57 protein-coding genes, 7 tRNA genes, 1 pseudogene and 1 riboswitch (1 of these 66 running past the window's edge) are annotated in these 57,671 nt (G+C 36.0%); of the genes and pseudogenes, 49 read left to right on the forward strand and 16 right to left on the reverse strand.

Translation table 11 applies throughout. The features are described from left to right. The first annotated feature begins 831 nt into the window (after positions 1 to 831). The 19 genes from AMD00_RS21140 (at position 832) to AMD00_RS21230 (ending at position 15,380) form a co-directional block, all read left to right on the forward strand. Positions 832 to 906: transfer RNA gene (locus AMD00_RS21140), tRNA-Asn, on the forward strand. Between the two features lie 7 nt (positions 907 to 913). Further along, a tRNA-Thr gene (locus tag AMD00_RS21145) sits at positions 914 to 986 on the forward strand. A 144-nt stretch (positions 987 to 1,130) separates the two neighbouring features. Beyond that, positions 1,131 to 1,205, forward strand: a tRNA-Glu gene (locus AMD00_RS21150). Between the two features lie 27 nt (positions 1,206 to 1,232). Further along, a tRNA-Val gene (locus tag AMD00_RS21155) sits at positions 1,233 to 1,308 on the forward strand. Between the two features lie 11 nt (positions 1,309 to 1,319). Continuing rightward, positions 1,320 to 1,403 (forward strand) — tRNA-Tyr (locus AMD00_RS21160). 31 nt (positions 1,404 to 1,434) lie between these two features. Next, positions 1,435 to 1,509, forward strand: a tRNA-Gln gene (locus AMD00_RS21165). Positions 1,510 to 1,522: 13 nt separating this feature from the next. After that, positions 1,523 to 1,595: transfer RNA gene (locus AMD00_RS21170), tRNA-Lys, on the forward strand. 302 nt (positions 1,596 to 1,897) lie between these two features. Beyond that, positions 1,898 to 2,803: an arginase gene (gene rocF / locus AMD00_RS21175; RefSeq protein WP_053418993.1), complete on the forward strand. Its 906-nt coding sequence runs from the start codon at positions 1,898 to 1,900 to the stop codon at positions 2,801 to 2,803. A gap of 259 nt (positions 2,804 to 3,062) precedes the next feature. Then, entirely contained in the window at positions 3,063 to 3,626 is a 564-nt protein-coding gene (sigW, locus tag AMD00_RS21180) for an RNA polymerase sigma factor SigW (RefSeq protein WP_053418994.1), read from the forward strand. Positions 3,627 to 3,639: 13 nt separating this feature from the next. After that, complete coding sequence (locus AMD00_RS21185; RefSeq protein WP_053418995.1) at positions 3,640 to 4,260, forward strand: anti-sigma factor family protein; 621 nt, start codon at positions 3,640 to 3,642, stop codon at positions 4,258 to 4,260. A 116-nt stretch (positions 4,261 to 4,376) separates the two neighbouring features. Further along, positions 4,377 to 5,219 (forward strand): diadenylate cyclase CdaA, encoded by an 843-nt coding sequence (gene cdaA / locus AMD00_RS21190; protein ID WP_053418996.1) that lies wholly within the window; start codon positions 4,377 to 4,379, stop codon positions 5,217 to 5,219. Then, positions 5,216 to 6,517: a CdaR family protein gene (locus AMD00_RS21195; protein ID WP_053418997.1), complete on the forward strand. Its 1,302-nt coding sequence runs from the start codon at positions 5,216 to 5,218 to the stop codon at positions 6,515 to 6,517. The genes cdaA and AMD00_RS21195 overlap by 4 nt, the downstream gene beginning before the upstream one ends. Positions 6,518 to 6,564: 47 nt before the next feature. After that, a complete protein-coding gene (gene glmM / locus AMD00_RS21200; RefSeq protein ID WP_053418998.1) occupies positions 6,565 to 7,917 on the forward strand; it encodes a phosphoglucosamine mutase in 1,353 nt (450 codons plus the stop codon). A gap of 262 nt (positions 7,918 to 8,179) precedes the next feature. Further along, a complete protein-coding gene (locus AMD00_RS21205; RefSeq protein ID WP_053418999.1) occupies positions 8,180 to 8,692 on the forward strand; it encodes a type 1 glutamine amidotransferase domain-containing protein in 513 nt (170 codons plus the stop codon). Positions 8,693 to 9,209: 517 nt separating this feature from the next. Next, a complete protein-coding gene (gene glmS / locus AMD00_RS21210) occupies positions 9,210 to 11,012 on the forward strand; it encodes a glutamine--fructose-6-phosphate transaminase (isomerizing) (protein ID WP_053419000.1) in 1,803 nt (600 codons plus the stop codon). A 246-nt stretch (positions 11,013 to 11,258) separates the two neighbouring features. Further along, positions 11,259 to 11,708: a DUF1569 domain-containing protein gene (locus AMD00_RS21215; protein WP_053419001.1), complete on the forward strand. Its 450-nt coding sequence runs from the start codon at positions 11,259 to 11,261 to the stop codon at positions 11,706 to 11,708. Between the two features lie 529 nt (positions 11,709 to 12,237). After that, positions 12,238 to 13,242, forward strand: a complete 1,005-nt coding sequence (locus tag AMD00_RS21220) for an ABC transporter (protein ID WP_169786381.1) — start codon at positions 12,238 to 12,240, stop codon at positions 13,240 to 13,242. A gap of 12 nt (positions 13,243 to 13,254) precedes the next feature. Further along, positions 13,255 to 14,448 (forward strand): ABC transporter permease subunit, encoded by a 1,194-nt coding sequence (locus AMD00_RS21225; protein WP_053419003.1) that lies wholly within the window; start codon positions 13,255 to 13,257, stop codon positions 14,446 to 14,448. A 23-nt stretch (positions 14,449 to 14,471) separates the two neighbouring features. Beyond that, a complete protein-coding gene (locus AMD00_RS21230) occupies positions 14,472 to 15,380 on the forward strand; it encodes an ATP-binding cassette domain-containing protein (RefSeq protein ID WP_053419004.1) in 909 nt (302 codons plus the stop codon). Positions 15,381 to 15,476: 96 nt separating this feature from the next. Here the strand turns inward: AMD00_RS21230 and AMD00_RS21235 are convergent, their stop codons facing one another. The 5 genes from AMD00_RS21235 to guaD all read right to left on the reverse strand — a co-directional run bounded on the left by AMD00_RS21235 (position 15,477) and on the right by guaD (position 21,850). Further along, complete coding sequence (locus tag AMD00_RS21235; protein ID WP_053419005.1) at positions 15,477 to 16,643, reverse strand: MFS transporter; 1,167 nt, start codon at positions 16,641 to 16,643, stop codon at positions 15,477 to 15,479. A 175-nt stretch (positions 16,644 to 16,818) separates the two neighbouring features. Next, positions 16,819 to 16,918, reverse strand: a riboswitch (purine riboswitch). Positions 16,919 to 17,137: 219 nt separating this feature from the next. Beyond that, complete coding sequence (locus AMD00_RS21240) at positions 17,138 to 18,313, reverse strand: MFS transporter (RefSeq protein ID WP_053419006.1); 1,176 nt, start codon at positions 18,311 to 18,313, stop codon at positions 17,138 to 17,140. 77 nt (positions 18,314 to 18,390) lie between these two features. Continuing rightward, entirely contained in the window at positions 18,391 to 18,702 is a 312-nt protein-coding gene (locus AMD00_RS21245) for an ArsR/SmtB family transcription factor (protein ID WP_038186545.1), read from the reverse strand. Between the two features lie 337 nt (positions 18,703 to 19,039). Further along, positions 19,040 to 20,392, reverse strand: a complete 1,353-nt coding sequence (locus tag AMD00_RS21250; RefSeq protein ID WP_053419007.1) for a uracil-xanthine permease family protein — start codon at positions 20,390 to 20,392, stop codon at positions 19,040 to 19,042. 87 nt (positions 20,393 to 20,479) lie between these two features. Further along, positions 20,480 to 21,850 (reverse strand): guanine deaminase, encoded by a 1,371-nt coding sequence (gene guaD, locus AMD00_RS21255; RefSeq protein WP_053419008.1) that lies wholly within the window; start codon positions 21,848 to 21,850, stop codon positions 20,480 to 20,482. A 327-nt stretch (positions 21,851 to 22,177) separates the two neighbouring features. Here guaD and AMD00_RS21260 point away from each other — a divergent pair, with 327 nt between their 5' ends. From AMD00_RS21260 to AMD00_RS21285, 6 genes are all read left to right on the forward strand, one after another. After that, positions 22,178 to 22,651 carry a DinB family protein gene (locus tag AMD00_RS21260; protein WP_053419009.1) on the forward strand — a complete coding sequence of 158 codons (474 nt, stop codon included), beginning with the start codon at positions 22,178 to 22,180 and terminating at the stop codon, positions 22,649 to 22,651. Between the two features lie 497 nt (positions 22,652 to 23,148). Then, positions 23,149 to 24,771 carry an ABC transporter substrate-binding protein gene (locus AMD00_RS21265; protein WP_053419010.1) on the forward strand — a complete coding sequence of 541 codons (1,623 nt, stop codon included), beginning with the start codon at positions 23,149 to 23,151 and terminating at the stop codon, positions 24,769 to 24,771. A gap of 44 nt (positions 24,772 to 24,815) precedes the next feature. Continuing rightward, a complete protein-coding gene (locus AMD00_RS21270) occupies positions 24,816 to 25,775 on the forward strand; it encodes an ABC transporter permease (protein ID WP_407701133.1) in 960 nt (319 codons plus the stop codon). Next, entirely contained in the window at positions 25,772 to 26,620 is an 849-nt protein-coding gene (locus AMD00_RS21275; protein ID WP_053419011.1) for an ABC transporter permease, read from the forward strand. The genes AMD00_RS21270 and AMD00_RS21275 overlap by 4 nt, the downstream gene beginning before the upstream one ends. 38 nt (positions 26,621 to 26,658) lie before the next feature. Beyond that, on the forward strand, positions 26,659 to 27,582 hold the full coding sequence (locus tag AMD00_RS21280; protein ID WP_053419012.1) for an ABC transporter ATP-binding protein: 924 nt from the start codon (positions 26,659 to 26,661) through the stop codon (positions 27,580 to 27,582). Beyond that, positions 27,572 to 28,171, forward strand: a complete 600-nt coding sequence (locus AMD00_RS21285) for an ABC transporter ATP-binding protein (protein ID WP_053419013.1) — start codon at positions 27,572 to 27,574, stop codon at positions 28,169 to 28,171. Before AMD00_RS21280 ends, AMD00_RS21285 begins: the two co-directional genes overlap by 11 nt. Positions 28,172 to 28,245: 74 nt before the next feature. Here AMD00_RS21285 and AMD00_RS21290 read toward each other — a convergent pair whose 3' ends face one another. The 8 genes from AMD00_RS21290 to AMD00_RS21325 form a co-directional block, all read right to left on the reverse strand. Further along, positions 28,246 to 28,725 (reverse strand): hypothetical protein, encoded by a 480-nt coding sequence (locus AMD00_RS21290; protein ID WP_053419014.1) that lies wholly within the window; start codon positions 28,723 to 28,725, stop codon positions 28,246 to 28,248. Between the two features lie 279 nt (positions 28,726 to 29,004). Continuing rightward, positions 29,005 to 29,829 carry an urease accessory protein UreD gene (locus AMD00_RS21295; RefSeq protein ID WP_053419015.1) on the reverse strand — a complete coding sequence of 275 codons (825 nt, stop codon included), beginning with the start codon at positions 29,827 to 29,829 and terminating at the stop codon, positions 29,005 to 29,007. A gap of 1 nt (position 29,830) precedes the next feature. Beyond that, entirely contained in the window at positions 29,831 to 30,442 is a 612-nt protein-coding gene (gene ureG, locus AMD00_RS21300; protein ID WP_053419016.1) for an urease accessory protein UreG, read from the reverse strand. Positions 30,443 to 30,477: 35 nt separating this feature from the next. Further along, positions 30,478 to 31,164 (reverse strand): urease accessory protein UreF, encoded by a 687-nt coding sequence (locus tag AMD00_RS21305; protein ID WP_053419017.1) that lies wholly within the window; start codon positions 31,162 to 31,164, stop codon positions 30,478 to 30,480. Continuing rightward, positions 31,157 to 31,612 carry an urease accessory protein UreE gene (gene ureE / locus AMD00_RS21310; protein ID WP_053419018.1) on the reverse strand — a complete coding sequence of 152 codons (456 nt, stop codon included), beginning with the start codon at positions 31,610 to 31,612 and terminating at the stop codon, positions 31,157 to 31,159. Before ureE ends, AMD00_RS21305 begins: the two co-directional genes overlap by 8 nt. Positions 31,613 to 31,626: 14 nt before the next feature. After that, complete coding sequence (ureC, locus tag AMD00_RS21315; protein ID WP_053419019.1) at positions 31,627 to 33,339, reverse strand: urease subunit alpha; 1,713 nt, start codon at positions 33,337 to 33,339, stop codon at positions 31,627 to 31,629. Next, on the reverse strand, positions 33,336 to 33,659 hold the full coding sequence (locus AMD00_RS21320; RefSeq protein ID WP_053419020.1) for an urease subunit beta: 324 nt from the start codon (positions 33,657 to 33,659) through the stop codon (positions 33,336 to 33,338). The genes ureC and AMD00_RS21320 overlap by 4 nt, the downstream gene beginning before the upstream one ends. Positions 33,660 to 33,674: 15 nt before the next feature. Next, positions 33,675 to 33,977 (reverse strand): urease subunit gamma, encoded by a 303-nt coding sequence (locus tag AMD00_RS21325; RefSeq protein WP_053419021.1) that lies wholly within the window; start codon positions 33,975 to 33,977, stop codon positions 33,675 to 33,677. Between the two features lie 467 nt (positions 33,978 to 34,444). On the opposite strand from AMD00_RS21325, the gene AMD00_RS21330 reads away from it, so the two are divergent. From AMD00_RS21330 to AMD00_RS21365, 8 genes and pseudogenes are all read left to right on the forward strand, one after another. Continuing rightward, the gene (locus tag AMD00_RS21330; protein ID WP_053419022.1) at positions 34,445 to 36,148 is read left to right on the forward strand and encodes an aryl-sulfate sulfotransferase; all 1,704 of its coding nucleotides are present in this window, start codon (positions 34,445 to 34,447) and stop codon (positions 36,146 to 36,148) included. A 224-nt stretch (positions 36,149 to 36,372) separates the two neighbouring features. Continuing rightward, positions 36,373 to 36,930: a cysteine hydrolase family protein gene (locus AMD00_RS21335; RefSeq protein WP_053419023.1), complete on the forward strand. Its 558-nt coding sequence runs from the start codon at positions 36,373 to 36,375 to the stop codon at positions 36,928 to 36,930. 51 nt (positions 36,931 to 36,981) lie between these two features. Beyond that, positions 36,982 to 37,592 (forward strand): annotated as a pseudogene (locus AMD00_RS21340) (LysE family translocator). Between the two features lie 215 nt (positions 37,593 to 37,807). Further along, entirely contained in the window at positions 37,808 to 38,380 is a 573-nt protein-coding gene (locus AMD00_RS21345) for a sigma-70 family RNA polymerase sigma factor (protein WP_053419024.1), read from the forward strand. Continuing rightward, entirely contained in the window at positions 38,377 to 39,402 is a 1,026-nt protein-coding gene (locus AMD00_RS21350) for a DUF4179 domain-containing protein (protein ID WP_053419025.1), read from the forward strand. Before AMD00_RS21345 ends, AMD00_RS21350 begins: the two co-directional genes overlap by 4 nt. Positions 39,403 to 39,581: 179 nt before the next feature. Beyond that, entirely contained in the window at positions 39,582 to 40,286 is a 705-nt protein-coding gene (locus tag AMD00_RS21355; protein ID WP_053419222.1) for an MBL fold metallo-hydrolase, read from the forward strand. A 26-nt stretch (positions 40,287 to 40,312) separates the two neighbouring features. Then, positions 40,313 to 40,888, forward strand: coding sequence for a TetR/AcrR family transcriptional regulator (locus AMD00_RS21360; RefSeq protein WP_053419026.1), 576 nt, complete (start codon positions 40,313 to 40,315; stop codon positions 40,886 to 40,888). 5 nt (positions 40,889 to 40,893) lie between these two features. Continuing rightward, positions 40,894 to 41,295, forward strand: coding sequence for a DUF3224 domain-containing protein (locus AMD00_RS21365; RefSeq protein WP_083446334.1), 402 nt, complete (start codon positions 40,894 to 40,896; stop codon positions 41,293 to 41,295). A gap of 22 nt (positions 41,296 to 41,317) precedes the next feature. Here AMD00_RS21365 and AMD00_RS21370 read toward each other — a convergent pair whose 3' ends face one another. Beyond that, positions 41,318 to 42,205, reverse strand: a complete 888-nt coding sequence (locus tag AMD00_RS21370) for a LysR family transcriptional regulator (RefSeq protein ID WP_053419027.1) — start codon at positions 42,203 to 42,205, stop codon at positions 41,318 to 41,320. 125 nt (positions 42,206 to 42,330) lie between these two features. Here AMD00_RS21370 and AMD00_RS21375 point away from each other — a divergent pair, with 125 nt between their 5' ends. Further along, on the forward strand, positions 42,331 to 42,999 hold the full coding sequence (locus AMD00_RS21375; protein ID WP_053419028.1) for an O-methyltransferase: 669 nt from the start codon (positions 42,331 to 42,333) through the stop codon (positions 42,997 to 42,999). 226 nt (positions 43,000 to 43,225) lie between these two features. Here the strand turns inward: AMD00_RS21375 and AMD00_RS21380 are convergent, their stop codons facing one another. Further along, on the reverse strand, positions 43,226 to 44,965 hold the full coding sequence (locus tag AMD00_RS21380; RefSeq protein ID WP_053419029.1) for a methyl-accepting chemotaxis protein: 1,740 nt from the start codon (positions 44,963 to 44,965) through the stop codon (positions 43,226 to 43,228). Between the two features lie 295 nt (positions 44,966 to 45,260). Between AMD00_RS21380 and AMD00_RS21385 the strand changes: the two genes are divergently transcribed. From AMD00_RS21385 to AMD00_RS21455, 15 genes are all read left to right on the forward strand, one after another. After that, a complete protein-coding gene (locus tag AMD00_RS21385; RefSeq protein WP_053419030.1) occupies positions 45,261 to 45,776 on the forward strand; it encodes a YhcN/YlaJ family sporulation lipoprotein in 516 nt (171 codons plus the stop codon). 250 nt (positions 45,777 to 46,026) lie between these two features. After that, positions 46,027 to 46,458 carry a MarR family winged helix-turn-helix transcriptional regulator gene (locus tag AMD00_RS21390; RefSeq protein ID WP_053419031.1) on the forward strand — a complete coding sequence of 144 codons (432 nt, stop codon included), beginning with the start codon at positions 46,027 to 46,029 and terminating at the stop codon, positions 46,456 to 46,458. Positions 46,459 to 46,533: 75 nt separating this feature from the next. Further along, entirely contained in the window at positions 46,534 to 47,511 is a 978-nt protein-coding gene (locus tag AMD00_RS21395) for a ring-cleaving dioxygenase (protein WP_053419032.1), read from the forward strand. A 105-nt stretch (positions 47,512 to 47,616) separates the two neighbouring features. Then, positions 47,617 to 48,156 (forward strand): NADPH-dependent FMN reductase, encoded by a 540-nt coding sequence (locus tag AMD00_RS21400; protein ID WP_211258689.1) that lies wholly within the window; start codon positions 47,617 to 47,619, stop codon positions 48,154 to 48,156. A 149-nt stretch (positions 48,157 to 48,305) separates the two neighbouring features. After that, the gene (locus AMD00_RS21405) at positions 48,306 to 48,749 is read left to right on the forward strand and encodes a MarR family winged helix-turn-helix transcriptional regulator (RefSeq protein WP_053419034.1); all 444 of its coding nucleotides are present in this window, start codon (positions 48,306 to 48,308) and stop codon (positions 48,747 to 48,749) included. Positions 48,750 to 48,798: 49 nt separating this feature from the next. Continuing rightward, positions 48,799 to 49,740 carry a ring-cleaving dioxygenase gene (locus tag AMD00_RS21410; protein WP_053419035.1) on the forward strand — a complete coding sequence of 314 codons (942 nt, stop codon included), beginning with the start codon at positions 48,799 to 48,801 and terminating at the stop codon, positions 49,738 to 49,740. A 15-nt stretch (positions 49,741 to 49,755) separates the two neighbouring features. Further along, a complete protein-coding gene (locus tag AMD00_RS21415; RefSeq protein WP_053419036.1) occupies positions 49,756 to 50,814 on the forward strand; it encodes an LLM class flavin-dependent oxidoreductase in 1,059 nt (352 codons plus the stop codon). 12 nt (positions 50,815 to 50,826) lie between these two features. Next, positions 50,827 to 51,393: an NADPH-dependent FMN reductase gene (locus AMD00_RS21420; RefSeq protein ID WP_053419037.1), complete on the forward strand. Its 567-nt coding sequence runs from the start codon at positions 50,827 to 50,829 to the stop codon at positions 51,391 to 51,393. 315 nt (positions 51,394 to 51,708) lie between these two features. Then, positions 51,709 to 52,872: an iron-containing alcohol dehydrogenase gene (locus tag AMD00_RS21425; RefSeq protein WP_053419038.1), complete on the forward strand. Its 1,164-nt coding sequence runs from the start codon at positions 51,709 to 51,711 to the stop codon at positions 52,870 to 52,872. Positions 52,873 to 53,098: 226 nt separating this feature from the next. Further along, on the forward strand, positions 53,099 to 54,010 hold the full coding sequence (locus AMD00_RS21430; RefSeq protein ID WP_053419039.1) for a DMT family transporter: 912 nt from the start codon (positions 53,099 to 53,101) through the stop codon (positions 54,008 to 54,010). 176 nt (positions 54,011 to 54,186) lie between these two features. Next, positions 54,187 to 54,612, forward strand: coding sequence for a DMT family transporter (locus AMD00_RS21435; RefSeq protein ID WP_053419040.1), 426 nt, complete (start codon positions 54,187 to 54,189; stop codon positions 54,610 to 54,612). 49 nt (positions 54,613 to 54,661) lie between these two features. Further along, the gene (locus AMD00_RS21440; protein WP_053419041.1) at positions 54,662 to 55,360 is read left to right on the forward strand and encodes a Crp/Fnr family transcriptional regulator; all 699 of its coding nucleotides are present in this window, start codon (positions 54,662 to 54,664) and stop codon (positions 55,358 to 55,360) included. A 26-nt stretch (positions 55,361 to 55,386) separates the two neighbouring features. Further along, positions 55,387 to 55,848, forward strand: a complete 462-nt coding sequence (locus tag AMD00_RS21445) for a DMT family transporter (protein WP_053419042.1) — start codon at positions 55,387 to 55,389, stop codon at positions 55,846 to 55,848. Next, positions 55,845 to 56,537, forward strand: coding sequence for a YjjG family noncanonical pyrimidine nucleotidase (locus AMD00_RS21450; protein WP_053419043.1), 693 nt, complete (start codon positions 55,845 to 55,847; stop codon positions 56,535 to 56,537). The genes AMD00_RS21445 and AMD00_RS21450 overlap by 4 nt, the downstream gene beginning before the upstream one ends. Before the next feature lie 292 nt (positions 56,538 to 56,829). Next, positions 56,830 to 57,165 carry a zinc ribbon domain-containing protein YjdM gene (locus tag AMD00_RS21455; protein WP_053419044.1) on the forward strand — a complete coding sequence of 112 codons (336 nt, stop codon included), beginning with the start codon at positions 56,830 to 56,832 and terminating at the stop codon, positions 57,163 to 57,165. Between the two features lie 355 nt (positions 57,166 to 57,520). On the opposite strand, the gene AMD00_RS21460 is transcribed toward AMD00_RS21455, so the two are convergent. Continuing rightward, on the reverse strand, positions 57,521 to 57,671 hold the 3' portion of the coding sequence (locus tag AMD00_RS21460; protein ID WP_053419045.1) for a helix-turn-helix domain-containing protein. It continues 68 nt past the right edge of the window; 151 of the gene's 219 nt are visible here — the last part of the coding sequence; its start codon lies beyond the right edge, outside the window; its stop codon occupies positions 57,521 to 57,523.

A 57,671-nucleotide genomic window follows, 5' to 3' on the forward strand; every position in this document is an offset into this window, starting at 1 on the left:
TGGGGGTTTCCCCCTGTGAGAGTAGGACGTTGCTAGGCACATTAAAGCACAGCTGATTTAATCAGTTGTGCTTTTTTATATAGAAAATAGTTATAATAAATGTGGAAATTGAGGATTTTATCATGACTATTGCATTTAAAGGTTATAACAAACGATATGCGAAGTTATTTGGCAAGTATTAAATCACTGAAGAATCGATAAAATTTCCTAAATCGCCATTAGCCACATATCAGTTATGTAAAACAGAAATAGATATGCATCCAATTATTGCGATTTATAATGGGGAATAGTAAGCTTCTTTGTTTTGCATAATATATTAGGTGTGAAGCCATACTTAAATAACTCCAAAATAATTTTATTTGGCTATTGATCAACAGATATCTGAATCTTAGAAAAGGTTATGCAAAAGTATACTATCTTAATTATAGATGTATATTAAAGGAAAATATAACTTATTCAATAGTTCTAGCAGTTAATGTTGGAAATATAGTTGCACAGAAATTTTACAAAAAAGTAGAATTTGTGTATAAAGGTATAAGAATTCAAATTGAAAATAGTCCATCAATGCTTATGAGATTTTCGTTGTAATAGCCTTTAGGAGCATGATTGATATGTGTTGGTAGTCTTACATTAGATTCTAATTAAAACGCTAAAAAACGCTTAAATAGGGCTTTTATGATAGTTAGAGTTACTGTAATAAAATATAGGTATATTTAAGTGCAAAATAATTAAAACTTTTTTCCTTAAATAGCTTGAAATGTTTTAATATGCTGTTATAATAATATTTGTGTTCGACAAAAGTAACATCTAAAGAAGCGATAATATTATTGTTCCGAAGTAGCTCAGTGGTAGAGCAATCGGCTGTTAACCGATCGGTCGTAGGTTCGAGTCCTACCTTCGGAGCCATTTTTATGCTTCCATAGCTCAGCAGGTAGAGTGCTTCCATGGTAAGGAAGAGGTCACCGGTTCGAGCCCGGTTGGAAGCTTTCAATTATTTATCAAGAAGTAGAAATATATCGAATTTTGTTTAATAAGATGAAATTTTTAATATTTTTTAAATAAAGTATTGCATTTTTATTTAAAGGATGTTAATATAATTCTTGTCCTGTTTTAAGCAGTACAGCATTCATGGCCCCTTGGTCAAGCGGTTAAGACACCGCCCTTTCACGGCGGTAACACGGGTTCGAATCCCGTAGGGGTCACCATTTTTTAAAATTATTTTACATATCCATGGAGGATTAGCTCAGCTGGGAGAGCACCTGCCTTACAAGCAGGGGGTCGGCGGTTCGATCCCGTCATCCTCCACCATATTTTTTTTCGGAGGGGTAGCGAAGAGGCTAAACGCGGCGGACTGTAAATCCGCTCCTTCGGGTTCGGCGGTTCGAATCCGTCCCCCTCCACCATTTTTTATATAAAACATTCATTATTCATTGTTGGGGTATAGCCAAGCGGTAAGGCAACGGATTTTGATTCCGTCATGCCCTGGTTCGAATCCAGGTACCCCAGCCATTTTTAGTTTTATGAGCCATTAGCTCAGTTGGTAGAGCATCTGACTTTTAATCAGAGGGTCGTAGGTTCGAATCCTACATGGCTCACTTTCATATAAAATTCCAACCTCTTTCTACAAAGTGTAGAAAGAGGTTTTTTTTGTGGTTAATAGTATAAAAAATAAGGGATACCCCTATACACTCCAAAGGGTATTTTTAGTAGAGTGCGTAACTTTGTACAACTACTGATAAATTTAATTTAAAGGATAGTGCAGTATTTACTTTAGTTGCAAAATGGTTCTTTATTTAAGTGTTTGATTGTTTGTATAAATATTCAGAAATTTGTGGGGTTGAGCCAACATGATTGTAGCATTTACAATATAGGTAATTCACAAAGGGGGAATAAAATAATGCATAAATTAAATATTTCATTAATAGGTGTACCAATGGATCTTGGTCAAACACGTCGTGGGGTTGATATGGGACCAAGTGCAATCCGATATGCGGGCGCTGTAGAAAGATTAGAAGCAATGGGCTATGAAGTGATAGATGAGGGTGATATTCAGATTGGGGTATCTGAGCGTGAAGTATCAGTCGATACAAACTTACGAAATTTATCAGCTGTAACTGAAGCCAGTACAAAACTTGCAAATAAAGTACATGATGTCGTTTCAGAAAATCACTTTCCACTTGTACTAGGTGGGGACCATAGTATTGCAATAGGTACACTTGCAGGTTTATCAGATCATTATGAGAACCTAGGAGTTATTTGGTATGATGCGCATGCAGATTTGAATACAGGTGATACATCACCATCAGGTAATATTCATGGTATGCCACTAGCTGTAAGTATTGGCCTTGGCCATGAAAAGCTTGTAAACATTCGTGATTATGCTCCAAAAGTGAAACCTGAGAATATTGTTATTATTGGTGCTCGCTCAGTGGATCCAGGTGAACGGGAATTAATAAAAGAAAAAGGTATCAAAGTGTACACGATGCATGAAATTGACAGAGAGGGTATGACTAAAGTTATTCAAGATGCAATTATTTACTTAAGAGGAAAAAATGTAGATGGATTGCATTTGTCGTTGGATTTAGATGGAATCGACCCACTTTATACGCCGGGTGTTGGGACACCTGTTCTAGGAGGTATTACATATCGTGAGAGCCATTTAGCGATGGAGATGTTATATGAATCAGAAATGATTACCTCAGCTGAATTTGTAGAAGTAAATCCAATCCTAGATGAAAAAAACAAAACGGCTGATGTAGCAGTAGCTTTAATGGGATCGTTATTCGGTGAAAAATTAATGTAATATAAAAGGACGGGAATACCCGTCCTTTTATAATTGCCGAAAAGTGTAGGGTTTTTGAAAAATGGGAACTTATTGATAAGTAGTTTAGTCTTGAATAGAAGAGTTTCTTATGAATTTGGATCATTTTTACTTACATATTTGTTATAATTATGGAAGAAGGGTTTTTTTGTAGTTATAAAAAAACTTTCGAAAAAATGAAACTTACATTATAAGCGACTCGTATATAGAATAGCAGCCGCATGGGCGGAGGGAAATCACGATGGACGCATTAATCAACAAGAGAATAAAACAAGTGCTGAAAGGCGATCAAAGTGCGTATTCTGATATTGTGAGCCTCTACCAGCAAAAGCTGTACCAAGTTTGTTATCGCATGCTTGGCAATCGACATGAAGCGGAAGATATAGCGCAGGAGGCATTTGTTCGTGCGTATATTAATCTTCATACTTTTGATTTGAATCGAAAATTTTCGACTTGGCTGTACCGTATAGCGACGAATTTATGTATAGACCGTATAAGGAAGAAGAAACCGGACTATTACTTAGATGCGCAAGTTGCTGGAACGGACGGTCTAGATATGTATTCTCAAATTTCTTCATCAGATAGGTTACCTGAGGAAGAAGTAGAAAGAATGGAGCTGCAGGAGCGAATTCAATACGAAATTAGCCAGTTGCCAGACAAATATCGAACAGTCATTGTCTTAAAGTATATAGAGGAATTGCCATTGCAGGAGATTAGCGAGATTTTGGATATGCCACTTGGAACAGTCAAAACTCGAATTCACAGAGGGCGTGAAGCTCTGAGAAAGCAATTAGGCAATCTGTAGGAGGGATTTCACTATGAATGCGTGTCCAAAACATATTGGTGAATACATGCATGAATATTTAGATGGTGATATTAGTCGTGAACACGAAATCGAGCTAAAAGCACATTTGCAAAGCTGTGATAACTGTCGACAACATATGCAGGAGCTAAATAGCACAATTGCCTTTGTCAAAAGTGCTGCCGTCGTTTCAGTACCTCTGGATTTCAAGCAAAACGTTATGATTCGTCTACCTAAAGGAAGATCGGGAGCCGGTGTCCAAAGATGGCTACGTCGTCATCCTATATTCGTTGCAGCAGCAATGTTTTGTATTTTAATGAGCGCCTCACTTCTTACAGGCTTTAATGATAATAAGGAATTTTCAGTGACCAAACAGCCAAACTTAGTTGTAGAGGGGCAAACAGTCATCGTACCTGAAGGGAAGACTGTGACAGGTGATATCGTAGTGAAGAATGGAGATATCCTTGTAAAAGGTTCGGTAGATGGTAATATCACAGTGATTAATGGTCAATATATGGCTTCAACAGCAAATGTCACAGGTCAAATAGATGAGATTAATCAAGCATTTGAATGGCTTTGGTACAAAATTAAAAATGGTGGGAAAGAAATACTTTCATTTTTAGGGAAAAACGAATAGAACAAATGAAAAAGTCTACTGTTTGAAGTAGACTTTTCTGTTTCATCTCAGCAAGTAAAGTAAGAGTTGTGCTATACTGAACACATATGCACTCGCTAGAAAAGTGGGGGATCCACATGTCTTTTATTAATGAAATTTCACAATTTACCGACAATGTATGGATTAGAATGCTGATGAACATTCTAGACATTCTTTTAGTATGGTTTGTTATTTATAAAATTTTAACCTTAATAAGAGGAACAAAAGCTGTCCAATTATTAAAGGGAATATTCGTCATCATTATTATTCGTATTATTACTGTATATGCAGGGCTAAATACATTGGGATGGATGATGCAACAGGTTATCAATTTTGGTTTCCTCGCTATTATTATCATATTCCAACCTGAGTTACGTCGAGCACTTGAACAACTTGGTCGTGGTAAGCTATTTGCCCGTAGTAATTTACAAGAAGATGAAGAGCGTACACGCTTGGTAAGCGCGATGTCAAAGTCTGTTAGTTATATGGCAAAGCGACGTATTGGAGCGCTTGTTTCAATTGAACGCGAAACAGGTTTGAATGATTATATAGAAACAGGGATTCCGATGTTCTCTGAAATTTCGTCTGAATTACTGATTAATATCTTCATACCTAATACTCCATTACATGATGGAGCAGTAATCGTTCAAAAGAACAAGATTGCGGCTGCGGCTTGTTATTTACCATTATCAGAAAGTCCATTTATCTCGAAAGAATTAGGTACACGTCATAGAGCCGCTATCGGTATCGGTGAAGTGACTGATGCCATAACAATTATTGTTTCAGAAGAAACAGGAGCAATTAGTTTAACGGTTAATGGAGATTTACACCGTGACCTTTCAATCGAAGAATTTGAAGCACGTTTACGTAAAACGTGGTTTGGTCCGGAGCAAGAAGCAACAAATACCTCTAAGTGGAGCTGGAGGGGAAATAGAAAATGATGGATAAATTGATTGAAAGCCCATGGTTTTTAAGAATTACAGCTCTGACATTAGCGATGCTCCTATTCTTTACTGTTCAGCCAAAAGAAAAAGATAGTTCTGATGGTTTCTCATCAGGTACACAAGCGGACGTGCTTCATAATGTACCCGTACAGGTTTACTATGATGATGAGAGTTTAATCGTTACGGGAGTTCCAAAAACCGTAGATGTTACGATCAAGGGTCCAATGGCTATCGTTTTACAAACGAAAGCAGTGAGTGATTATACTGTATTCGTAGATTTACGTAAGCAAACAATTGGAGAACATAAAGTAACGATTCAACATGAAAATTTTTCTGATAAGCTATCAGTACAAATAGACCCATCAACAATTGATATTTCAATTGAAGAAAGAGTCACAAGGACATTTAAAATCGATCCGGAAATTAATGAAAGACTATTAGCAGAAGACTATTACGTGAAAAGTATGACGGCGAATCCTAGCACGGTAACAGTTACTGGCGCTAAAAGTGCAGTAGATAGCATAAGCTATGTAAAAGCGACAGTTACAGGAGAGCAAGGACTAAAGAGTTCCTTTGAACAAGAAGCGAATGTCAAAATACTAGATCGTGATATGAACAAATTAGATGTCCAAGTGAAGCCAGAGAAGATTAAAGTGAATGTTGACATTGGAGAGTATACTAAGGAAGTACCTGTCGTCTTAAATCAAAAAGGGACGCCAGGTAAAGATATCACGATAAAGTCATTGACGCCTATAACGAGCAAGATGACTTTATTCGGATCAAAAGCTGCTCTTGATAAAATGGAACAACTTAATGTTGATGTGGATGTATCTAAAATCAAAAACTCTGGTATCTTTAAAGTAAGTATAGATAAGCCAGAAGGCATTTCACGGTTGTCTGATGACAGCATTAAAGTCCAAGCTGTGGTTGAGAAAAACGAATCAAGTACAAATGAAGAAGCAATTAAAGATGAAAAACAAGAGACTGATCAGGAAGAGACTTCATCAACTATAGGTTCAAAAGAATTTAAGAATGTACCTGTTGACGTTCGAAACCTAGATGAGGATTATAGTAGTAATTTTATTACACCAAAGAACGGTTTAGTTACATTAACTGTTCAAGGTGATGAAAAAGAGTTAGCAAATCTAGATATCAATGATTTCGATTTATATATTGAAGCAGCAGATAAGCACAATGGCAATCATAAGCTACCTATTCAAGTTGATGGACCGAGAAATTTGACCTGGTCACTTTCTAATAACATCGCCAATCTTCGAATAGAACGAATATCTTAAACGAATTTGATTGAAGAATCGTAGATAGTTTTGAAGGAGAGAACAAAATGGGTAAATATTTCGGTACAGACGGCGTCCGCGGAGTCGCCAATAGTGAGCTGACGCCTGAGTTAGCATTTAAACTCGGTCGCTTCGGTGGATACGTTTTAACGAAAGAAGCCACAGGACGTCCAAAAGTATTAATTGGTCGTGATACACGTATATCTGGACAAATGCTTGAAGGAGCGCTTGTAGCAGGCTTGCTGTCAGTAGGAGCAGAGGTAATGCGCCTTGGTGTCATTAGCACACCTGGAGTGGCTTATTTAACACGTGTTATGAGTGGTCAAGCAGGAGTTATGATATCAGCATCTCATAACCCAGTCGCAGATAATGGTATTAAATTCTTCGGTCCAGATGGTTTTAAGCTTACTGACGAACAAGAAGCTGAAATTGAAGCCTTATTAGACCAAGAACAAGATGATCTACCGCGCCCAACAGGTGGTGACTTAGGATCATTAAGTGATTATTTAGAAGGCGGCCAAAAGTACATTCAATACTTGAAACAGACAGTAGAAGAAGAGTTTACAGGTATTCATATTGCATTAGATTGTGCACATGGTGCAACATCTTCACTTGCAGCTCACCTATTTGCAGACTTAGAAGCAGATCTATCAACAATGGGTGCTTCACCAAACGGCTTAAATATTAACGAAGGTGTAGGTTCTACACATCCTGAAGAACTAGCTAAAATGGTTGTTGAAAAAGGCGCAGATGTCGGACTTGCATTTGATGGTGATGGTGACCGATTAATTGCTGTCGATGAAAAGGGTAATATCATTGACGGAGATCAAATCATGTATATTTGCGCTAAACACTTCCAGGAAAAAGGACGTTTAAACAAAGATACAGTTGTCTCTACGGTTATGAGTAACATGGGCTTCTATAAAGGATTAGAAGAGCATGGTATGCAAAGTATCCAAACTGCAGTAGGTGATCGTTATGTTGTAGAGGCTATGCGCGAAGGGGATTATAACTTGGGCGGAGAGCAATCAGGGCATATTGTTTTCCTTGATTACAACACAACAGGTGATGGCTTACTAACAGGGTTACAACTTGTTAATGCGATGAAATCAACAGGCAAAACCTTATCTGAGCTAGCAGCGGAGATGACGATTTTCCCTCAAAAGTTAATTAATATTCGAGTAACAGATAAATACGCTGTTACAGAAAATGAAAAAGTGGCAGCAGTAATTGCTGAAGTAGAGCAAGAAATGAATGGTAATGGTCGTATCCTTGTAAGACCATCAGGAACGGAACCATTAGTTCGAGTAATGGTTGAAGCATCAACAACTGGAAATTGTGCAGCTTATGCAGAACGAATTGCGGTTGTTGTAAAAGAAGAAATGGGATTAACTGAATAATAGAAGAAAAGGGCAAGCATATTTCAAGATGCTTGCCCTTTTTGTATTTTTAATCATATGCAATTAACTAACTTCTTAACCTCATAACTCAGAGTTTATCAATGGGGTCATGTATAATGTTAAACTCGTAGAAATAGTAGACCAATCATCAGACTACGTTGAAATTAAATGTTAATGTTTAATTTACTCCAAATGTGGAATAGTTTTAGTGTAGGGTTGATAATGTACCCTTATTCAACAAACAACTTAGGAGTGATTGGAAATGGCAAAAGTAGCAACAGTCATAACGAATATGTTTGAAGATGTGGAATTTACGGATCCTGCAAAAGCTATGAGAGACGCTGGACATGAAGTATTTACAATTGAAAATGAAGCAGGTAATCAAGTAGAAGGTAAGCATGGTGAAAAGGTAAAAATTAATTACGCCATTGATGATGTAAAACCAGAAGATTTCGATGCATTATTTATTCCAGGTGGATTTTCACCGGATTTACTAAGAGCTGATGACCGATTTGTCAATTTTACAAAAGCATTTATGGACGCAAGAAAACCAGTATTTGCGATATGCCATGGCCCACAATTATTGATATCCGCGAAGACTTTAGATGGCCGTGGAGCAACTGGCTATAAATCAATTCGTGTAGATATGGAAAATGCGGGAGCGATTTATAAAGATGAGGAGGTTTTCGTTTGCCAAAATCAATTGGTAACAAGTCGTACACCTGATGACATTCCAGCATTCAATAGAGAATTGCTAAAATTATTGGATAAATAATGATGAATCAACCGTTAATGTATATACTTTAACGGTTGATTTTTATAAAAATAGGGGAACAAAAAATGCAATTTGAACGTATAATATAGTGGGAAATATTATTTTTCCTTGTAAACCTTTTCAAAGCATGTTTCTGATTGACTATGAATAGTGATTTAAGTATGATGAAGTTGCTGCTGTATAAAGAGATAATCTTTATACTAAAATAGTAGCTGCGCAGAAGGAGGAATCAAAAGTAGCGCATAAAACAAAGGAAAACAATTATAGCGCCAGCGCTGAAGAAATTGGACGACATAAATCTTCAGCAGACGAGGTGGAGGAGTATCGAAAGTTTCGGCGGATGCCTCCCGATCGCCATTGCCCGATCGAAATTTTGCTTATAAAACGTTTGAGTAATCGAACGGACAAAGAAGCAAAATGGCAAAGACACAGCAGCATAAGAACGTTTCCCCGACTTCTTAGGAAGACGAGGTATACTTTCTTGCGGCTAATTTTGCAAACTTCGGAGGAATTTAATATGTGTGGAATTGTTGGATATATCGGCTTTTTGGATGCGAAAGAAATCCTTTTAAAAGGCCTTGAGAAATTAGAATACCGTGGATACGACTCTTCAGGTATCGCGCTTCGTAATGAAGCGGGGATTACAGTCTTTAAAGAAAAAGGACGTATCGCTGACTTACGCGCAGTAGTAGAAGAAGACGTTCTAGCTAACACGGGAATTGGTCATACACGCTGGGCAACTCATGGCGTGCCAAACCAACTAAATGCGCATCCACATCAAAGTGCATCAGGTAGATTTACACTTGTGCATAATGGTGTTATTGAAAATTATCATTTATTACAAGAAGAATTTTTACAAGGCGTGGACCTGAAATCTGATACAGATACAGAGGTTATTGTGCAATTAGTTGAAAAGTTTGTGATTGATGGAATGACTACAGAAGAAGCATTCCGTCATACTTTAGCTTTACTACACGGTTCATATGCTATTGCTTTACTTGATGCAGCGGAAGAAGAAACAATCTTCGTCGCTAAAAACAAAAGTCCATTACTTGTAGGTATGGGTGAAGGTTATAACGTCGTGGCATCTGATGCTATGGCAATGCTACAAGTAACAGATCAATTTGTAGAACTCCATGATAAAGAAATCGTAATCGTACGAAAAGAAGCTATGACGATTAAAGATCTAGATGGCACAGTAGTAGAACGTGCCCCATATACAGCTGAGTTAGATATGAGTGACATTGAAAAAGGCACATATCCTCACTACATGTTGAAAGAAATCGATGAACAACCAAGTGTTGTCCGCAAAATCATTCAAGCTTATGAAAATGAACAAGGTGAACTTGCTATCGACCCTGCAATTGCAGAAGCATTGCACGAAGCAGACCGCCTATATATTATTGCAGCAGGCACAAGTTATCACGCTGGTTTAGTAGGGAAAGAATACTTCGAGAAAATCGCACGTATTCCAGTTGAAGTGCATATCTCAAGTGAATTTGGCTACAATATGCCACTACTATCTGAAAAACCGTTATTCATTTTCATTACACAATCTGGTGAAACAGCAGATAGCCGCCAAGTATTAGTGAAAATTAAAGAGCTTGGTTACCCAACGTTAACAATTACAAATGTACCTGGTTCAACATTGTCACGTGAAGCAGATTATACAATGCTATTGCACGCCGGCCCAGAAATTGCTGTAGCCTCTACTAAAGCATATGTAGCTCAAGTAGCGGTACTAGCAATTGCGGCATATGTAGAAGCAAAATCTCAAGGAATAGCAGTAAATTTCGATCTAAAAAAAGAATTAGCGATCGTAGCGAATGCAATTCAGTCAATCGTTGATTCTAAAGAAGTCTTTGAATTTGCATCTAAAGACTATTTGTCAACAACACGTAATGCATTTTTCATCGGTCGTAATATGGACTACTGCGTTAGTGTAGAAGGCGCATTGAAATTAAAAGAAATCTCTTATATCCAAGCAGAAGGTTTTGCTGGAGGAGAACTAAAACATGGCACAATCGCTCTTATTGAAGAGGGCACTCCAGTAATAGCGCTTGTTACACAAAAATCGGTTAGCCTGAACATCCGAGGTAACGTAAAAGAAGTCACAGCACGTGGTGCCAACCCATGTATCATTTCTATGGAAGGTATGGAACAAGAGGGCGACGCAATCGTCCTGCCACAAGTACACCCATTACTAACACCACTTATGTCAGTAGTGCCATTACAGCTTATAAGCTACTATGCAGCACTATACCGTGGTTGCGATGTAGATAAACCACGTAACTTGGCTAAGTCGGTTACGGTTGAGTAGGGAATAACTTTTTTAAGAATAAAATGTGGATTTGAAATAAAGTCGTACCGTTTGTAAAAAAGATGGACTGTTTAAAATAAAGTTATACCGTTTTACCCCTTTGGATTTTTTATCTAAAGGGGTGTTTTGTTGTAAAAGGACTAACCTTAATTAAGTAGTTCAGTGTAAACTGAATTTATAGAAATAATTGAATGATATATGGAAGTTTGTGAACAAATGTACTTAAACTAAAGGGGATATGCACTAATGAAAAATATATTTAATCATATGCATACAGCAGAAATTTTAAAGCGTATTGATAAATTGAGTCCAAATTCACAACCACAATGGGGAAAAATGGATGTTGCCCAAATGCTAGCGCATTGTTCATCTTTCCAAGATATTGCGATGGGAAATTCTTTTCCACCAAGGAGTTGGTTAGGAATAATAGTAGGGAGGTTTGCAAAACAGATCGTTTACAATGACAAGACATTGCCTCATAATATGTCTACTATTCCAACCATTTTGATTGCAGATGATAGAGAATTTGAAGCAGAAAAAGAAAAGCTTAAACAGAAAATTATCACATTCCAAAAAAACGGACCAGAGAAGTGCACAACTCACCCGCATCCTTTTTTTGGGAAACTCACTTCTGAGCAATGGGGGAAAGGAATATACAAGCACCTTGACCATCATTTTAAACAGTTTGGAGTTTAAACATTGAAAAGCAAACGATGTGCATCGCTAGTTAGTTGGATAAGGATTACTGAAATGATCAAACTTTTTTATACAAGCCAAACTTAAATCGGCTGGATAAGAATCCACTTTGATCAATCTTTTGATCAAAAGTTCTGTATTGATATGCAGGGCTTTTTTTATTCAGCAATTGGGCACGTTTATTGAGTAACGTGCGTTCTTTGCTATTTTTAGCGTACACACAAATACTATAAGTAAATAAATTATAGTTTATAGAAATAGAAATTAAATTATTTTAAATCAATAATTTCAAAAATTTAGGAGGTATTTAGCGAAAAGAATAGAATAGTATAAAACATAGCGAAGATTAGCAAAGTTTAGAAGATCTTTTCAACTTCACTGTTGTTTTTTAAAATAGTTTATTTGGGGGCTTCCTATGTGGAAAATTTTAAAGACTTTTTTTGTCATAGAGAAATCAAATAAAAAAAATATTTTCTCGTGTCTTTTCGTGGCAGTATTTGTTTTTAGTTTGATTTTTTTTTTGAAAAATATGGATATAGGAAACTCAATAAAAGAGAAGTCCGATGAATATCAATCGATTTCTACAGCATTGGGTAAATTTCAAAATATAGATGCTACTGATAGTGGGAATGGTAGTGACTTGTATAAGAACTTAGTACGTCAGCAACAAGCTGTATCTAAGCAAAAGATGGCACTAAAAATGAATCTACCGAAAGTGTTTTTGGATACAGCGATAGACCTTGCAAATTTGAGAGCTAAAGCATTTGATATGGAGGGATTTGATGATGTTGCAATTTATCTACCTTCAAAAATAGACAACCAATTGGATAGTGTATTTTATCAATATATAAAGAAAATAGGAATGCCGTTATCCATAGATTCATTATCGTACTTTCAATTTCTCCCGTATCTGTTTGGTGTGTTAGGTTCATTTTGGTTTATTTTCATGAGTATTTATTCGTGTGGAATCATGATAGAAGAATTCCAACATACGTCTTTAATTAAGGGGTATCCTATAACGTTTGATAAGTACGTATTAGCTAAATGTATTTCATCAATGCTAATAGTAGGTGTATTTCTTCTGGAATTATTTGTGTGTAGCCTACCATTGATTTACTTTAAGGGATTAGGAAACCCTTCATATCCTATTGCTATCTTTAATGGTATTTTCGAAGTTTATCCAATTTACCAATACATAGGTATATCTATACTTTATATGATCTGTATTTCAATATTTACAATTCTGCTATCAATAATTTTAAATGTTTTATTGAAGAATATGTATTTGACGCTATTTTTGGAATTGTTATTGTATATTTTCCCTATGCTATTTCCCAACATGATAAGTCTTGTGCCATTTAATCCATTTAATTATTTGAATTTCCCTAATTTATTGAATGGTCAGATGATTGAGTTTGCAAAACCAGTTGTCTTAACTAGTACACATGGCCTTATTTATATTGGAATGAGTATTACCATAATGATAGTTTCTGTGAAGTTATTCTTGACTACTGGGAGACTAAAAAAGGTATAGGGGAGTGAGATAATGTGGGCGTATTTTAAGTTTGAATTTTTTCAGTTTATTAGAAATAAGAAGAACATCGCAATTTATGTTATTCTACTTTACTTCGCGTGCTATTACGCACTAAAAATAGTCCCGACATATAATCCTATTGAAAAAGTAGATGTAAGTGAAATTGAGGCACGGTATCTACCGAGGGCAGAATTTCTAAAAAACGTTGAAATTGATAAAGGGACGCACTATTTAACAAGTTATGCTGTTGCAATATTCTCAGAATGGAATGAATATGATAAAGCAAGATTAGACGCTTTAAAAAAGCACAATATGAAAGAGTATGCTGAGGCTACATCTAAGTGGTACAAGTATTCTGATGAGATGATTTTTCCAGATGTAATGAATGTCTTCTACTACAATCCCGGGTATTACACGTATGGAAATAATTATGCAAAGAAGGACGGACATTATGCATATTTATATTCTGCAAGCCGTTACAAGGGATATACAGAAGGGAAATCAAATTTATCTATTAATGTTTTCGAGGAAAGGACAGCGTTACAAACCTTGCAACGTCTACTAGACTCTTACCTGCCATTAATTCTCATAGTTAGCTGTATTCTCTTTACAGTGGATATCGTGTTGAAGGATCGGCGAAATCCAACACTGTTACAAGGTTTACCACTTTCAGATTGGAGAAAGTTAATTATTAAAGGATTAGTTTCCTTATTAGGGAGTCTCATAGCGATTATCCCACTTTCTATAGGTTTATTAATAATTGGTGGTCGAAATGGGTTTGGAGCTTTTGATTTACCTGTTCCAATTTATTCTTTTGGTAAGGATTTATTCTCAAATATATTGATGTGGGATTATCTAGTTCAAAACATGCTATTCATTGTTTTTTGGTTTTTGTTTATCATTTCATTGTTACTACTTGTAAGTGTGTTGTTAAAAAATGAGTTTGTAAATTTATTGGTAGGTAGTATGTTTGTTATTGCTGAATTTATCTACTTTGAAAGAGGGCTTGGTGCCGTTAGGAATATTCAGTGGTATCCAACGAGCTATGTTCAGGTAGGGCAGGTTATATCAGGCTATCGGAATTATCTTTATGGTTCCGAAGCACTTACATTTGGAAGCGGGCTCACCGTAATGGGATTGTGCACGTGTATTTTTCTGTTCTTTACTTTCTTAATTAGTAATCAAAAAAAGTTTAAGCTACTTTAGTTGATAAGAGATGGAGAGAAGATATGATTGAATTAAAAAATATTGGTGTTCAGTTTTCAGGTAGAGACATTTTAAAAGATGTTTCAGTGATGTTCAATGCAGGAGAAATTGTTGGTTTAGTAGCTCCTAATGGAACGGGGAAGTCAACTCTTATGAATGTCATCATGAATTATATCAATCCAATTAGTGGAAAAGTCATTTTAAATGATGAATTAGAATATACAAATAAAAAGAATGAAGTGAAAATGCATCAATTAGTATCCATGATGCCTGATCAAAGTGATTTATATAATCAGATTTCTGGAAAAGAGCATCTAAAAATTTATTCCTCAATGTGGAATAGTAATCCAAAATTGATTGACAGTACGATACAAGAACTAGGAATGGAGTCATATATAAATAAGAATACAGGGACGTATTCTTTGGGGATGCGCCAGAGACTCTGTTTTGCGATGCAAGTTGTATCAGATACCCAAGTCATGCTTATGGACGAAGTGATGAATGGATTGGATCCTACTCATGTCGAACTTATTTCGCAAATACTAGTTAAAAAGAAGTCCGAAGGAAAAACGGTTATTGTAGCCTCCCATTTATTAGAAAATTTAGAGAAATATGCGGATCGTATTTTCTTTATGAAAAATGGAGAGTTAATACTTGTTAATGCCATATCTCCAGGATTTGAAGAAAGAGAAATCACAACCGTTCGAATATCAGAAATGACCGATAGCATAAAGGGAGAGATTTCAAAAGAGTTTCCAGAGACAAAAGTACGATCATTACCAAATGGCGCTACTTTACTAGATGTCCGCGGATATGATTCGGGAGAATTGGGGAATATTGTAGAATTTCTTAAAGAAAATCAAATAACAGAGTTTAGTTTTGGGAAAGTTACATTAAATGATTTGTATTCAATGTATTATCAAGAAGTATGAGGTTATATGGAATTTAAACATTAATAAAAATACCCCTTTGGATAGAATCATCTAAAGGGGTATTTTTATATTTAAGAAAAGAACATTTGCATTTATTCACTTAGCTTCGTTCACTGTTAAAGCAGGCCGTGTTAGTGAAAATATCGCACATAGTAAAGCTATAATTACAATTGCTCCTCCAACCGGTGCTGTACTTGTGACGGTACCTGTTTGTTCCAATACAATACCACCGATTGCAGATCCTAAAGAAATCCCTATTTGCAAGGCCGAATTGTTAAAGCTTTGCTGTATATCAGAAGTATTAGGATCAGTTTGAATAAGATAATTTTGTTGAGGTGGAGCAAGACTCCAACTTAGTGCGCCCCATATCATCATGACCACTAGGAATAGGAAAAGTGAAATAGTCGAGTAAGGGAGCAAAAATAATACTAAGGCGAAGGAGCCAATAACTAGCAAAATACTTTTAGGCGCCCCAAGCCAATCTCCAAGTGCTCCACCAAATGCCCCGCCACATACTGCTGAAATACCAAACAGTAAATAACATATGCTGATCCAATATTGGTCAAGATTTAAAGTGGATTCTAAGAAAGGGGTGAAATAAGCATAAATTGTGTAATGTCCTGCTAAAGTGAACATTGTTGCAAGATGTGCACTAGCAATTTTAAAACTCCCAAGTGCCTTTAATTGCACAGATAGCGGTTTAACATCTCCTTCTGTAGGTATTGGTTCCAGAAATGTGTGAATGAGAATCATAGATCCGATTGATAAGAAACCAATCCCAAGAAATATTACACGCCATCCAAAAGCAGTACTAATCAAAATACCAAGGGGTACTCCTAAAACAAGTGAAGAACTTATCCCCATATAAATAACGCCTATAGCTTTAGCTCTATGAGCTGGCGAAACAATTTTCGCAGTAATTGTGAGCGATAGTACAATGATTAGTGCAGTACTCATTGCAGTTATAACCCTTGAAACCATTATTAAAGAAAAGTTAGGACTAAAATATGTCATCAAGTTCCCAATGAAAAATATAAAAAGTGCAATAAGATACAAACGTTTCCTTTCAATTCTTGCGGTTAGTGTAAGTAGTATAGGACCAGAAATAGCGAAAACAAGTGCAAATACGCTAATAAGCTGCCCTGCGGTGCCAAGAGTCACATTCAAATCATCAGCGATAATTGGTAATATTCCACCTACAATTAATTCAACGAGCCCTACTGCGACAGTAGAAGCTGCGAGTATAAAAACTTTAAAATTCATTATAAAATTCTCCCTTTTCTACTAAATTGATAAAATAGAATACTTAGCTATTGATGGTGAAAAGTACAAACGAATTACTTTGCAGCTTTACTCATCAATTTCAAATTGTCATTATAATTACCTGCGAATTGGTCGTCACCTAATATTGGAAAACAAAAAAACTCCTGATTACAAAAAATGAAAAGACATTTTCTGTAATCAGGAGTTTACGGTTCCTGGTAGAGACCCTCAAGCCGTATTATTGAGGTTATACATATAATTTCAATTAATTTCTAAGAAAATTTATCTGTTTTTCAGATTATCACACCATTCGTTATTACTCAAGCATAAATTTCACATCATTCGACACGAGTATTGATAATAACATTAGAAAATTACGCTAAATAAGGATGTTTCCATTCCAAATCTGACAAGTATGTTACGAGCTTTCTGTTCATTAAGAATAAAATATGCTATTGCTGAGCGCCTTTATTGAACTAACGATTCATGTTATTTTAACGAATGTTTACTTCCGATGTATTCAGTTTGGAAATTTGTATTTTTAACATGATTAGTATGAAAGCAAGTAGTGAAAATGCAATTCCAACCCAGATTAAATTATGTATTCCATAGTGAGAGATAAACCAACCACTGATAGTAGTTCCAATGGCAATACCAAGATTGGAAAATGAGACAAACAAGCTATTTCCGAATTCCGGAGCTTCCCTTGCCTCTGTCGTTAACCATGCTTGACTGACAATGAGCCCCCCAGAATGCACAGCCCCCCAAATGAATACGATCACAACCATCGGAATGGAATAAGAACCGAGATAATAAGTAAATAAGTATATTACTACAAATAGTAGAGGGAACATGATAACGGTCTTTGTAATACTTTTGTGTAAAAAACCTCCAAATAAAAAATTCCCGAAAATCATAATTGTACCAAAGGCCATAAGCATGATGCTAATCCACGACCCGTTCATATGAGTCACTTGGCTTAGATATTCGGCAAAATAGCTATACACAGAAAACATAGCTGCAAAGATAAAAATAACTGTTACGATATTTAGCCACAATTGGGGCTTGCGTAATATCCCAAGCTGCTTACCATAAGACAATTTGTCCTTAACAGGCATGGAGGGAAGCCAAGATAGTATTCCTATGAAAGCAATTATACTAACAACAGCTCCAAATAGAAAACCTGCTTCTAATGAAATCTTTTCTGCGAGATAAGAAGTCAAAGGAACACCAAATGCAAATCCGACCGTTATTCCAGAGAAAACTTTTGTGACTGCTTTGCTACTTTTTTCCGGAGAGACAAGTTTAGCTGCTGTCACGAGGGCAACTGAAAAAAATACAGGGTGAAAAATAGCAGGGATAATGCGGAAAACTAACATCACATCGAACATAGTTGTGTAGGCATAAACAATATTTGAAATTGCAAAAATAAAAACAGAAGTTAATAGAATGACTTTACGGTTAATACCAGAAGCAAGTAATGTCAGGAATGGACCTGAAATGGCAACGACTAAAGAAAATATACTTACAAGCAATCCGGCTTGTGAAGTCGAGATATTAAATTTTTCAGTAATCTGGGGAAGTACACCTATAATACCCATTTCTGTGGTAATAATGCCGAATACGCCTAAAGCTAGAATAATGATAAGCAACGGGTTAATTTTTTTCATTTTAATTGTAATCCTCCATTCGTATATACATATCTGTATTTGTAGATATATTGAAGTAAAAAAAGACCCCCTTCCTTTTATAGTTTCTTTTTGATGTACTCAGAAAATTCTTGTATAGTTTTTTCGTTCCGACGATAGTACGTCCACTTTCCAATTCGCTCAGATTCCAACAAGCCAGCTTTTTGCATAGTCAATAAATAACTGGAAATAACAGATTGTGCAAGTCCTGCTTTAGCTTGAATATCTCCTACGCATACACCAATTTGGAAATTGAGGTTTTGTTCTAAATAAGGTTTTTCATCAAAGAATTCCTCTGGACTTTTTAACCACAACATAATTTGACTACGAGTTTCATTAGATAAAGCTTTATAAATCAATAAAGGTTCCATGTATTTCATTATATCTAATTTTATAGATTTGTAAATATAAAAAGACCTCTTCTTATGTGCGTGAAAACTTGGAATCATAATGAAGTATTCTATGAAGCAATAAATAAGCATGTATTTTTAAAAAAATGTAGTGATAGGAATTCGATAAAAAAACGATTGCTCAAGAGCAAATATAGTGTTTTCGTATATGTTCTTTATCGATTGACTTGCTCCAGTACAAACATAAAATAAAAACCTCTGCTCAATTAAATGTTAAGCAGAGGTTTTATTATATCTTTTTATCGCATTAGAGAAGGGAGAGTATTTCTGAAATCTACCAACCTTCAATCTAGTTACTTTATTTAATACTAGGTAATAACTTATTTAACACTATCGCTACGATTGCTGCTGTTGCAACAGGTGAGCCGAATAAATATTGTACTGTAGTGGGTAAAGAATATAAGAAATCGTCAGGAAGTAGTGTTAACGCTAATGTTAAAATCATTGGTACAGCGATCACGTACATTTCTTTTTCACCAATTCGCTCATTCTTCATCACTTGTAAACCGCTAATCGCGATGATGCCACAAACGATAACGAATACACCACCGATTACAGCTGATGGAATGGCAGAAATTAAAGCAGCTAATTTACCTGAAAATCCAAACAATACAAACCAAGCTCCGGCAGCCACAAAGACACGACGGCTTGCAATACCTGTGATAGAAATAACACCTGCATTTGTTGAGTATCCAGTTACAGGAGTTGAGCCTAATAATGAAGCGATGAAACAGCCAATTCCTTCTCCGATAACTCCACGATTAATTTGTTTATCTGTTAATGGTTTATCGATTACATTACTTACAGCAAACCAAGTACCTGTTGTTTCAGCCATTAAAACAATATAAATAATAACCATTGTAATAATTGCAGAAATATTAAAAGTGAAACCGAAATCTGTAAAAGGAATTTGAGGCATGCTAAACCATTTTGCTTGTGAAACGGCCGATAAATCTAATACCCCCATAAGTTTAGCAGCAACACTACCTGCGATTAATGCAATAATTACAGAAGTGATACGGAAAACGCGACCTTTCTTACGGAAGAGAGAACCTAACATGACACAAATAATTAGTACTACAGCGGATATAAGAGCTAAATAGATGTTTTGGTTGATTGTAGCGCCTGCACCGTTGTAGATATTATCACTTAAACCAACAGGCATTAACGAAAGGCCGACGACGAAGATAATTGTACCTCCGACAATTGGTGGAATGAAAGCTTTCACAATCTTATTGAAAACTCCAGTAAAGCCTAAAATGATTACTAAAATTGCACCGATTAAACTTGCTCCTAACACTGAACTCCAACCTAGATTACCCCCGCCACTAGCGGCATAAATACCAACAATTGCACCAAGTGGAACATAAGATGGGCCTTGGGCAATTGGTAGTTTCATACAGAAATAAGTTTGGATAATCGTTGCGATCCCTGCTGCTATAAAAGTCGATTGAATCAAAGCTGTTGACTGCCCCGATTGTAGACCGATTAACATGGCAATCAGGAAAGGTACTACATAGACGTCCATAGCCATTACATGTTGTAAACCTAGTAGCGCTGATTGACCGAATGATACTTTTTCATCGGGTAAAACGGTTAAATGCGGGGTATTGATTTTATCTTTAGCTAGCTTATTATTTTGCGTTTCCACTATGATGCACACCTCAAAAATTTAAGTTTGTCTAATGCTTTCATTCCACAAATAATATTTCTATTTAAAAGTTAATTATTTTTCAGATTACTTTGTTCTTTCGTGAACTTTGTTTCCTTGAACCCAGACCTCACTAATGTTTTCTGGTCGAACAAGATACATAATCTTTTGGAAGATATCGTTTAAATCTTCATTCTTATCAAAAATCGGTAGTTTTGCAGATGCTATTTTTGTATCGATGATTTGTGCATCCCAAGTATAATTTTCTTCTAAGCGACCGATAGGTAAGCTTAAACTTTCTCCACCACCAGCAGTTGCTAAATAGAATGCTTCATTAATCGTGATACGTGAATTTGGTACACCGCGCTTTTCAGCTGCAAGCGCCGTATTGACACCATCTTCTAACATTCTAGATGACATGACAGCTTGTCTAGCGTTATCGAATAGACTTGGTGAAAAACCTCCAGAAACATCAGAACCTAAACCGATATCAACACCTTTTGAATGTAAGTGAGCGATTGGAATGACGCTGTTAGCGAAATAAGCATTGGAGATTGGACAATGACCTACGGCAGTTCCTGTCTCAGCAAATAACTCTGCATCTGCATCATTTAAGAAATTACTATGTGCCATTACGGATTTATCGCCTAATAGACCGAAATCATGTAAGGCAAAGGCATCATTCTTCTTGAAGCGGTCTTGTACATAACCATGTTCCCAATCACTTTCACTGCAGTGGGATTGAACATGCGTATCGTACTTAGCGGCTAATTCGCCTAAACCTTTTAAAGCGCCATCTGTACAGCTTGGTATAAAGCGTGGTGTCACAACAGGGTAAACACCTTGTTTTGTTGATTTTGCTAACTCTTTAACAGCTAAGATAAATTCTTCTGTGTCTGCTAAAGCTGTTTGTGTATCTGCGTCACGATAAAAATCGGGATTTTGTTCAGGATCATCCATGACAACTTTACCAACTAGACCGCGTTGACCTTTTTTAGCACAAATTTCAGCTAGTAATAGGCTCGCTTCTTTATGAACAGTTGCAAAGTATAGTGATGTAGTTGTGCCATTAGCAAGCAGGGTACTGACTAAATCTTCATAAACCTCTTTTGCAAAATCTAAATCCGAAAACTTAGATTCGATTGGGAAGGTATATTTGTTCAACCAGTCATATAGAGGAATGTCTAATGCAGTTCCAGATTGAGCCCATTGCGGTGCATGAACGTGTAGATCGATAAATCCAGGTAAGAAATACTGACCGTCAGCTAATTGATGAAAGTTTTCGTTATCTTGATATGTATCTAGTAAAGTTTGATAATCGATATGTTCTGGTGCAACGACTTTTTCAATCGTGCCGTCAGCGTTAATGAAAAATAGATAGTCTTTTAAAGTTTGTACTTCTTTTGGTGACGTGCTAGAAAAAGCAGTCCCTTTGAAAATTTGCGTATATTCAGTCATAAAAATCACCTTAATGTTCGTATTTTGTTAATTATAACGATTATTATAGGGTATTTAGAATGCTAAGTCTATAAAAAAGCGAATATATTAATAAGTGAATCTATTAAATCTAGATGATGAATTACTCTGTATTAGATAATAGATACTTTTTTGTAAATGGATTTAAAATTCCCGCTCATAATATTCGTGAGCTAATAAAACTTATTTAGCTTAGTAATACAAATATAAACAAAAAAGGGCATCTCTTAAATCCTTAAAATTGCATATCCGACTCTTATTTCGATATGATAAACTCGTAGAACATAGTTTAGGATAGGAGTGAAGAAGATGTATCGTAAAGTAGAAGATTTTCTAGAAGATTGGACTGCCTCTTCAGCAAGCACGTTGAGTGTATTTAAAGAGTTGACGAATGACAAGCTTGGGCAAAGTATTGTAGAAGGGCATAGTACACTTGGATGGTTGGCTTGGCATTTAGTTGGTGCTGGAGCAGCATTTGGGCATTTTGCAGGACTTCAGATACCAGGACCTGGACGTAATCAAGAAGCACCTACAGAAGTAACTGAAATAGTTGATGCTTACGAGCAAGTAATAGAGGCTTATAAAGTAGAAGCAGCAAAATTAACAGATGAAGCATTACTTGAAGAAGTTAATGGTTTCAAGGGACCGATTGCACGCGGTAAACTATTACGTGCAGTAATTGACCATCAAACACATCACCTTGGTCAAATGACAGTACTATTACGTCAAGCGGGATTAACAGTGCCAGGTGTAATGGGACCAACAAAAGAAATGCAAGCATAAAATCAATTTTTTGATGCAAAAGCTCACCTATTTTGGTGGGCTTTTATTGTACTTTTATGAATATGATATTTTTGAAAATGGAATTGTAAAAAATCACCTTTCAGTAGCCATTAAAGTTGCATTACTAATAGTTTAACTATTAAAATAGGATAGATAAGTATGGTTTCTTATTCCATGTGCACTTTATCTTGTTTTATACTTATTTTATAGTTAATACACCGATCAAACTCTTCCGCAATCTTCATCCTATGAAATGGTCTACCTTTTAAGTAGGCACAAATTGCAATACCTCCTGTAACAACACCTGTCAGATAGATATTATGGACATCTTTGTTATATGCAACGTAATTAATAGAATAGAGTTTTTTTTTGTGTTGGTCATGGGGTGGTTTATACCTATAAAATGGTTAATGCTTTTACCTGTCAATTTATCCCTTAACTTACAAATGGGTGAGGGGTTTTTTTGAGAGGAATTTTTTTATTATGAGGTGAGTTAAATGAAAAAGAAATTATTTAGTGTGTTAGTTTTAGCTGTTTTTATGTCTTCTTTTATGTTGGGCGGTTGTAATTTATTTAAATCCAAACCTTCAGGTGAAGAAAGTAAAGCAGCTAATGGGGAGAAAAAGGACGAGCTTGTGTTGGCGTTTGACTCTGAGCCAGAAGCTGGCTTTGATCCAACGACTGGATGGGGACGCTATGGTTCACCGCTGTTCCAAAGTACGCTTTTAAAAAGAGATGACAAACTTAAGATTGTGAATGATCTGGCAACAAGTTATAAAGTTAGTGAAGATGGTAAGGTTTGGACGGTGAAAATGCGTGAAGATGTGAAGTTCTCAGATGGCGAGCCACTAACTGCGGCAGATGTTGTCTTTACATTTGAAACAGCTATTAACAATGGATCAGTTGTTGACCTTAATGGAATGGCTAAAGTTGAAGCAGTTGATGATTATACAGTGAAATTCACATTAAAAGAACCGCAATCAACGTTTGTAAACTCTTTGGTTGCTACAGGAATTGTACCAAAACATGCATACGGTAAAGACTATGCTGAAAATCCAATAGGATCAGGTCCTTTTCAGCTTGTACAATGGGATAAGGGGCAGCAAGTTATTGTAAAAGCTAACCCGGAATACTACGATAAAAAGCCGAATTTTAAACAAATAACGTTTTTATTTTTAAATGAAGATGCTGCATTTGCTGCTGCACAAGCAGGAACTGTAGATCTAGCGTATATACCTGCAGCGTTTAGTAAGCAAAAAGTAAAAGGTATGAGGCTAGAAACAATACAAACAGTAGATAATCGAGGCATCGTATTCCCGTTTGTAAAATCAGGTGAGGTAAATGAAGCTGGTTTACCGATTGGAAATGATGTAACAGCAGATCCAGCTATTCGTCATGCGATTAATATTGGAGTAGATCGACAAGCGCTTGTAGACGGAGTGTTAGAAGGTCATGGTACACCAGCATATACATCAGTAGATGGCCTTCCTTGGTGGAATTCTGAAACAGTAATTAAAGATGCTGATATGGATAGTGCCAAGAAGTTGTTGAGTGATGCCGGATGGAAAGATACAGATGGAGATGGAATTCTTGAGAAGGGTTCTTTAAAAGCTGAGTTTACACTTTATTACTTAGCGAATGATGCAATTAGACAATCACTTGCCATTTCTGTGGCGGATATGATGAAACCATTAGGAATTAATATCAAATTAGAAGGCGGAAGTTGGGATATGATTGCTAAGAAAATGTATTCGAATCCTGTTCTAATGGGATGGGGCAGTCATGATCCACACGAAATGTACAATATTTATAGTAGTGAGTCTGCTGGAATAGAGTATTACAATACAGGTTATTATCAAAATAAAACGGTAGATGAATATTTTGAAAAAGCCCTTAGCTCAAAAAGTGAAAAAGAAGCAATTGAGTTTTGGAAAAAAGCACAATGGGATGGTACAACTGGTCTAAGTGCAAAAGGTGATGCTCCTTGGGCGTGGTTAGTAAATATTAATCATTTGTATTTGGTTAAAGATGGACTTGATATCGGAGATCAAAGAATCCATGTTCATGGTCATGGGTGGCCAGCTACAGATAACATCGTTGATTGGAAATGGACGAAATAACCGTGTATAAATCCAAAGGTAGAAAGCTTGGGTTATTTATATTGATGAAAGGTGTACGAATGGCTACATTATTGGTAGCCATTTGTTTTATTTCCTTTTTATTAGTGAAAAACTCTCCGATAGATCCAATTCAAGCCTACATTGGTGCTGATATGTTGAAAGTGGGTCCTGAGCAACGAGAGAAGATTGCTGAGTACTGGGGGTTAGATCAACCAGTTATGGTGCAATTTTTAAGTTGGGGTTCTGCTGTACTAAAAGGTGATTTAGGCACTTCGATGATTTTTAGAAGACCTGTAAGTGAAATTATTGGTGAACGATTTTTAAATTCCCTCGTTCTTATGATAGCAGCTTGGCTGTTATCAGGTGTTATCGGCTTTATCATGGGTGTTGTAGCAGCTATGAAAAAAGGGACTTGGATTGACAGGATGATTAAGTGGTACTGTTTCACGCTAGCTTCGACTCCTACTTTCTGGATGGGACTTCTCATTCTTATTGTTTTTGCAGTATGGCTAGGTTGGTTTCCAGTTGGAATGGGTGTGCCAGCCGGGGTGCTTTCAGAAAATGTTACCATGGTCGATCGAATCCAGCATCTAATTCTACCAGTACTGACAATTAGTATATTAGGTGTTGCTAATGTAGCGCTTCATACTCGCCAGAAGCTAATAGATGTTCTTGCTAGTGACTATGTATTATTCGCAAGAGCTAGGGGCGAGCAAGGTTTTGTCTTGTTTTGGAGACATGGATTACGCAATGTTGCTTTGCCTGCAATTACCTTACAATTTGCGGCCTTTAGTGAATTATTTGGTGGAGCAGTATTGGCAGAGCAAGTGTTTTCTTATCCTGGCTTAGGACAAGCTACGGTAGAGGCAGGACTTAGAGGGGATGTTCCTCTTTTATTAGGATTAGTTATATTTAGTACAATATTTGTTTTTGTAGGGAATTTACTTGCTGATTTGAGTTATCACTTATTAGATCCGAGAATGAGAGAGGTGAGGAAGTTATGATTCCAAGCCTGAAAAATGCGAATAAGAGATCTCCACTGAATCTAAAACAACGGACGTTATTTAAAATCCTAATTTCAATTGTCTTTTTAGCCATTGTTATATTAGGTGGTGTTTTACTTGATGAGGGGAGAATTGTAACAAATTTGAATGAACGTAATTCTGCCCCTTCTCTAAAGCATCTTTTTGGTACAGATTGGTTAGGGAGAGATATGTTTACGCGAACGGTAATGGGACTTTCTTTAAGTATAGGAGTTGGCTTGATTGGAGCAATTGGAAGTACTTTGATTGCTCTATTCCTTGGTATGGCGGCAGCAACAATGGGGAAAATGGCAGATCGTCTTATTTCATGGATCATTGATTTATTTCTAAGTGTCCCACATCTTGTAACCCTAATCCTTATTGCATTTACATTAGGCGGAGGATTTAAAGGAATTGTCATTGGCTTAACCTTAACTCATTGGCCGAGTCTTGCACGAGTCATTCGGGCAGAGGTTATGCAAGTTCGTTCCGCAGAATTTGTTCAAGTTTCACAGAAGATGGGAAAATCAAGGTGGTGGATTGCATTGCATCATATCCTTCCGCATATTGCTCCGCAACTCCTAATTGGCTTTATGTTACTTTTCCCTCATGTTATTTTACATGAGGCTGCAGTTACATTTTTAGGTTTAGGATTATCGCCACATGAGCCAGCGATAGGAATTATCTTATCAGAATCGATGAAGTACTTATCTTCAGGTATGTGGTGGCTTGCCTTCTTCCCAGGGCTTTGCCTGTTAATTGTCGTGAGAACATTTGATCAAATTGGAGAAAATCTTAGAGTGCTCATGACTCGGACGCATGATTAATCATAAATACTACGTTTAATATTAAGAGGAGTTAACAAATGTCTATTCTTGAAGTAGAAAATTTATCAGTATCTTTTAAACAATATACAGATGGATTTAAAGAGATAAATCATAAGGTGATTTCAAGTTTAAATGTAACTCTTGAAGCAGGCAAAATTTTAGCAGTTGTAGGTGCGAGTGGGTCGGGGAAAAGTTTACTTGCACATGCCATTCTTGGAATCCTTCCGAGCAATGCAAATGTTAGTGGCATCATTAAATATGAAGGTAAGGAACTAACACCTATTCGCCAAACTGCTTTAAGGGGGAAAGAGATCGCTCTTGTTCCACAATCAGTAAATTTTTTAGATCCCCTTATGCGTGTTGGAAATCAGGTGCGTACTTCCGTTAAAAATGGGGATGCAGTATCTGCCCAACGGAAAGTTTTTGAACGTTATCGTCTTGGAAAAGAAGTTGAAGATATGTATCCGTTTCAACTTTCAGGTGGGATGGCAAGGAGAACGCTTTTATCAACGGCTATGGTAAGTGATGCAAAGGTAATTATTGCAGATGAACCAACTCCAGGACTAGATCCTGTAGTTATAAAAGAAGCATTAGATAACTTTAGAGAATTTGCGGATAACGGTTGTGCTGTCATGTTGATCACACATGATATTGAATCAGCTCTTCAAATTGCAGATAAAATTGCTGTGTTTTATGCAGGGACTACGGTAGAGATAGCACCTGTAGAGGATTTTGTAGGTAATGGGGAGGCAATACGTCATCCCTATACTAAGGCGTTGTGGAGAGCGTTACCTCAAAATGAATTTAGACCAATTCCTGGCTCGCAACCGCATCCTAGTTCATTGCCACCGGGTTGTTTGTTTGAGCCACGTTGTGAAATGGCAACAGCTGAATGTCGACAAGCACCACCTAAAATGAGAGAACTTCGTGATGGAATGGTGAGGTGTATTCATGCAACTTGAAGCAAAGGACATAGGGTTTAGATACGGTGATGGACCATGGCTTTTTCAAGGAGTTAATTTAACATTAGAACCGGGGGAGATTGTTGGTATCACCGGACCAAGTGGACGAGGTAAAACTACTCTTTGCCGCATATTAGCGGGTTTTGAAGCACCTATTGAAGGCGCTGTGCATTTTAATGGGGCTCCATTACCGAATAATGGATACCATCCTGTTCAAATGGTCCTTCAACATCCAGAAAAAGCGATTAATCCACGGTGGAAAATGCATAAAATTCTTAATGAAGGATATCAACCTGATAAAGAGTTGTTAGATCTACTAGGGATTGAGCGCGAGTGGTTAACACGCTGGCCACATGAACTATCTGGAGGAGAGTTGCAAAGGTTTTGCGTTGCTAGAGCACTGGGACCAAATACTCGTTACCTCATTGCAGATGAAATGACAACAATGTTAGATGCAAATACACAAGCTCAGATTTGGCATGCTGTAATTGAAATTGCTAAAAAGAGAGAGATGGGTATAATTGTTGTTACACATGAATCTAACCTAATGCGAAGACTTTGTCATCGTGTAATTGATTTCAATAAATGATAATAGAAAAGGAGGCCTCTTTATTGGAGACCTCCTTTTTTGATGGCATCATTTATAGTTAACATCATTTATAACTAATTGTTTTCTTCAATAGCATCTTCTTGTTCTGCCACTTTTTCATGGATTTCTGATTCAATTGCCTGAACGAGGTCATCTTCCAGCTTATGCATAGGCTGAGGATGAAACCATTGAATTTCACCTTCGTGTACAAAGCCTTTGAACTCTTCTCCCTGCACTTGCAACGAAAATTGTTGTCGTTCATGTATACGGTCCTCAAATGCGGGTTTTATTTCAAGGTCTTTAATTTCTTTATAAACACCATATTGACTCATTAATGAGAGTATGGTTCCTTCAATGATTTCTATTTTATTTTCACCAATCATTTGCTTTGGATGAGGGTGGAGCCAGTGGATCTTACCTTCATGAAAATGTCCTTTAAATTCATCCCCTTGAACTTTGAAAGTGAATGCATGCCGTTCGTGGACACGGTCCTCAAACACAGTTTCAACTTCAAAATTTTCAAGTTCAGGTTTTGTATTCTTATTTTCAGGCATAAGTAATCCCCTCTCACGTAAGTTTCTATTTTTATTTTTTCTCTAGATTACTTTTGATATTCCGTACTTTCAGAGCGAGTGCGATTATCTAAGTAATCTATTCGTTTTATTATATAGGCTTTAATTGAGACTGTTGTTGAAAAGTGTACAGGTTAGGAGAACCCTGTTTTATCTGCACAATCAGACACTGTAAGTTGTGAAGCTTTGATAGATATCTTATTGATGAATATGAAATTAATCTATCATGTCTTTTAAAAGGAATAAATTACGCCAATTTTGTCAGTACTTCCGTAAAGAACTAGGAGTATGATTAGTCCACTTTTCACTTATAATCTTATGGCAGTTATTAAAGATTCGTTCAATTAGCTGGGTTGAATTCGCTAAAATTCTAATGCTAAAGCCGGGTATAGCTAGTCTAGAAATCCCGATTTTAAAATCGGCATCCTCCATTTGAATTGTTTCATAAAGTTCATCGAGAAGGGCATTATCCGTTTTTTCACTGACTGCAACCATAGAGCCTAAGTGAGTATATCCTTCCATAAAACCAAGCCCAGATAGGTTTTGATTGTTTGGAGTTAACTTAATATGATCAAACATGCCAAGATTCCCATCTAAATAAATTTCAGTAACTAATTGAACGGTATCATAGCTGAATTTCCCACCGCTCGGAGACCATCCAGGGGTAAGAATATCTGTATAGAGAAATGATGCACCATTTTCCATATGAATCACATTCTTCTGCTTATAACGAGCATTTTCATATGCAATCAATGGATCTGGCAGGTATTCTAAGTAGCTTCCTTTTTTTAATGAAATAGTTGTTTCCTGATAAGCAAGGCTTTTCGGTGTTTTATATACTTTTGTTGCAGATTGTGTTGTTAGTGTAACCATTGCACCTTCGTTGGCTGATATCTCCATCTTGTATCGATCACCATCTAAATAACCACCGCCGGGATTTAAAAGGTAATAGCAAACTTGTCCTGAATTATCGTGGTAAATCGGTCGCATAACTTTAAGTGCACCTTGGAAATATACATTCTTTGCGACAGTTTTCCCTTTTCTCTCTTCCAGGTCTAGAGATAAAACGCCAGTCCAGTCTGTCATATTAATCTAAACCTTTTAAGAAAGCATGTTTCTTAATCCAGTCAATTACTTCAGGAAGACCCTCATCGTTTTTTAGGTTAGTGAAAACGAAAGGTTTGTCACCGCGGAATACTTTTGTATCTTTCGCCATTACTTCAAGGCTAGCACCAACATGTGGAGCAAGATCCGTTTTATTAATGATGAACAGATCAGATTTAATCATACCTTGTCCACCTTTACGAGGGATTTTCTCTCCTTGTGCAACGTCAATAATATAAATAGAAAAGTCAACTAGTTCAGGACTAAAAGTAGCAGCTAGATTGTCGCCACCGCTTTCGACAAAAATAAGTTCAACATCTGGATGGCGTTCTACTAATTCATCAATGGCTGCGAAGTTCATAGAAGCATCTTCGCGAATAGCAGTGTGAGGGCAGCCGCCTGTTTCTACTCCGATAATACGATCTTCAGGAAGAACACCGTTTTGGATTAAAAATTTTGCATCTTCTTTTGTATAAATATCATTTGTAACTACTGCCATTTTAATTTCATTTTCAAGATGGCGTGTTAATTTTTCTACAAGCATTGTTTTACCTGCACCAACAGGTCCACCAACGCCAATTTTAATTGGTTCCATTAAAACACTTCCTTTTATTATTCGTTATTAAACCTTTATGACATGAAAATACGAATGTTGACACGTTCGTGATTCATTTGAGAAAGCTCTATTCCTGGAGAAACAATCCCGAAATCCTCTTCCGTTAATTGCATGATATGATCAACTGCACTAGTTATTTCAGGTATAAACTTATGAGAAATAGTTTGTCCTGCTGTTTGCCCAAGTGGTATAGCTCGTACCGCATTTTGAACTTGACTAGAGATAGCAGAGTACAAATAGTACTGAATCGCTTCTGATTTTGATACTTCAAGTCCATGAGCCACCATTGAAAAGACGATGGCAGGGTGACCAAACGAATTTTTATTTTTAATTTCTTCTTTGTAAAGCGAAAGGACAGGCATTTCATAAAGAGTGTTTGTCAGTTGTAGCATTCTCTTACCTATCATTTGAGTACCTTCTCGCGTTTCTCTAGGTAAGTTTTGAACAGTTAAGAGACGGTCAAGTTTCCAGACTTTTTGGAGGTCCTCTTCTATTAATGCTTCATAGGCGAGTCTACAAGCAAGTCCATCAGAGTAAATGAGTTGCTCATGTAGGTATACTTTAAGCCACTCGAAAAATGATTCCTGATCATGTACTTTATCTTCTTGTATATAACTCTCCAATCCAAAAGAATGACTGAAGGCTCCAGTAGGGAAATTAGAATCACATAGCTGGAATAAAGAAAGGATTTTGCTAGTCATGACTATGGCCTATATGACGGAATGCTTGTTTTACTTTACGATCTTCTCTTTTAAAAGGAATACCTAGTTCTTGAAGTAACTCTTCTACTAAATAATCGTATTGAACCAACATATCATTTTCTTCAAATTGAGCTGGTAAATGACGATTACCAAGTTGGTGAGCGATAGTTCCCATTTCTTTGATATCTCGAGGACTGATGACAAGTAGATCGTCAGACAAAACATCTATTACGATCATGTTTTTCTCGTCCATATACAAGACATCACCAGAGACAAGGTCACGCGGTGCTTTTAAGCGAATGCCGAGTTCGTTGCCATGATCTGTTTTAACACGTTGGATACGCTTCATTAAATGCGCGCTTTCCAAGTAGACTTTCTCCATATGGCGTTTTTTTATGTCATTTGGATCCATCTGTTCTAAGTTTGTTACGATTTCTTCAATTATCATTATTTTTTTTCACCTCAGAATAAGAAATAGCGTTGCGCCATAGGTACCGTATCAACTGGGTCACATGTCAGCAACTCTCCATTTATTTTTACTTCATATGTTTGTGGATCCACTGTAATATTGGGTGTTTCAGAATTTAATTTCATATCTTTTTTAGTTAGCGTACGAATGCCGCCAACTGGAAGAATGATTTTATTAAGTCCAAGTTTTTCATGAACGCCGTCATCAAATGCTGCTTGGGAAATGAAGGTTGCCGAACTTTTGGCTAAAGCTTTACCATGTTGTGCATACATAGGGCGGTAAATATATGGCTGTGGAGTTGGAATAGAGGCATTTGCATCTCCCATTAGCCCAGTAACAGCAAGTCCATTTTTAAGAACCATTTCCGGTTTCACACCAAAAAACTTCGGAGACCATAGTACTAAATCGGCCATTTTTCCGACTTCAATAGAACCTACATATTTTGATATCCCATGAGTAATAGCAGGGTTAATCGTATATTTGGCGATATAGCGTTTTACACGGTTGTTGTCAGCGTGCTCGCTATCTCCTTCTAGAAGTCCTCTTTGTTTTTTCATTTTGTCGGCAACTTGCCATGTACGAAGAACGACTTCACCGACGCGACCCATCGCCTGTGCATCGGAGCTAACCATACTAAATACACCCATGTCGTGTAGGATATCTTCAGCTGCAATCGTTTCTTTTCTGATTCTAGAATCTGCAAAAGCAATGTCTTCTGGAACAGAAGGATTTAAATGATGGCAAACCATGACCATATCAAGATGTTCGTCGATAGTATTTATAGTATAAGGGAGGGTGGGATTCGTTGATGATGGCAAAATGTTATGATAACCTGCCGATTTGATTAAATCAGGTGCATGACCACCGCCAGCGCCTTCTGTATGATACATGTGAAGGACTCTGTCTTTTACAGCAGCCATCGTATTTTCCATAAAACCACTTTCATTTAACGTATCTGCGTGAAGTGCAACTTGAATATCATATTCATCTGCTACTTTTAGTGCGTAGTCAAGCGATGAACCAGTAGCACCCCAGTCTTCATGAACTTTTAAGCCAATGACACCAGCTCTAACTTGCTCAGTTAACGGTTCAATAGATGCGGCATGTCCTTTACCTGTAAATCCAACGTTTATAGGAAGACCTTCAGCAGCTTCTAACATACGATGAATGTTCCATTCACCCGGAGTAACCGTAGTAGCTTTAGACCCTGCGGCAGGACCTGTACCGCCACCGATTAGTGTTGTTGTACCAGATGTTAACGCAATTTGTACTTGTTCGGGATTAATAAAGTGAACGTGTGTATCAATGGCACCAGCTGTAACAATTAAACCTTCGCCGGCAATTATTTCTGTCGCTGCGCCAATGATAATATCTACATTATCCATGACAAGAGGATTACCACTCTTACCTATTCCGAAAATCTTTCCGTCACGGATAGCTAAATCAGCTTTACAAATACCTGTGTAATCTAAAATAATAACATTTGTTATAACTGTATCCGCAACACCTTCTGCGCGGGTTGCAAGAGGGTGTTGACCCATGCCATCTCGAATGACCTTTCCGCCGCCAAAGACAACTTCTTCTCCGTAAGAAGTGTAATCTTTTTCGATTTGAATAAACAAATCTGTATCAGCAAGACGGACTGAGTCACCAGTAGTGGGTCCGTACATTTCTGCATATTGTTTTCGGGACATTTTAAAACTCATGATGCATCCTCGCTTTCTAATTTGCCATCTACTTTATTATTAAATCCATATACACGGCGTTCTCCTGCAAAATCAATAAGTGGTATTTCTTTTTCGTCGCCGGGTTCGAAGCGAACAGCCGCTCCAGCAGGAATATTCAATCTCTTGCCGTATGCTTCATTTCTATTAAATTGAAGTGCTTCATTTACTTCGTAGAAGTGGAAGTGTGATCCGACTTGAATGGGGCGGTCACCTGTATTGATGACATTAACAGTAACTACCTCGCTGCCTTCATTACAGAGGATCTCTTCTTCTTTTAAAATATATTCTCCTGGTCTCATATAGCACCCCTCCTTTTATCGTATTGGACTGTGGACAGTTACCAATTTAGTTCCGTCTGGAAAAGTTGCTTCAACTTGAATGTCATCGATCATTTCAGGGACTCCATCCATAACATCATCTTGAGTTAAAATGGTAGCACCGTATTCCATTAGTTCTGCAACAGTCTTTCCATCCCTAGCTCCTTCTAGTACCTCATAAGTAATAAGGGCAACAGATTCTGGATGATTTAATTTTAGACCTCTGTCCTTCCGACGCCTTGCAAGGTCAGCTGCCACTACTATCATAAGTTTGTCAATTTCGCGCGGCAATAAATGCATAGTTCAAACCTCCTAGTATAGATTTCAAATAATACAACTGTTTTTATTTGAAAGAAAGGTGAAGATTAACTTAAAAATAAAATAAATCTTTATATGTTTATTTTCTCCAAAAGCCCAGTAATTAAACCTTTCTAAAGAATTTTAACATACAAATAATTTGAGATGAAGTTTAACGCAATGCTTTAGGAACTAAAAATTAGGTTGATAGGGTTAATCGTCAATTAAAAATGATTTTAGGTTAGATATATGCATTCATACCTATATAAATATAAGGAAATATATATAGGTTTTAGGAGATATTAGCCTCATTGAAATGACTCTATCTGAGCTTTGTATAATCTTATAGTTGTAGATTTATACTAATTTCATTACAAAATACAATAACGATGTAACCATACTGAGATTACATTGAAATATCGCTGACATATTAAGTACGTAAAATATTACGTTAGAGAGGGGGTATCTGTATGAAAAAAATAATAGGTATAATAAGCATATTTGTGGTATTAGGTTTGGTTATATCAGTAGGCTATTATGGTTATGGGAAGTATAAAGAAACATTGGACTATAAAGGTAAAGTAGCTAAAGGTATTGAAATAACGATGAAAAATAAAATGCTAAGAGCCCAGGCTGGTAAGGAAGAATTATATTTAGAAACATTTAATAAAGGTGATTACACGTTAAAAAAACCTTATATCGTGCAAAATCCGTACGATATAGCCCCTTTGACTGCTCTAGTCATGTTCAACACAGAGCAACCAACAAAAGTATCTATTACTATAAAAGGACGAACAGAACAAACTGATATTACGCACCAATTTGAGAAATTTGAAAAGGTACATAGTATACCGGTGCTAGGTTTGTTAAGTGATACAAATAACGAAGTGGTTATAACTGCTACTACGAAAGATGGTGCTGAAACATCAAGTACTATTCATATTCAAACGGAGGCATTACCATCGTACATAGGCAAGGTTGATATTAAGACACTAAATAAAAAAACTGTAGATATTGGTGAAAGCCAATTAACCTTCGTTGTACCAAGCACCAAGTATCCATATGCTTTTGACGAAAGTGGAGATATTCGATGGTATAGTTCGAAGTATAACAGCCACATATTTAAAGAAGTTAAAAATGGACATATATTATTTTTAACAAAAGAATCTATTCGCTCTAGAACTTATTCTGTATTAGTCGAAATGGATTATATGGGTAAGCTTTATCATGTCTATGATTTTAATAAGGCAAATGCTGCAAAAGAGGGAACTTCAAAGGAAAATGAAACAAAGGAATCATCAATGGTGCATCACGATGCAATTGAGCTTCCTAACAGTAATTTACTATTAACGGTAAATGATGATTCACAATATGTAGAAGATACGATGATTGAAGTAAATCGTGAAACTGGAGATATTGAGAAAGTGATTGATTTAAAAGAGATCTTACCATTATCTTTCTACGAAAATTACCGTAATAATAAACGATCTGATGGAAAAGCTGACTGGTTCCACCAAAATTCAGTTGTTTATGATGAATCCGATGATAGCATTGTTATTTCAGGACGTAATCAGGATACTGTGATGAAGTTAGATTATAAAACAAACAAGATTAAATGGATCTTAGCTGCTGATGAAAATTGGCCAGCCGATTATCAAAAATATGTATTAAAAGAGATTGGTGAAGTGAAATTTAATGCGGGGCAACATACAGCGACAATCATCCCAGGTCAGGATAATAATGCTGATACAATAGATATTTTACTTTATGATAACAATGTTGTTGTGAATCGTGGAGATAAAGCACTTTCTAAAAAATACAGTCGCGCAGCACAATATCGTATTAATGAAAAAGATAAAACTGTAGAAGAAGTTTGGTCATTTGGTGAACAATTTGGAGAAGCTTACTTCACCAATATTGTAGGAAGTACAAGGTGGCTAGAAGATTCTTCGCATCGACTAATTAACTTTGGATTTTTAGACGGTGATACAAGAAGTAGTATTTTTGAAGTAAGTGAAAATGGTGATGTTGCAATGGAAGCCAATGTTACTGGATTCCCAAAAGGGGCCAGAGCATATCGCGCTGAACGTTTAGATTTGTATAATAAGAATTGGGATTATTCATTAAATAAGAATGGTTTCTTTATAAAAGCGTATAAAAAAATCTTAGAATAAAAAAGAGGGTTATTAAAAACTGTGAGATCATTTCTCACAGTTTTTTTGTGTTAACAGAATAAAAAAGAGGGTTATGACGATTCGATACCGAAATATAAAAATGAAATATAAATTTTCATATAGATTCTCTAGCCTTACAAAAGGAAAAGGTAATTATGAATGATAAAAATGGAAATAGCTTGAGGGAAAAGATCTTTAAATTAGAAAGAGAGTAGGTTTTACTTTTGAAGCAAGCATTACTAGTGATTGATGCGCAACAAGAATTAATTGATGGTAACGAAAAAGAACAAAGTGTATTGAATAAAGAAAATCTGTTAAATAGTATCAATTCAGTTATAGATAAGGCGATAGATTCGAATGTATTGGTCGTCTTTATAAGAGATAAAGATGTTGCTCAAGGTGAAGGTAAAGGATTTCAAATTCATAAGGAAATAAAAATACCAGTTACTTCGAAGGTATTTGATAAGAAGGCTACAAATTCGTTTTATGGAACGCCATTACTGGCATTTTTAAAAGATCATGAAATAGAGCACATTGTTATTATGGGATGTAAAACTGAACATTGCATTGATACTGCTGTTAGAACTGCAACAATAAATCATTTCGATGTTACTTTAGTAGAAGATGGTCATTCAACAACAGATTCTTCAACCTTAACTGCTGAAAAGATTATAAACCACCATAATGAAATACTTCATGGTCATTACAATGTAGATAATTTTTCTGTTGTTAGAAATAGCAACGAAGATTTGTTTCAACCAACCCATAATAATTATAGATAAAAAACTTAAGTCTATTTTCTGTTCGCTTGGAATAAAGATGGAGGTGTCATTATGTATGGAGTAATTAATTTTGAGGTATTTTTAATTACAGGAATTTTATTAAATTTAATTCCGGGTGCAGATACTATGTATATAGTAGGTAGAAGTATTGCTCAAGGGCGAAATGCAGGTGTATATTCTGTATTAGGTATTTGTAGTTAGTTGCTTTTGGTTTATCGATCATACTTACAAAATCACTTATTTTATTTAATATTATTAAAATTGTTGGTGTGATTTATTTAGTCTATCTAGGTATTAAAATGTTACTTGATAAAACAAATTTAAGCTTGGATTCTTCAGGGTCTAATAAACAAAACAAAAGAAAAATATATATACAAGGGCTTTTGACAAGTCTTACAAATCCTAAAGTTGCTTTATTTTTCATCGCGTTTCTTCCTCAATTTATTGATACAAAGGCTGCTGGGCCAATACCATTTATCATTTTAGGACTTACATTTACATTCACTGGATTAGTGTGGTGTCTATTTATTGCCTATTTTTCTTCATTTATTTCCCAGAAAATAAGAGACAGCGAAAGAATGGGGACGTATTTGAACAAAATCACAGGCATAATCTTTATCGGAATGGGTTTGAAATTGCTTCAGACAAAGGCTCCTCAATAAATTAATTACCAAATATTATTAATGTCTTATAGATCAAGCATCCATTTCGAAATGGATGCTTTTTAGCGTTTAGAGTAAAGTGGGTGTAATTTGTATGTCTTTCGTGATTGTAATAAATGGTTTCATATTTATTTAAAGAAATATGAGAATATTGGTAAGTTGTGATCGTTGTATATAGTGAAAAAGCTTTTTCAATTCAAAAAGGAGATCATGCCATGAGAGTTTCAGAGAAAAATTTCGTTAAACGATTAAAGAAGCAAGATGAAGCTGCACTTGAATATGTTATCGATACGTATATGCCTTTTATAAAAGCAATTGTTTATAAAGTTTTACAACCCCTTGGGAAAGTTGATTTAGTCGAAGAGTGTGTGAGCGATGTTTTTTTATCAGTATGGCAAAATACGATGCAATTTAAGGGTGATGCAATCGAATTCAAAAAATGGATTGGTATGATTGCAAAGTATAAAGCCATTGACCAATATCGAATATTAGAGAGACAACAAGCGAGAGAGCAGGCGCTTGATGGGACAGATAATCTAGCCTCAGGAAATCTTATACAAGATCAGGTTTTGCAGCGTGAAGAGAGAAACGAATTACTGTTTGAACTAAGTAAACTAGAAACTGTAGACAGAGATATATTCACAATGAAGTATTTCCTAGAGATGGCGAACGGCGAAATAGCAGACGCTCTTTTTATATCAAAAGCAGCAGTTGATAACCGCTTATACCGTGGGAAGAGAAAGCTAGCGTATTCCTTAACAAAGAGTTTGGAGGAGCGATGGACATGACAGATCAATATAAGAAGTGGGCAAATTTAAATGTTGAAGATATTGAACCAATGGATGTAACGGATATTGAAAAGGCTCGTATGAAGCAGCGTATTATTAATAAAAAAGCAACAAAAATTAAACGTCCTGTCTGGCGTATTGTCTCAGTGGCGTTAGTGATATTAGTTGCAAGTGCGACAACAGTTAGTTTTGCAATTCCGAGTGTAGCATCGCAATTCCCATTTATTAAAGGTATCGTCAATTATTTTACTTCAGATAATGATAAGTTGTATGAACAATATGTAGATTACGCAACAGATATCGAGCAATTAGAAATGAGTAATGGTATTACGATGATGATTGAAAACGCTGTATTTGACGGTAATACGATTACAATTACTTACGCATTAGAAACAGAGCATGATTTAGGGGGGAATCCAAGAGTCGGACAGTTCATCGACGTTGAAGGTAGTGTTGCAATTGGGGGAATAGATTCACTTCAACAAATTAGTCCAACAAAATATGTCGGACTAGCACGTGTAACCCCAACATTCAAAAAAGGTCTAGAAAAAGTTCAAGTGCAGTGGTCTCCTAAAAGTTTCACAAATGATATAACAGATGAAACGATTAATGGAGACTGGAAGTTTAATTTTGAACTAAAGAAAATTCAAGATGAAATTCAGTTAGTTAATCAATCTATGACAGATGCAGGCATGACATTAATTATTAATGAGATTCGTAAAACGGATGTTTCAACGATTATTAAGATGAAACAAATTACTGAATCGAGATTATTAAAAAAATGGCATTTGGCAAGCCCTACTCTTGTAATTCGTGATGATGTCGGCAATGTGTATCAAGTTGTAGATAATGGTGGTTCAAGTATGGATAATGGTGCAACTGCTGAATGGAGTCAATCAATAGGAGTTATTGATAAAAGGGCTACAAAACTCTACATTGAACCGACCATGATTTTGAGCTTAGGAGAAGCAAAGGGTAGCGAGAAATATAAAATGAAAACAATTGAGATTTCACTTGATTAAATAATTTTATAAATGTACAAAAGTAAGAATCCACTTCGATTAATTATGAAGTGGATTTATTTTTATTTATTGCCTAATAATTTTTATCTCCGAAACATAAATTATAATATTGCAAAAACTAATCTAATTAGTTATTATAGAAATAGAGTTAGTTTTTTAGAGAAGGAGCTTGATAAATGATGAGAGTTACGAAAATTGGAACCGTATTTCAATTATCTTTTATGCCAAGAATATTTCCGGTTAATTGTTATTTAGTGGAGGAGGAAAATGAACTTACATTGATTGATGCAGCCCTACCTTTCAGCACAAAGGGGATAATAGATGCTGCCAAGAGTATAGGTAAACCAATAACAAGAATTGTACTTACCCATGCACACAATGATCATATAGGTGCACTAGATGCGCTAAAAGAATTGTTACCCAATGCTCAAGTAAGTATTTCTTCTAGGGATTCCCTATTATTGGATGGGAATTCTACCTTGTTACCGAGTGAAAAAAACACACCAATTCGTGGTGGGCTTCCAAAGAACATTAAAACCAAACCGGATTTATTATTAGAAGATGGAGATCGTATAGGTTCATTAGAAGTGATCGCGACTCCAGGTCATACACCAGGTTCCATAACTCTTTTTGATACACGTAATCGTAGTCTTATTGCAGGTGATGCTCTCATTACTAGAGGCAAAGTTGTAGTGTCAGGTTTAATGAATCCTTTATTTCCTTTCCCAGCTTTAGCTACATGGGATAAACACATTGCTCTTGAAAGTGCAAAGAAATTAATTGGTTATAAACCAAGTCTACTTGCTGTGGGGCATGGCAATATGCTGGAGCAACCTAGGACTAAAATGGAGCAAGCAATAGCCGAAGCAGAATTGAAATTTTAATAAACTAAATAGGAAGTGACATTGAAATGGCTCGCCGTATGAAATTAGATTTATCAATTATTTTAGAGAAAACAACAGAACTAGTTGACGAGAATGGGGTAGATAAACTTTCACTAGGATCGTTAGCAGAGAAATTGGGGGTACGACCACCTTCTTTGTATAATCATTTTGAAGGATTAAATGGATTGAAGCAGAAGTTAGCCATACATGGTGTTGAAAAACTACATGAATATATGCTACAAGCAGCAGTAGGAAAAGCAGGTGACGATGCAGTACGTGCAGTAAGTGAGGCATATATTCAATTTGTCAGAACTCATCCTGGGCTGTATGACGCAAGCAATCGTTTTGCTGATACTAACGATATAGAATTACAGCGTGCCCAGGAGTCAGTCGTAAAGCTGGTTGTGCAAGTTTTACAAGCCTACAATTTAAACGATGAAATGGCGATTCATATGGTTAGAGGATTGCGAAGTATTTTACATGGATTTACATCTATTGAACATATGGGTGGCTTTGGAATGCCACTTGATATTGATGAAAGCTTTTTAATTCTCATCAATACTTTTATAGAGGGAATTCATTCCATTATAAGTAAGGGGTAAACAAGATGAATAGTATGCAAGCAAACTCAACATTTACATTAATAGAAGCTAGTGAAAAGCCCTTCAGTGAATTTGAAGGAGGACCTAAACTTACAAAAGGAAATTTCAAAATGGCCTATGTAGGTGAACTTCAAGGTGAAAGTATTTTACAAGAGCTAAAATGTTATTTGGCTGATGGTTCCGCTACAGTTTTTGGTTTTGAGCAGTTCACGGGAAGTTTAGGTAATCGCTCAGGAACTTTCGTATTAGAACATGTCGGTAAATTTGAAAATGGTGTACTTACCTCAAAACGCAATGTTGTGATAGGTTCAGGTACTGGAGATTTAAATGGTCTCAAAGGTGAGGTGAATTTCCAGACTGGTAGTGCTGAACAATTCGCAATCACATTAGAGTACAGCTTTGAGTGAGAAGCTGTATTTGAAAGGCCCCTTAAAGCATTTTTTTACATGTTTCTATAAATTTTGTTACGAGTGGGCTTTGTTTCTCATTTTTTCTTGTACATATAGCAATTTTATGTGTCACATGGATACCTTGGACATAAACTCTAGCTAATTGATTATTTTCTACATAATCACGTACAACAAGAGATGAAATAAAATTAGCGCCGTAACCAGCCATTACTGAGCGAATAGTTTCATTTAATCCGTTAAATTGCAAAGCGACTTTTGGTGGCTTCACTTGGTAGGTGTGACATAATGCAAAAAGGTGGTCTCTCATTGAGCTACCTTCTTCACGCATAATAAAGGGTTCCTTAACCATTTCACCTAAAGAAATGCTCTGATTGGCATATGGATGTTGAGGTGAAACAACAAACCAAAGCTCATCTTCAAATAATTCTTCCCATTCTACCTCTTCTGGTCTTTCTGAAATACCTCCACCATAAATAGCAACATCTGCTTTATATTGCTTTAGTTGCTCAAAGGCTTCTTTAGTATTTGTTGTTGTTATGACTAAATTGATATCTTCATTTGCAGATTTAAAATTTGCTGCCCATTTTGGAATTAAGAAATTAGCTGGCAGATAGGTAGCTGCTATATGAATTGTCCCAGTTTTGGCAAGACGATAGTCTTCAATAAATGATTCGATATGTCCTTCAAATGAAAAAAAATTCTTAGCTTTTTCCGCTAATTCCTCTCCAAATTCCGTTAAAATTACACCTCTGCCCTGTTGCTTAAATAATTGAATTCCTATTTCATATTCGAATTTTTTAATCTGGCTAGAAACGGCAGGTTGACTGATTCGCAATAATTCAGCTGCTTTAGTGAAACTGCCAGTCTGTGCAACTTGGTGAAACAACCTAAGTCCATGTATATTCATATGTCCCTCCAACTTATAAATAAAAGTTATAGATAAGTAAAAATAATATATTTTTTTTATGGTTTCCTCTAATATACACTAAATCTGTAAGCATGAAAATATGAATAGGAAATGGGGTAAAAATTATGGGGAATGACTTGATTTGGAATGAAGTGGATGAGTATTTTATTGAAAAACTAATACCATTTGATTCAGCTCTGGAGCGTGTTTTACATGTAAATAAAGAAGCGGGCTTACCTGAAATCGATGTAGCTCCAACTCAAGGAAAGTTATTGTATTTATTAGCTAAGATTAAAGGGGCAAAGAATATATTAGAAATTGGTACACTTGGTGGATACAGCACCATATGGCTTGCACGTGCATTACCTGAAGACGGAAAAGTGTATACGCTAGAGGCGGAAGAAGAACATGCAAAAATAGCGGAACGGAATATTAAGCAAGCAGGGTGTCGGGATAAAGTAGAAGTAATTGTAGGTAAGGCACTTGACACATTGCCAAACATAAAAGAAAAAGGAATAGCCCCATTTGATTTAATCTTCATTGATGCAGATAAACCCAATAATCCGTATTACTTAAAATGGGCATTAGAGCTAGCTATGCCAGGGGCAATTATTATTGCAGATAATGTAGTGCGTGATGGAGAGGTAATTAACGAGACAAGCGAAGATGAACGAGTACAAGGCATACGCCAATTTATAAGCTTATTAGAAAACGAACCTAGAATTGAGTCTACGGCTCTTCAAACAGTAGGATCAAAAGGGTATGATGGTTTTGTGATTAGTGTTGTAAAATAAGCGTTAATTTTTAGTATGGATTGGTTAAGCTGAGCATCAATCAAGATTCATTATTTACAGATTTTGTATCGTGTTTTATGTTGTATGTATTTTATTTAGTGCACTTTAGAAAAGAAAATGCTCAAGGGGACTAGTAGAGGTTAGTGAGGTATTTACAATACAATTAAGGCGACATTTCTTCATATTGAAGAAAATGTCGCCTTTAGATTTGCAATTATTATCAATCTTACATTTTAAATTTGTTAACCAAATCCTGCAATTCAACCGCAAGATTGGACAATGATTTTGTAGAAGATGAGACTTCTTGCATCGCTGCTAACTGTTCTTCGGTTGTTGCAGCTACTCTTTGAGAATGCTCAGAAGCTTCTTTTGTAGCATGTGAATTATTGATGACAGTAGCAGCAACTTCTTGAGCACTTGCAGACATTTCCTCTACAGTAGCAGCCATATCTGTTACTTTTTCTTTCATATTTTCTAGCTCACCGACGATTTCTTTAAAGCTTGTATCGGTTTTGCTGACAATATTTAGCCCATCTTGTACTTCAACCTTAACATGATTCATGGACTCCGTTGAGCGAGACATGTTAAGCTGGATATCTTTTATTAAATTTGAGATTTGCTTAGAAGATCTTTGAGATTGTTCCGCAAGTTTTCGAACTTCCTCTGCAACTACTGCAAATCCTTTACCATGTTCGCCAGCACGTGCGGCTTCGATAGCAGCGTTTAAAGCTAGTAAATTTGTTTGATCTGCGATATCAGTAATTACTTTAGAAATTTCGCCAATCTCATTTGAGCTTGAATCAAGTAATCGTAGCACATCGCCACTTTCATTCACTTTTTGATTGATTGAGTTAATTTGTTTTACTGTTTGTTCAACGTAAAGATTACCTTGTTGCGCTTGAGTCATAATCATTGCACCGACCTCAGAAACATCTGCAGCATTTTCGGCTAGATTTTGAATGGCTAAAGTTACTTCTTCAAGTGATTGAGCACTTTCTTGTAGGCTATTAGTGCTTTCTTCTGAGCCGTTTGCGATAAGTTGAATTGAATTTGTTATTTCTTCTGTTGCTTTGCTTGTTTCCTCTGCGATAGCCGTTAATTGTTCTGATGATGCTGCCACATGTTCTGTTGACTGATTGATTTGGCTGAGAAGCTCTTTCATAGTGGATTTCATAGTATTAAAATCATTCGTTAGTAGACCAATCTCATCATTTGTATTAACTTTCACATCGTCCCCAGAAAAATCACCAGAAGCTGTTCGATTTAGTTCGTGGCTAATTTGAATAACTGGCTTCGTTAATCTTATAGAGAAAAAGTAGGCAGCGATAATCCCTATGATTACAGCTAAACCTCCAATAATGCCAGTTGTGATCGCCACTTTTGAGGCACCGTCATTAAATTCCTTTTCAAATGATTTTGCGGCAACTGTCCATCCCCAATTAGGTTCTTTCTGAGCATAAGCTATATTTCCTTCAATTTTATTGGTTTTTGCATTCAGCCATTTGTAAGTAAAATAACCGCCCTTTTCTCCAGTCTTCAAAAGTTCTTTCCCGATGAATACACCATCTTCTGTTTCTGTATTCATGAGTTCTGCACCTTCGTTTCGAGGATCCATCACGTTAACAGCGTTCTCGTCGACAGCATAAACAAAACCGTTACCTCTGATTGTATGTTCTTCTTTAATTGGTCGTATATTGTCGGCGTCTTTTTTTCCGTATAATTCAACTCTTAATTTTTCTTGAGCTTCTTCCAGTGTCAGATTTCCTGCTTCAACTTCCTGATTTAATAGAGCAATCATAGCAATAACCATATTTGTACTTTGCTGTAGTTCCTCTTTACCAGAAGCAGTTAATTCCTTTTTTGAAGTAGAGTATGTACTGATTCCGATGATTATTGTGGGAATAATCAGTAGAAGCGTGCAAAGTATTATTAATTTTCTTTTAAGTGATATTTTGATTTTTTTCATGATTCATCTCCGGGGAAATTTTTTATTTTTACTACCAATATTGATTTAATTCTTCCTATTTGTAAGCGCAATATAGGTATCATCTGTATCGACATTTTTTCTTAATTGTTAATTAATTTTGCGGGTTTATGGATATAAAATAATTGGAAATGGGTAATTGGTTTTAACAATTGTCTAATTGTCTGTACAGAGCAATGTTGCAATATTAAATTTTCGTATGTCTGCGAAAGTAAGGAATAATCAATTAAAAATAGCGCAACCTAACTTTACTGACACATAAAAAGGAGGAATTAAATTGAGTAAAATTTTACAACTATCTATGGTGGTACTGCTTATGGGTTCTTTAGCTGCATGTGGGACGAGCAAGACTTCAAATGAAACGGCCACAAATGAAACAGCTAAAGAGGAAACGACGAACAAAGGTAATGAAACCGTTAAGGAAGAGGAGACAACTACAGAAAAAACACCAACTAATAATGAACATAAATTAGAATTGGCAGATGACGTTGCAGATAAAATTGCTGAAATGAAGGAAGTAGAAAAAGCAAATGTTATTGTAACGAATAAAAATGCTTATGTAGCGGTTACGCTGAAAAAGGGCGTAAACGGTGACAAAGCGGTTGAGGATAAGATTGCAGACCAAGCAAGAGCTGCAAATGCTGAATTCAAAAATGTATATGTGTCGTTGAATCCTGATTTTGTTAAGGAAATGACTCAATATGGGGAGAAAATCAGAGCGAATGAGCCGGTTGAAGGATTCTTTGAAGAATTTTCAAACACGGTAAAAAGAGTATTCCCTAATGCTCATTAAGTATAACTGTATGGAAGTAATTTAAGGATCAAGGACGTAAAGCTTGTTTTGATGCTTCTATTCAAAACAAGCTTTTTCTTTTTGCAAAAATGTTGAAGTGGAAATCGATAACCGACACCCTTTGAGTACATGGAAAGAAATAATCTATAAACCAATCTGTTGACAACATAAAAAATCTCTGTTAAATTTATCTTAAATTCAAGATAAATGAATTCGAGATAATTGTATTCTTCGAAAGGAGAAAAATTTAATGCAAATAAATAATAATCTCAAAGCACTGACAGTATTACTTCGAGCATCACAGTCTGTTCAAGATGTTGTGAGAAAAGACATGCAACAGTATGGTTTAAATCAAACCGAATTTGCAGTCTTAGAATTGCTTTATCATAAGGGTGAACAGCCTATACAACATATTGGTAAAAAAATTTTAATTGCAAGTAGTAGCATTACTTATGTTGTAGATAAATTAGAGAAAAAAGAGTTAGTACGTCGAAGAGCTTGCCCTAATGATCGTCGAGTAACTTATGCAACGATTACTGAATTAGGAAAAGTATTTATGGATACCACGTTTCCTAAGCATGAAAAGAAAGTCAATGCTATTTTTGAAGAACTATCAGAACAGGAATTAGAGGTTTTCATTGATCTTCTTAAGAGAATTGGACTTCACGCAAAGGATATATAAATTTTTTTAATCATATATCTCGAAATCGAGATATATTGTGTAGATAAACGAAATATAATTATGGAGGAATATAATATGAACCATTTAAAAGGAATACATCACGTAACAGCTATCACCAGTAGTGCAGAAAAAAACTACGAATTTTTCACATATGTTCTAGGGATGCGTTTAGTGAAAAAAACAGTTAACCAAGACGATATTCAAACGTATCATTTATTTTTTGCAGATGACAAAGGAAGTGCGGGAACTGATATGACATTCTTTGATTTCCCTGGCATTCCTAAAGGAGTACACGGTACAAATGAAATTTCAAAAACGTCATTCCGTGTTCTTAGCGATACAGCATTAGATTATTGGGTAAAACGCTTTGAACGATTAGAAATAGCACATACTGGTATTATTGAACAATTTGGAAAAAAGACTCTTTCTTTTGTAGATTTTGATGATCAGCGCTACCAACTAATTTCGGATGAGAACAATGAGGGAGTTGCTAGTGGTACACCATGGCAAGATGGACCTGTTCCTCTAGAATATGCAATTACAGGATTAGGACCAATCTTTATCCGTATTGCTAATTTTGATTACTTTAAAGAAATGATGGAAAAGGCACTAGCATTTAAAGAAATTGCTCAAGAAGGGTCATTCCACTTGTTTGAAGTTGGTGAGGGAGGTAACGGCGCTCAAGTTGTTGTAGAGTACAATGCGATTCTTCCTCAAGCGCAACAAGGATATGGATCGGTTCATCACACTGCATTCCGCGTAGAAGATCGCTCAGTTCTAGAAGAGTGGATTCAACGTATGGAAGGTTTCGGATTTAATACGTCAGGCTACGTTAATCGCCATTTCTTTGAGTCATTATATGTAAGAGTTGCACAAGGGATTTTATTTGAGTTTGCAACAGATGGTCCTGGCTTTATGGGAGATGAACCGTATGAAACACTTGGAGAAAAGTTATCGTTACCTCCATTTTTAGAACCAAAACGTGAGCAAATCGAAAAACTAGTTCGTCCAATCGATACAGTAAGAAGCACAAAAGAATTTATAAAAGAGTAACAGAAAGGCAAGTATTTATTTTATGAGGTGAAAGAATTGGGTATTATGGATAAGTTGTTTGGAAAAGCTAATAAAAATACAGAAGAAAATTTAGGAGGAAACGAAATGTTGAAAATAGGTATTGTTTTAGGAAGTACACGTGAAGGTCGAGTAAGTCCACAAGTAGGAGAATGGGTGAAAGGCCTTGCTGATCAACGTGGAGATGCAGAATATGAAATCATTGATATCGCAGATTTTAAATTACCGTTTTTAGGGGATCCAAATGGTGATACTCAAGGAATTAGCGGTTGGGCGGAGAAAATTAATGGTTGTGATGGATTCGTATTTATCGTGCAAGAATACAATCACAGTATTACAGGCGCATTAAAAAATGCATTAGATTTACTACGTGCTGAGTGGAACAACAAAGCAGCAGGTATCGTAAGTTATGGTTCAGTAGGCGGTGCGCGAGCAGCAGAACATTTACGCGGAATTCTTGGGGAATTATTAGTTGCAGATGTTCGTGTACATCCTGCATTATCATTATTTACTGATTTTGAGAACGGTAGTGTATTCAAGCCAGCCGACGTTCAAGCGGCATCTGTTAACGATATGCTAGACCAAGTCATTGCATGGAGTGGCGCATTAAAACCTTTACGTAAATAAAAGAAATGATAGCAGTAAAAGGAGGGAATAAAAAATTCCCTCCTTTTTTAACAACTAAAGTCAATCAAATGATAAGTTCAATTACTTGATTTTCCATCAATTGCGTAGTAAAGTGATAACAAGAACAACGATTCGGAGGAAAAAAACATATGCGTAATAATACAATGGGGTCATTAATCTGGCTGCGTTTAATGCGTTTTACGAATCAAAGTAATCAAATGTCTAATGACTTTTTAAAACGTTTTGATTTAACAACCGCTCAATTTGATGTACTAATGCAAATTCGTATATATCAGCCCCTTACACAAAGTGAGTTAGCTGAGAAGGTAACAGTTACGCAAGGTGGTATTTCGCGTATGCTAGCACGTCTTGAAAAAGAAAATTACATTGTACGTAAACAAGATTGGAAAACAAAAACAATTAACCTAACTGCAAAAGCGGAAGCTATTTTAGATCAAGCAATGCCAGAGCAATTAGCATTTCAAACTTCATTTTTTGATGATGTATTAGATGAAGAAGAACAAAAAACTTTATATAAATTAATGACCCGGGTTCATAAGTATAGCCAAAAAAGAGAATTACCGTCTGAGTAATTTTTTTTGCATCATCATTTGACTAGTCAAGTTAAGAGGAGGAACAACTTTGCATACAATTTCTGGACATCATCATATTTCGATGATTACAAAAAATGCTCAATTAAATAATCAATTTTATCAAAAAGTATTAGGGCTACGTAGGGTGAAGAAAACGGTTAATCAGGATGACCCCAGTATGTATCATCTTTTTTACGGAGATTTAACGGGTAGTGCTGGAACGGAGTTATCGTTCTTTGAAATGCCTATTGCAGGAAGAACAGTTCGCGGTACAAATGCAATTACACAAATTGGTTTACTTGTTCCATCATTTGAAAGTCTTGAGTATTGGCAAAGACGCTTTGAGCTATTGGATGTAAGGCATGGAGAAATTACTAGTTATGCCGGCAGAGATGCGTTACATTTCGAAGACTTTGAAGGCTTACGAATGATTCTAATAAATAATAATGGCGAAGAAGTCCCTGAAAAATGGTCAGAATGGCAAGATTCTATCGTCGAGCCAAAGCATCGAATTTTAGGGATGGGTACAGTAGAAATAACGGTACGATACTTAGAACGTTTAGCGAAAACTTTAAAGGATACGTTTGGCTACGTAGAAGTAACGCGTTCTGAAACAGAAGCAATATTTCAATCTAAGGCTGGACAGTCATTTGGAGAGATTGTTGTTAAACAACAGGAAGGGCCAAGTGAAAAACCAGGTAAAGGGAGCATTCATCATCTAGCAATACGTGTAAAAGACGAAAATGAGTTGCGCTATTGGGATGAAGTTATAAAAGAACGAGGCTTCCAGTCAACAGGGATTGTAGACCGTTTCTATTTCCAAAGCTTATACTTCCGCGAATCAAATGGGATATTAATTGAAATTGCGACAGATGGTCCTGGTTTCACTGCAGATTCGACTGTAGAAGAGCTCGGGGGGAAATTAGATTTACCACCGTTTTTAGAAGAAAAACGTTCAGAAATAGAAGCAAAGTTAGTACCACTTGATTAAAAGGAGCGAATGAAAATGGAAAAGTATCGTATTGATAAAGATAAAGGGATTGAATTTGGTTTATATTCGATTGGGGATCATTTAATGAACCCTCATACAGGTACTTTGATAAGTGCTGAACAGCGTATTCATGAATTGATTGAAGCAAGTAAGCTAGCTGATGAAGCGGGACTTGATGTATTTGCAGTTGGTGAAAGTCATCAACAGCATTTTACAACACAAGCACATACTGTTATTTTAGGTGCAATTGCTCAAGCAACAAAAAACATTAAAATTGCTAGTTCTGCAACAGTATTAAGCACTTCTGATCCTGTACGTGTATATGAAGACTTTGCCACACTAGATTTAATTTCAAAAGGGCGAGCAGAAATTGTTGCTGGTCGTGGTTCACGTGTTGGAGCATATAGTTTACTTGGATATGATGTCCGTGATTATGAAGAATTATTTGAAGAAAAGATGGAGCTTCTATTGAAGTTAAACAATGAGGATAAAGTAACGTGGGAAGGACAGTTCCGTGCACCGCTAAAAAGTGCTTCCATTTTACCTCAACCCGAGGGTGGACATATGCCGATTTGGCGTGCAGTAGGTGGACCACCTGCTAGTGCAATTAAAGCTGGATATGCTGGTGTACCAATGATGCTGACAACACTTGGTGGTCCTGCTATTAATTTTAAAGTTTCTGTTGATGCGTATAGAGAAGCAGCTGAGCGTAGTGGTTTTGATCCTGCGACGTTACCAATTGCGACAACAAGTCTTTTTTACACAGCCGAAACTACTCAGGATGCACTTCGTGAGTACTATCCACACGCTAATTCAGGCATGCTTGCTTTACGTGGTGGTGGCTATCCAAAACAACAATTTGCTCAATCGACTGATTATCGTGACGCATTAATGATTGGTAGCCCACAGCAAATTATTGAAAAAATGCTCTATCAATATGAATTGTTTGGGCAACAGCGTTTTATGGCACAAATAGATTTTGGTGGCGTACCATTCGATAAAATTGCGAAGAACATTGAACTTATTGCAACGGAAATATTACCTGCCGTTAAGAAATATACAGCGAAAAAATAAGGAGTGTATATGATGAAAGTTGTAGGAATCGCAGGCTCTAATGTAGGGTCAAAAACAAGAACAGCTATGGATTATACACTTAAAATAGCTAGAGAAAAATATCCGGATGCAGAAGTAACGTTAGTAGATCTTGCTGAATATGAAATGGTCTTTAGTGATGGGCGAAATTATTGGGACTACGAAGGAGATACAAAATATGTAACAGAAACAATAATGGCGGCAGATGCAATTATTATTGGTACACCGACATTCCAAGCGTCTATCCCAGCTACATTAAAAAATATCTTTGACTTGCTACCAGTTAATGCTTTCCGAGATAAAGTGGTAAGTATGCTTGTAACAGCAGGCACAGCAAAGCATTACTTAATGTTGGAGCAGCAGTTAAAACCAATATTAGCTTATATGAAAGCACATATCGTCCAAACATATGTATTTATAGAAGAAAAAGATTTCCACAGAAAAGAAATTGTAAATGATGATGTCCTTTTCCGCTTAGAGCGGTTAATAGATGACACAGTACAGCTTGTGGATGCATATGCAGAAATTCGTAAAGCAAAAGATGTAGAATACGATTTTTAATAAAGTTAATTGTATATTAAACTAAAGTACTTTAAATAAAATAATCAATTTTCGGAAGTCCTCTGTAAAACATTAAGTGTTTTATAGGGGATTTCTTTTTTGAAAGAGAATTTTCATGCCGCTATAAAGTTTATTGACATCCGATTGAACTGAGAAGCTGTAGCCATCAACTACTATAATGAATATAGTGATGCAAAGGGGACAAAGAAACTTGTAGAAGCTGGAGGAAAACGTTGTCTCTTGCTACCAGTCAAATGATTGTTAGTTTTTAGAAATAAAATATATAATGAAGGGAGAATAAGGAGGTTTTTTATTTTGCAAAATTTCACTTTTTGGAATCCTACGAAACTAATTTTTGGACAAGGGCAGTTAGAGCAGTTAAAAACTGAAGTGCCAAGATTCGGTAAAAAGGTATTAGTTGTTTATGGAGGCGGAAGTATTAAGCGTAATGGCCTGTATGACAATGTAATGAATATGTTGAATGAGATTGGCGCAGAGATATTTGAGCTATCTGGAGTAGAACCAAACCCTCGACTTTCAACAGCTAGAAAAGGAATTGAGATTTGTAAAGCTGAGAACATTGATTTCATTTTAGCAGTTGGTGGCGGAAGTGTAATTGATTGTACGAAGCTTATTGCTGCAGGTGCAAAATATGACGGTGATGCATGGGATTTAGTAGTTAAAAATGCATTTGCAACAGAAGCACTCCCATTCGGAACAGTATTAACTCTTGCTGCAACAGGATCTGAAATGAACGCTGGCTCTGTTATTACGAATTGGGAAACAAACGAAAAATATGGTTGGGGAAGTGCTGTGACGTTCCCGCAATTTTCAATTTTAGATCCAGTTAATACGTATACTGTACCGAAAGATCAAACGATTTACGGAATGGTAGATATGATGTCACATGTGTTAGAACATTATTTCCATCTTGAAGAAAACACTCTTTTCCAAGATCGTATGTGTGAATCATTACTGTTAACGGTTATCGAGACTGCACCAAAGTTGTTAAATGATCTTGAAAATTATGAGTATCGTTCTACGATTTTATATAACGGTACTATGGCGTTAAATGGTATTTTAAATATGGGCTATCGTGGAGACTGGGCTTCGCATAATCTTGAGCATGCTGTTTCTGCAGTTTATGATATTCCTCATGGTGGTGGACTTGCGATTCTATTCCCTCATTGGATGGAGCACAATTTAAAAGTCAAACCAGCTCGCTTTAAACAATTAGCTGTAAGAGTATTTGGTGTTGATCCTGAAGGGAAAACTGATGAAGAAGCAGGATTAGAAGGTATTCAAAAACTTCGCGAATTCTGGAACAGCATTGGTGCCCCATCACGACTAGCTGATTATGATATTGATGATAGCAAACTAGAAGTTATGGCAGATAAAGCGATGATCTATGGTGAATTCGGTAATTTTACAAAACTGAATAAAGAAGATGTAATGGATATTTATCGCGCGTCATTGTAATGCTAGAAAATCAGATTTTATATATTGAGCCATTGAGAGAATTATCTCTCAACGGCTCTTTTTTTATTTCTCCCCTAACAGATGAATAGTGAAAACATTTTTAACCTTACTTACGAAGAATACTATCTTAAGATATAATAATGGATACCAAAATAATAGATTGATGATTCTAAAAAATCGGGTAAATCTATTTGGAACATTGTCAAAAGTAAAAGGGGATATAGGGATGCAGAGAGAATCACGTGCAAAAACCGCATTATTAATTACATTTGTGGTCATCGCTTGGGGAATGTGTTGGCCGATATACAAAATGGCTCTTAATTATACACCGCCTTTGTTATATGCAGGAATGCGTACATTATTTGGTGGTATTCTATTAGCTGGAATATTATTACCACAATGGCGAAAAATTGAATGGAAAAGAAATTGGAAAGTTTATGTGATAGTGGGTTTGTTAAATACCGTTATATTTAATGGTGTTCAAACTGTTGGTCTACAATACTTACCATCAGGTTTATATTCCGTTATTGTTTATTTACAACCAGTGTTAGTGCCAATTTTAGCTTGGATGTGGCTTAACGAATCATTATCTGTCATTAAAGTAGTGGGGCTTGTTATAGGTTTCTTAGGAGTAGCCGCAGTATCGTTGGATGGTTTTACAGGTAATGTATCATTATTTGGTATAATGTTAGCGCTTATTACCGGTATTGGCTGGGCAGTTGGCGTTGTTTATGTAAAAAAAACAAGTTCACAAGTACATGGGTTATGGCTTGTTGCACTCCAAAGTATCATTGGTGGAACAATTTTAAGTATGGGTGGTATAGCAACAGAACATATTTCAGATATAACATGGAATATTAGTTATATTAGTTGTTTATTATTTGGAGCAGTTATCGCAGTCCCAGGTGCTACGGCTGCATATTTCTATTTAATGAGTTCTGGTGAATCAAGCAAAGTAGCTTCTTTTACATTCTTAGTACCGTTAATTGCAGTTGTCATTGGTACACTGTTCTTAAACGAACCATTTACATATTCATTATTGTTAGGATTAGTATTGATTTTAATAAGTATTTATTTAATTAATCGTCCTGAAGCAGGTTTTTCTTTTGTGCGGCGTATAGAGCATAAGCATTTATAAACGTGGTTTTTTAATTAATATAGCAAACATAACCTCAAATTGCGGATATTTAGGAATCCCTTTTTGAGGTTTTTATATGGAATTAAATAATTTAATACAACAGGGACATATGTCCTTTCCGAAATAAGTGTATTTGTTTTTAAATAGAGAGGACAATTTGAATGGGGGAATGAGATATGCGAGGAGTTCTCTTTGCGTTTTTAGGTGGAGCCTTTATTACGCTACAAGGGGTAGCTAATGCGCGGATTAGCCAAGATATTGGCACTTGGCAAACTGCTACAATAACGCAATTAACAGGATTTATCATGGCTTTGTTGATCTTCCTCTTTGTCCGAGATGGAAACTTGCAAATGTTCAAGAAAGTGAAACCCTATTATTTGGTTGGTGGAGCGTTTGCAGCCATAATCATTTTTAGTAACATTTCTGCGATTCATCGAATTGGTGTTACGTTAACTATATCAGCAGTACTCATTGCACAGCTTGGATTAACTTTTATTATTGATATTAAAGGTTGGTTTGGTATGGTAAAGCAACAGATGAAGTTACCACAATTTATAGGTATTGGAATGATGGTAGTGGGAGTAATTATTTTAGGTTTATGAGGAACGTTTAGAATGACTAAGATGAAAGTATAGGAGGTGGACGCGATTCATGAAGAAAATAGAGAATCGTGAGCAACTCAATAACTATTTAAAAGAGTATCAATTAGAGTCTATATTCAATAAATCTTTAATAGAGCATTTAGCGTTGTATAGTTTCGAACAGGGTGAGGATATTTGTTCACAGGGAGATACATCGCAATACCTTTATTTACTTGTAAAAGGGAAAATCAAAATTTTCACTAGCTCTTCGGAAGGTAGAAAATTAATACTTTCTTTTAAGACGCCACTTTATCTAATTGGCGATATTGAATACGTTCAAGATATAGATATTATTAATACAGTTGAAGCTGTTTCACCTGTTATTATGATTGGTATTCAATATCAATGGCTAAAAAAATTCGGGAGTGAATATACGCCATTACTGCAATTTTTACTCGAAACCGTCACAAGGAAATTTTATATAAAATCCAATTTTTTAAGCTTCAATTTGCTATATCCAGTAGAAGTTAGATTAGCTAGTTATTTATTGTCCATTTCTTTTTATGATTCTGATGCACATAATGATAGTGGATTAAGTATAAATCGATTAAGGGATGTAGCGGATTTAATCGGAACGAGTTATAGACATCTAAATCGAGTTATCCAGCAATTATGCGCTGAGGGGCTGATTGAACGTACGAAAGAGTCAATCATCGTGATAAATCGTGACGCATTGAGTACGCTTGCCAATCACAATATTTATGAATGAATTAAATATAGAGGGGAGTAGTGACCATGGTTGTCGGATTAATATTAGCGCTTGTAGCAGGTTCATTAGTTGGTTTGCAAAATATTTTTAATAGCAAAGTGAATGAACATACAGGCTCTTGGGCTTCAACGACATTGGTGTTAGGAATGGGGTTTTTAGCATCACTAACGATGGGACTAATTGTTGAAGGTGGAAACTTATTTAATATACAAAATATGCAGCTATGGTATTGGTTCAGCGGGTTAATAGGTGTCGGAGTTGTTACCTGCATTTTGAATGGTATCAAATCGCTTGGTCCGACATACGCGATTTCAATTGTACTAACATCACAACTTAGCTTTGCATTATTATGGGACTCACTAGGTTGGTTCGGTCTAGAGCAAGTTCCTTTTACATTCCAGCAGTTACTAGGCGTTCTAGTCATAGCTGGTGGTATAATTGTCTATAAATTTGGTGGTAGAACAGTAGAGACGGGGGAGCAACTTTGAAAAAATATCAGACATTATTATTTGATGTAGATGATACGTTATTAGACTTCGGAGCAGCGGAGAAAGAGGCGTTATACTTACTTTTTAAAGATCAAAAATTACCTTTAACGAAAGAGATTGAAGAGCGATATAAAGAAATTAATCAAGGTCTTTGGAGTTCCTTTGAAAATGGCGAAATTGATCGTGATGAGGTAGTAAACACGCGCTTTGCTCTTCTATTCAAGGAATATGGTAAAGAAGTGGATGGAGCCTTATTAGAAAGGAATTATCGAATTCATTTAGAAGAAGGACATCAGCTTATAGAGGGGGCCTTGGAATTAATCACAGGCCTACAAGACAAATATAATTTATATATAGTGACGAACGGTGTTTCCAAAACACAAGACAAGCGCCTAAGAGCTTCAGGATTACATACGCTATTTAAGGATATTTTTGTTTCAGAAGATACAGGTTTTCAAAAGCCGATGAAGGAATACTTTGATTACGTCTTTGCACGAATTCCAAACTTGGTGAAAGAAAATACTTTAATTATCGGGGATTCTCTAAGTTCGGATATTAAAGGTGGACAGCTAGCAAATATTGATACATGTTGGTTTAATCCACATATGAAGTTAAATAATACTGAAATTATGCCAACGTATCAGATTCAAAAGCTTGATGAGTTATATCAAATACTAGATAGTAAATAAAAAATTGTTAGAGCGTTCGAAAATACAGCCTTAAAGCTGTAAGGTCGGGCGTTTTTATGTGCATAAAAATGGGGATGTAAGAGGTATAGAGGAGAGAATAAATGATAATGCTCTTTGGTGACAACGGGAATTGAAGGAATGCTTGTAAATCTGAAAGGACTATGACAGTATATAAGCATGCAAGCCACTACTTATATAATTTTAATATGTCCAACTCGTAATAGCTATTTTTGCAGAGCACTATAAATCACTATAGTGGAAAGTGGACTAAAACGAACGGAGGAAAAACACAATGTTAGATTTACCAAATTGCCCGAAATGTAATTCAGAATACACTTATGAAGATGGAAGTCTTTTTGTCTGCCCAGAATGTGCACATGAATGGACTTTAGAATCTGAAGAGAGTGAAGAAACAAAAGTCATCAAAGATGCTAATGGAAACGTCTTAAACGATGGTGATTCGGTTACTGTTATTAAGGACCTTAAAGTAAAAGGTAGTTCTTCTGTTTTGAAAATAGGGACAAAAGTAAAGAGCATTCGCTTAGTTGAAGGCGATCATAATATCGATTGCAAAATTGATGGTTTTGGAGCAATGAAATTAAAATCGGAATTCGTTAAAAAGATTTAATATCAGATTACGTATAGGAGAATTCATTTTGGTAATTTATCAAAATGAGTTCTTTTTTATTTCACTGAGTTACATAATTTTAAAAGACAACAAATGCAGGAATAGCTACGTTAAGGGCCCATTACTTATTAGCACCAACATAACTCGTCCTTTATTCGTTGCCTTTTTCGGAGATTATCCATTTTTAACTCAATTGTAGGAAGACTTATCAGCAATCTGGACACGTTCCCTCTTATTTTTAAATTTTGGGGCTTACCAAAATGATTTTGCAGATTCTTTACTAGAACCAAATCATGAGCATTTCGTAAAGAGGGACGCTTATGATTATGAAACTATAGAATCAGCTCATATCACATTAATCTACATGATGTTCAATAAATTCAAAAAAATCGGGAGTTCGTATTTCTTGCAAATAACTTAATTTCTCTAGAATCTTCATACTGATCTCTTGTTCTAAATCTTCTCGCTCTTGCATACGAGTGTTAATCAAACTTTTCTTAATAGCA

It is taken from the genome of Viridibacillus arvi, assembly GCF_001274945.1.
Taxonomy (GTDB): domain Bacteria; phylum Bacillota; class Bacilli; order Bacillales_A; family Planococcaceae; genus Viridibacillus; species Viridibacillus arvi.

What these genes read in the sequence shown, in the direction of transcription:
- AMD00_RS21365 (WP_083446334.1), top strand. Translation starts at nt 40,894, where the DNA reads ATGAATAGTATGCAAGCAAACTCAACATTTACATTAATAGAAGCTAGT.
- AMD00_RS21390 (WP_053419031.1), top strand. Translation starts at nt 46,027, where the DNA reads ATGCAAATAAATAATAATCTCAAAGCACTGACAGTATTACTTCGAGCA.
- AMD00_RS21370 (WP_053419027.1), bottom strand. Translation starts at nt 42,205, where the DNA reads ATGAATATACATGGACTTAGGTTGTTTCACCAAGTTGCACAGACTGGC.
- AMD00_RS21430 (WP_053419039.1), top strand. Translation starts at nt 53,099, where the DNA reads ATGCAGAGAGAATCACGTGCAAAAACCGCATTATTAATTACATTTGTG.
- AMD00_RS21360 (WP_053419026.1), top strand. Translation starts at nt 40,313, where the DNA reads ATGGCTCGCCGTATGAAATTAGATTTATCAATTATTTTAGAGAAAACA.
- AMD00_RS21305 (WP_053419017.1), bottom strand. Translation starts at nt 31,164, where the DNA reads ATGACTAGCAAAATCCTTTCTTTATTCCAGCTATGTGATTCTAATTTC.
- AMD00_RS21260 (WP_053419009.1), top strand. Translation starts at nt 22,178, where the DNA reads ATGTATCGTAAAGTAGAAGATTTTCTAGAAGATTGGACTGCCTCTTCA.
- AMD00_RS21395 (WP_053419032.1), top strand. Translation starts at nt 46,534, where the DNA reads ATGAACCATTTAAAAGGAATACATCACGTAACAGCTATCACCAGTAGT.
- ureG (WP_053419016.1), bottom strand. Translation starts at nt 30,442, where the DNA reads ATGGAACCAATTAAAATTGGCGTTGGTGGACCTGTTGGTGCAGGTAAA.
- AMD00_RS21235 (WP_053419005.1), bottom strand. Translation starts at nt 16,643, where the DNA reads ATGAATTTTAAAGTTTTTATACTCGCAGCTTCTACTGTCGCAGTAGGG.
- AMD00_RS21325 (WP_053419021.1), bottom strand. Translation starts at nt 33,977, where the DNA reads ATGCATTTATTGCCGCGCGAAATTGACAAACTTATGATAGTAGTGGCA.
- AMD00_RS21400 (WP_211258689.1), top strand. Translation starts at nt 47,617, where the DNA reads ATGTTGAAAATAGGTATTGTTTTAGGAAGTACACGTGAAGGTCGAGTA.
- AMD00_RS21230 (WP_053419004.1), top strand. Translation starts at nt 14,472, where the DNA reads ATGATTGAATTAAAAAATATTGGTGTTCAGTTTTCAGGTAGAGACATT.
- glmS (WP_053419000.1), top strand. Translation starts at nt 9,210, where the DNA reads ATGTGTGGAATTGTTGGATATATCGGCTTTTTGGATGCGAAAGAAATC.
- ureE (WP_053419018.1), bottom strand. Translation starts at nt 31,612, where the DNA reads ATGATAATTGAAGAAATCGTAACAAACTTAGAACAGATGGATCCAAAT.
- glmM (WP_053418998.1), top strand. Translation starts at nt 6,565, where the DNA reads ATGGGTAAATATTTCGGTACAGACGGCGTCCGCGGAGTCGCCAATAGT.
- AMD00_RS21220 (WP_169786381.1), top strand. Translation starts at nt 12,238, where the DNA reads ATGGATATAGGAAACTCAATAAAAGAGAAGTCCGATGAATATCAATCG.
- AMD00_RS21445 (WP_053419042.1), top strand. Translation starts at nt 55,387, where the DNA reads ATGGTTGTCGGATTAATATTAGCGCTTGTAGCAGGTTCATTAGTTGGT.
- AMD00_RS21420 (WP_053419037.1), top strand. Translation starts at nt 50,827, where the DNA reads ATGAAAGTTGTAGGAATCGCAGGCTCTAATGTAGGGTCAAAAACAAGA.
- AMD00_RS21265 (WP_053419010.1), top strand. Translation starts at nt 23,149, where the DNA reads ATGAAAAAGAAATTATTTAGTGTGTTAGTTTTAGCTGTTTTTATGTCT.
- AMD00_RS21245 (WP_038186545.1), bottom strand. Translation starts at nt 18,702, where the DNA reads ATGGAACCTTTATTGATTTATAAAGCTTTATCTAATGAAACTCGTAGT.
- AMD00_RS21270 (WP_407701133.1), top strand. Translation starts at nt 24,816, where the DNA reads ATGAAAGGTGTACGAATGGCTACATTATTGGTAGCCATTTGTTTTATT.
- AMD00_RS21280 (WP_053419012.1), top strand. Translation starts at nt 26,659, where the DNA reads ATGTCTATTCTTGAAGTAGAAAATTTATCAGTATCTTTTAAACAATAT.
- AMD00_RS21440 (WP_053419041.1), top strand. Translation starts at nt 54,662, where the DNA reads ATGAAGAAAATAGAGAATCGTGAGCAACTCAATAACTATTTAAAAGAG.
- AMD00_RS21225 (WP_053419003.1), top strand. Translation starts at nt 13,255, where the DNA reads ATGTGGGCGTATTTTAAGTTTGAATTTTTTCAGTTTATTAGAAATAAG.
- AMD00_RS21350 (WP_053419025.1), top strand. Translation starts at nt 38,377, where the DNA reads ATGACAGATCAATATAAGAAGTGGGCAAATTTAAATGTTGAAGATATT.
- AMD00_RS21375 (WP_053419028.1), top strand. Translation starts at nt 42,331, where the DNA reads ATGGGGAATGACTTGATTTGGAATGAAGTGGATGAGTATTTTATTGAA.
- guaD (WP_053419008.1), bottom strand. Translation starts at nt 21,850, where the DNA reads ATGACTGAATATACGCAAATTTTCAAAGGGACTGCTTTTTCTAGCACG.
- AMD00_RS21195 (WP_053418997.1), top strand. Translation starts at nt 5,216, where the DNA reads ATGATGGATAAATTGATTGAAAGCCCATGGTTTTTAAGAATTACAGCT.
- sigW (WP_053418994.1), top strand. Translation starts at nt 3,063, where the DNA reads ATGGACGCATTAATCAACAAGAGAATAAAACAAGTGCTGAAAGGCGAT.
- AMD00_RS21435 (WP_053419040.1), top strand. Translation starts at nt 54,187, where the DNA reads ATGCGAGGAGTTCTCTTTGCGTTTTTAGGTGGAGCCTTTATTACGCTA.
- AMD00_RS21275 (WP_053419011.1), top strand. Translation starts at nt 25,772, where the DNA reads ATGATTCCAAGCCTGAAAAATGCGAATAAGAGATCTCCACTGAATCTA.
- ureC (WP_053419019.1), bottom strand. Translation starts at nt 33,339, where the DNA reads ATGAGTTTTAAAATGTCCCGAAAACAATATGCAGAAATGTACGGACCC.
- AMD00_RS21290 (WP_053419014.1), bottom strand. Translation starts at nt 28,725, where the DNA reads ATGCCTGAAAATAAGAATACAAAACCTGAACTTGAAAATTTTGAAGTT.
- AMD00_RS21215 (WP_053419001.1), top strand. Translation starts at nt 11,259, where the DNA reads ATGAAAAATATATTTAATCATATGCATACAGCAGAAATTTTAAAGCGT.
- AMD00_RS21345 (WP_053419024.1), top strand. Translation starts at nt 37,808, where the DNA reads ATGAGAGTTTCAGAGAAAAATTTCGTTAAACGATTAAAGAAGCAAGAT.
- rocF (WP_053418993.1), top strand. Translation starts at nt 1,898, where the DNA reads ATGCATAAATTAAATATTTCATTAATAGGTGTACCAATGGATCTTGGT.
- cdaA (WP_053418996.1), top strand. Translation starts at nt 4,377, where the DNA reads ATGTCTTTTATTAATGAAATTTCACAATTTACCGACAATGTATGGATT.
- AMD00_RS21415 (WP_053419036.1), top strand. Translation starts at nt 49,756, where the DNA reads ATGGAAAAGTATCGTATTGATAAAGATAAAGGGATTGAATTTGGTTTA.
- AMD00_RS21380 (WP_053419029.1), bottom strand. Translation starts at nt 44,965, where the DNA reads ATGAAAAAAATCAAAATATCACTTAAAAGAAAATTAATAATACTTTGC.
- AMD00_RS21330 (WP_053419022.1), top strand. Translation starts at nt 34,445, where the DNA reads ATGAAAAAAATAATAGGTATAATAAGCATATTTGTGGTATTAGGTTTG.
- AMD00_RS21355 (WP_053419222.1), top strand. Translation starts at nt 39,582, where the DNA reads ATGAGAGTTACGAAAATTGGAACCGTATTTCAATTATCTTTTATGCCA.
- AMD00_RS21185 (WP_053418995.1), top strand. Translation starts at nt 3,640, where the DNA reads ATGAATGCGTGTCCAAAACATATTGGTGAATACATGCATGAATATTTA.
- AMD00_RS21285 (WP_053419013.1), top strand. Translation starts at nt 27,572, where the DNA reads ATGCAACTTGAAGCAAAGGACATAGGGTTTAGATACGGTGATGGACCA.
- AMD00_RS21320 (WP_053419020.1), bottom strand. Translation starts at nt 33,659, where the DNA reads ATGAGACCAGGAGAATATATTTTAAAAGAAGAAGAGATCCTCTGTAAT.
- AMD00_RS21205 (WP_053418999.1), top strand. Translation starts at nt 8,180, where the DNA reads ATGGCAAAAGTAGCAACAGTCATAACGAATATGTTTGAAGATGTGGAA.
- AMD00_RS21405 (WP_053419034.1), top strand. Translation starts at nt 48,306, where the DNA reads ATGCGTAATAATACAATGGGGTCATTAATCTGGCTGCGTTTAATGCGT.
- AMD00_RS21455 (WP_053419044.1), top strand. Translation starts at nt 56,830, where the DNA reads ATGTTAGATTTACCAAATTGCCCGAAATGTAATTCAGAATACACTTAT.
- AMD00_RS21240 (WP_053419006.1), bottom strand. Translation starts at nt 18,313, where the DNA reads ATGAAAAAAATTAACCCGTTGCTTATCATTATTCTAGCTTTAGGCGTA.
- AMD00_RS21295 (WP_053419015.1), bottom strand. Translation starts at nt 29,829, where the DNA reads ATGACAGACTGGACTGGCGTTTTATCTCTAGACCTGGAAGAGAGAAAA.